This is a genomic window from Xanthocytophaga agilis, from assembly GCF_030068605.1.
Taxonomy (GTDB): Bacteria; Bacteroidota; Bacteroidia; order Cytophagales; family 172606-1; genus Xanthocytophaga; species Xanthocytophaga agilis.
In genome coordinates this window covers 114,346-172,016 of record NZ_JASJOU010000013.1, presented here as the reverse complement: position 1 = coordinate 172,016, position 57,671 = coordinate 114,346, and the positions used below count along the sequence as shown (strand labels likewise).

Genomic DNA, 57,671 nt, shown 5'->3' with positions numbered 1-57,671 from the left:
TTCAACAAGTGAAGGATGTAGATGAGCAAACAAATCTCTATACAAAAACCAGAACCACATTTGAACCCAATATGGGTGTAGGTGTTCGAATTAATAAATTCCAGATAGACTATGCACTTACAGATATAGGAGATCAATCCGAATCTCTCTATTCAAACGTATTTTCTATTAAAGTTGGCTTCTGATCTTTAATTGAAACATTATTCTATACAGCATTTGTATTTACGAAACCACATTGATCCGTGATCATTACTAATAAATTTCTGCAAAGTATTCATCACTTCTTTTTCTCCAATATGTTTTTAAAAAGAAGGGACTGGTCTTTTTTGACTGGTCTTGCTATCTTATTTCTGACAGGTATGCAGGCTTTTGCTCAAACCTATGGAAATGAGTGGATTAATTATGCCCAGCAGTATTATAAGATCCCTGTTACACAGCCAGGTATTTACCGGTTAAGTTATCAGGATCTGACTCAGGCGGGTATGCCTTTATCTGCTATTGATCCCCGTAGAATCCAGATTTTTCACAGAGGAGTAGAGCAGTCTATTATTGTATCAGGTGAATCTGATGCATTTTTTGATGAAGCAGATTATGTGGAGTTTTATGGGAAAGGAAATGATGGAACACTGGATGCAGAGTTGTACCGTCCCGCAGAAGCTCAACCACATAAATATTATAATTTATACTCTGATACTACTTATTATTTTATTACCTGGAGGTTAGATAATGGATTAGGAAAGAGAATGGTAACAGTAAACGAATCAAACACCAATAATCTGGCTGCTGAAGCATTTCACTGGGCTGAAAGTATTCTGGTGCTTAAAAGTGACTATGACTATGGAAAAGTATATCCTGAATATATAGGTAATGCAGAAGGTGAACATAGCTTTTATGATTATGGAGAAGGGTGGACCGGGTCCTATATAAGTAAATTTACAAGTGTTGACTATACTTTACCCAATCTGGGCACGATTGTCAATACTTCCTATAAACCTAAACTGGAAGTGGTTGTAGCAGGAAGAAATAACTATTCACATGTGGGAGAAATCTTTGCCGGATCTTCTACCAGTTCGTTGCGATCACTAGGTACAATTAGTTTTAGCTATCACAACACCCGTAGGTTAAATACTACCATTGAGGCTACAGATTTATCGACGGGTGCACTTTCTGTACGTATGCGTGTGAATGGGGTTTCAGATGCCAATCCGGATGCCATGTCTGTTTCACTGATTCGCCTGGTATATCCTCAGACCTGGGATATGGCTGGAAGTATACAAAAAACCTTTACCATAGAAGCAGGATCTGCTAATCAACATTATTTTGAGATTACTAATCCTGCTATAGGTACCTTACTGTATGATATTACTTCTACTGATTCTCCCCGACGTATAATTACCACTACTGTCAATGGAAAGTTAGCTGCTACACTTTCTAATGGAACAGTTATATTTGCTAATGCCAATGCATCTTCTATTACAGGAACTATTAAAAAGGTATCCTTTCGCAATTTTAGTTCTGTAAAGCCAAATTATCTGATTGTAACAAATTCTGCACTGAGAAAACCTTTTAGCTCGGTGGCTGATCCTGTACAGGCTTATGCGGAGTATCGGGCATCTACAGCAGGTGGAGGATATGATACCCTGATTGCAAACGTAGATCAGCTATATAATCAGTTTAGCTATGGCGAATATACACCTGTGGGAATTGCTCGGTTTGTAAAGTGGATGTATAATATCAGTAAACCAGGTTATTTATTTATCATAGGGCGCGGGATTTCACCTGAAATGGTACGTAATGCTCCAGGCAGAACAACCAATTTTATAAATGTCGCTAAAACTATCTATGATTATGTTCCTTCTGATGGCAGGCCCGGATCCGATTACCTTTTTTCAGATACATTGAGTGGTATTTCTTTGGTACCAGGTCTGGCTACAGGTCGTATCAGTGCTATTGAACCACAACAGGTGTATAATTATCTGGTTAAGGTAAAAGAACATGAAGCCTTATCTCCTAATGAAAGCTGGCGTAAAAACATAATTCATCTGGCGGGAGGCCATACTGCTGCAGAAGTAAGTAATTTCAAGTCTTATATAGATAGCTATAAATCAATTGTTGAGGGTGAGTATTTTGGGGGTAAGGTACAGTCTTTATCCAAACAAACAGGTGATGAAGTTGAGCAGATCAATATATCTCAGCAATTAAATGAAGGAGCAAGTCTGGTAACTATGTTTGGCCACTCAGGTAGAACGGTGAATGACATAGAAATCGGCTATGCAACTGATGAAACGTTAGGATACAAAAATCAGGGAAAATATCCGCTTGTTCTGGTAAATGGATGTCAATCCGGAGACGTATTCAACAATCAGTATACGTATGCTGAAGATTGGGTTATGGGACGATCAGATCGAGGTGCTATTGCCTGGATTGCACATTCTTCTGCCGGCTATGCCAGTGAGTTGCATGCCTACTCTACGCTATTCTATCAGACTGCTTTTGCGGATAGTACGATGTTAGGAAAGCCTATTGGCAATGTACAGAAAGAGACTATTCGTCGGTATGTTACGTTGATGACTAACTGGACATTAGGACTGACACATGCAGAACAAATGGTGTTACAAGGTGATCCTGCTGTGGTATTGGTGCCATTCAGCAAACCGGATTATGCCATTACAGAAACCGGGATTTTTGCTCAGTCTTTCGATGGATCACAACTAACTGCTGCATTGGATTCGTTCCGGATAGGGGTAGTAGTAACTAATTATGGTAAAACACTGAATAAGAAATTTGGTGTAACTGTAACTCGCCGGTTTGGAGATGGCACATTTCAGCAATCTGATACAACATATTTTAATCCAATCAGTTTTACTGATACAGTGTATGTTACGATTGCCAACACACAGAAATATGTAGGAGGTACACAAACATTTACAGTATTGGTAGATCCTGCCAATCAGATTGACGAAAGCAATGAACAAAATAACCAGGCATCGAAGGAAATAGATATTCCAATAGTTGGAGCAATTCCTTTGTTTCCAAGAGAATATAGCATTGTCAGTTCTCAACCTGTAAAGTTTGTAGCTCAATCAACTGTATCACCACTGGAAACCCGGTCTTATAAGATAGAGCTGGATACTTCTGCTACATTTTCCAGTGCAGCCAAAATAGAAACTACTGTATCAGGGAGTCTATTGGTGAATTGGGAAACAGATCTCCTTAGTAAGGCAACTTCTCATGACAGCACAGTCTATTACTGGCGTATCAGTCTGGCTGACCGACCAATCGGAAATGATAACAGCTGGATGGAAAGCTCCTTTATTTATATTAATAACAGTCCCGAAGGATGGTCACAAACCAAGTTTCCTCAATTTTCCAAAGCTGGTTTATCTTCTGTAAAACGCAACACAGAAACATTAAAATGGGAGTTTACAGGAAATACAATGGATATATCTGTTAAAACGTATGGCTACCAGAATCAGACAGATGCCTACAAACAGGTAGAGCTGCTTTTGAATGAAGGCCCAGTCGTAACAGGTGGCAGATGTAGTCCTGCCTCAGATCCCAATACGTTGATTGCTGTAGCATTTCATAGAGGAAATGTACAACCCTACAGTGTAGTAGCTTCTTTGAATTGTGGACGGGAACCTTTTGCCGCACACTACCTTACCAATGGCTATATTGCAGGAGGCGGTCTGGCAGATTTTGTAAACAGGGTAAGCAACAATGATTATATTTTGTTATTTACAGCTGGTTCTGTAGATTTTACTAACTGGTCAGCTGCTACCAAACAACTCCTGGTAAGTATTGGGGCCGATGTCTCAAAAATTGCTAATCTGAAAAGTGGTGACCCTTATATTATTATAGGACAAAAAGGGGCAACCGCTGGTTTGGCAACAGAAATCTATCCTGATTATAGTGGAAGTATAGCCGGTTCACAGCAGGCACTGTCATTAGATTATACATTACAGGGGCGTGTAGATAATGGATTTATCACTTCTTCTCTGATAGGCCCTGCTTCTTTGTGGGGAACAATGTATCATGCTATTCAGGCATCTGAACTACCTCTTACAGATCAGTGGCAACTCGATATTGTGGGAGTGAATCTTCAGGGTGCAGAAACGGTAGTTTCTACAGATGTGAAAACAAGCCCGTTGCCTATTGATTTTATCAATTCTCAGCAATACCCATACCTGAAGCTACGACTACAGGCAAGAGATGAAACAAATCTGACTCCTCCTCAGCTGAAAAAGTGGCAAGTGATTTATGATGGAGTACCAGAAGGTTTAATTAATACAGGCATGGTAGCTTCCGATGCGTATACGATACCAGAGCAAATGGCTGGTGGTTCATTTGAGATTCCTGTTGTTTTTCAGAATATTTCACCAAGAGCCTTTACGGATTCATTGACAGTGCAGTATACAATTCTGAATGCAAAAAGTAAAAAGACCACACGAGTTACTTTTAAGGCAAGGCCATTAGCTGCCAATGGAGATACAATATCCTTTAAGATTCCTGTACGGACTGATACACTAAGCGGAAATAACGAATTACAGGTTTTTATAAATCCTCGCATACTTCCGGAGCAAAATTATGCTAACAATGTATTGAGTATTCCATTTGTTGTAAATACAGATAATCTTAATCCGATTCTGGAAGTAACATTTGATGGTCAGAAGATTCTCAATGGAGATATTGTTTCTCCTACTCCCCAGATAATCATGCGATTAAAAGATGAGAATACCAAACAGATTCGTACAGATACATCAGGTATCCTGATCTATATCAAGAAACCGGGCAGCAGTAACTTTGAACGTATCTCAGGGGGTGCCTTTAGCTGGGCAGCAGGCAATGGAGATAATGATTTCAGAATGGAATGGACTCCGGAAAAACTTTCAGATGGTGTTTATACTCTAAAAGTGTTTGCTTCTGATCTATCTGGTAATCAAGCCGGAAGCGAACCGTTTCAGATTAGCTTTGAGGTAGTAAATGAATCAACCATTACTCACTTCTATCCTTATCCTAATCCTTTTTCTTCCGGAACCCGATTTGTATTTACATTAACTGGAGCATCTCTACCTGATCAGATAAAAATTCAGATTATGACTGTTTCTGGTAAGGTGGTTCGGGAAATTACGCAAGATGAACTAGGCCCTATCCATATTGGTAACAATATTAGTTCGTATGTGTGGGATGGTTCAGATGAATTTGGAGATAAGCTGGCTAATGGTGTCTATATTTATCGGGTAGTCACACGAATGGATGGACAAGCTATTGAACATCGTGCAACCAGCGCAGATAAAGCGTTTAAGAAAGATTATGGAAAACTTTATATTCTTAGATAAGTTTTTGACAATAAGCCTACTAAAAACCTCTGCAAATAAATGTAGAGGTTTTTGTTTTAGAATAGACTCTAAAACGAACTTTGGCTTATTTTTTGCGGTTTTACTAAAAAAAGAAGACTATGAGCAAATACCAAGCTACCATCCGCTTTGAATTGAGTGAGGCCTTTATGCGCAATGTTCCTGCACATCGCAATTATATCAATCGATTGATTAATAATGGTGTCATTGATCAATATGCTGTGAGTATAGAATCTGGTAAGGCATGGATTACACTCAGTGCAGAATCAAGAGAAGAAGCAGAAGCTTATCTCGAGAAATCTCCGCTGCATCAGTTCTGGCAACTGGAGGTTGAAGAATTATTTGTTTTAGATAGCCATGCCTATCGATTTCCAAAACTGGTCATGAATTAAGACATATATTGTAGTATCTTTCCGGACCATTTCTGTTTTTAGAAATGGTGTGGTTCTCTGTATTAGATATTATTCTGCCTGTGCCTTTATCTGAGAAACTTACCAATTTTTCTAAGGTCATTGATTTTGTTCAACAACATGAGTATGCCAATCCTCAGGATTTGCTCCTGAAAAAGCATAGATATCCTGATATTCCTGTGCAGGAAGCTGCCCTTCAAATACAGGCACGACAAAAAGCTAAAAACAAACTTCCTTCCTGGTTTTCTATTCCAACAATCTGTTATCCTTCATTACTTTCTCTGGAACAATGTTCTTCAGAGAGTACTGCTTTGTTTAAAGCTCAGTTGCTGTCAGGTCATATTCTTGTGGATCTTACGGGTGGTATGGGAGTAGATACTGCTGCTTTTAGCAAACAGTTTGCGCAGGTCTTCTACATTGAACAGAATCCGGAACTATGTGAAGTTACTCAATATAATTTTGAGCAATTGGGTATTACCAATGTACAACATATATCGGCCACCAGCGAAACCTGGTTGTCATCCTTTTCACAACATGTGGACTGGATATACATAGATCCTGCCAGGCGTAATGATGCAGGTGGTAAGGTAGTTCGGTTACAGGACTGTGTACCAGATATTTTAGGTTTGAAAGATATATTGTTCGGTAAAGCCTCTCATCTATTACTAAAGGCATCTCCTATGTTGGATATTGACCTAGCCATCAATGAACTTAAAAATGTTGTCAAAGTATATGTTGTAGCAGTAGAGAATGAAGTAAAGGAGTTGCTTTTTCATTTGGTGAAAGCATTTAACGGAGAGCCGGAAATCGAAACGGTAAATCTGAATAAGAGTGGGAGCACTGTTTCTTTATTCCAATTTTATCGCAGTCATGAAGGAAATAGTGAGGTGTCTTTTACTTTGCCTCAGACATATCTCTATGAACCTAACGCTGCCGTTCTTAAAGCCGGTGCTTTCCGATGTATTGCCAGTACATTCTCACTCAATAAGCTACATAGCAATAGTCATTTATATACTTCAGAATCTTTGCATACTGATTTTCCAGGACGAATTTTTAAAATAATGGCTGTGTGTAAGCTGGATAAGAAAGAACTTCAGTCCTTTTTACCAGACGGAAAAGCCAATATCAGTGTGCGGAACTTTCCAATGAGTGTAGAAGACATTCGTAAGAAAACGGGTATCCGGGATGGGGGAGAACAATATTTGTTTGCCACTACAGATTGCCAGAACCGAAAGATTATTCTGGTTTGTCAAAAGATAGAAGCTATACAGAAATAATCTAAGATTTATTTACATCGTTGTTTTCATGCAAACTACCAATGTAAAAAAGATATCCCGGCCGCGTTACAAACGATGGATTCTGGGATTTTTTTGTTTTGTAATGCTGATAGGGTATTGTATTCCTGAAAAACTTAGGATTCCTGTGCAAAAAGCTTCTGACAAAGATTGGAATCATCAGTCCTTCTGGCACTATCCATGGGGAAAATCCGGTGTGCATAAAGGTATCGATATCTTTGCTCCTAAAGGCCGAAATGTAGTTGCATCAACAGGTGGGTTAGTTATATGGAAAGGTACGATGGGTATAGGTGGGAAGGCTGTTATCGTGATTGGGCCCAAATGGCATTGTCATTATTATGCTCACCTGCAGGATTATCATACTCATTGGGGGCATGGGTATCTCAGGGTAAGGCTATCGGGTCTGTGGGTACATCTGGGAATGCAGCAGGGAAGTCTCCTCATCTGCATTATTCTGTATTTACGTTGATCCCTTATCTCTGGCGATGGGACACTAGCAGACAGGGGTGGAAAAAGATATTTTATCTGGATCCGGATAGGTTATTACGCTATAAGTAGTTGTAGTTGCTGAAAGGGGTTATCACTAAAATACAGCTACGATTTAACTAGTATACTTTTTTCAGTATAGTAACTTTCTTTGTTCCACAGGGTATATAAGCCTACGAGAAGCAACGTTAAAATTTCCGCCAGCGAACGCGATAACCATACACCTTCTAAACCCATTCCAAAATGCTCTGGCAATAACAGTATGAATAGAGCAATAAAAACAAAACCCTTTAATACGTTGATGAGTGTAGAAATGATCGATTTTCCTATGCTTTGTAGATAGGCTGATAGAATATAATTGGGACCAGCTGCAAAGAATAGAAGAAAATAGAGAGCAATAGCCTGACTGGCTATTTTTTTGAAGGGTATAGTAGAGTTACTGGAGAATATGTCTATTAAAAAGTCGGGTAATATCCAGCCTAATGCCACAATTACAATTCCCAATGTGATCGTAAAAAAAAACGAGAACCGGAATGTTTCCAATACTCTATGAGGTAACCTGGCACCTATATTGAATGAGAGTATTGGGAGAGATGCAATCATTGCTGCTGTAAACAGACGGATAAATAGAAAGCTGATATAGTTAACCAGACCAAATGCAGATACTGCCAATGGACCATAAGGTACTATATAATGACTGATCAGTAAAAGACCAGAAGAAAAGGAAATTTCAGAGGCAAAAGAGGGCGTGCCCAGATGCAAAAGTTCTCTCCATTCGGTAAGCTGTAACGTAAATCGAAAGCCATGAAAGCTAAAATGTCCTTTTTGTTTCCATATATATGTATACTGATATACTACAGCTGCTACCATAGAAATAGCTGTTGCTATAGAAGCTCCTTCGACACCCATGTGAAGTACAACGATGAAAAACAGATCGAGTACAATGTTGAGTGTTACTGCCAGCAGAGACGCATTACGGGAAATCTGAGGGGCATTATCATTGCTAATGAAGTTACTCCATATCATGCGGAGAAAAAAGAAAGGCATTGCGAGCAACTGCCAGAATATATAGTGAGATGTATTCTTTAACAGTACTGTATTCTCGGCTCCCGTCAGAAAGGTAGCAATAGTAGTGGTGAGGAATGGTGTAAGTATTGCTACACAACTTCCAGCAACCAATGCAAGAGTGGTACCAAACTCAAAAGTCTGTTGTACCTTATCATATTGAGTAGCTCCACTATTTTTTCCAATTAGAATCCCTCCTCCAGTCATGATGGGCAAGGTCAGAGCAATAAACACGATGGTGACAGGACCATATAAGCCTACTGCTGCTAATCCCTCTTTGCCCACTTGTTGTCCCAATATAACACCATTGATAAGCTGGTGGAGGGTTGAAGAAAGAATACCTGTAAGAGCCGGAATGTAATACTTAAAAAATAGTGTGTTGATAGGTGCCTTCCCCAATGGATTGGATACATTCATAGGAAATGTGGTGAAGTGGGGTAGCGAAGGTAGACTTTATTTCATTATTCTAGCTCTGTATTTGTTTTGAAAGGTTGTTTTTGAGTTTTTTTGGAAATAAGTAAGTAAATGTGTCCGTACTCGTAATTTTCGGATGTACTGTTTCCAATATAAGATAAATATGAATGATCCTGAGTTTTGAGGAAAAGGATCTGACCTTGGAACTGTATACATAGTGAAGCATAATATAGAAGCTACAAAGAGGATTGCCTTCACTTCAATCGCGAAAGTTGACGTAGGTGCGTGAGGATAAAAATTCCGCGGGCCTAGCGTTAGCCCTGTGGGGCGAAGCTTTGGAATTTTTTGCCCTTTTTGGGTTACTTTTTTGGGCAAGCAAAAAAGTAACAGGGCCATAAGAAGAGAAATGCTCTGGAATATTAACCTACTCTGGATACTAGTAAGGAAGAAATGAAGAAGCCACCAGACGAAGAAAGATCAGGGCTATAAATCAGCTCAACAAGAGAGATTTCTTAAAAATGAATCCAAGCCCACACTTTCAAAAATATAGGCTTGGGTTTTACTCATATCCAACATTCGGTATGACTCATATGTATGGGTTTACAGCTCTGTATATTCAATATTGCTACAATTAGAGCAATACATACTTTCAGGTTGGAAATCAAGTTGCATGGAACTGGTAAACTGACTGTTGTATATGGATCTATCCCGTAGTTTGAGCGGTTTATCTCCAGATGCAGACTTATGCACAGCAGTTACAGTATAACGACCCATAGGTACATCTACCAATTTGGAATAGTTGTCTGAGTGAGGTAATCCCGGTTTTAATTTTAGTGTTTGCCCTGTAGATCCATCGATAAGAGGGCCTGCTGGTGTAAGAGTAAATTCAACGTTTTCAGAGTCATAGATAGAGCTGTTTATGTCTTTCTCAATTTGAATCATACCACCATAATATCCCAGACCGCTTGGCTTTTCTCCTGTTAAACGCCATTGAAAGTTACGAACTCCACCTTCCTGTGTAAAGGCATCTGTATTTTCGGGATGAAGCTCCATTTCAAATTGTTTACCATTGTACGTTTTCTTCAATGTCGCATACGCTATGTAAGTGCTGGCAACATTGGGAAGCTTTACATTATAGGTTCCATCCTGACCTGTAGTAGTCAACAGGTTAGAGTCATATAAATAGGTGTTGTCAATAACAACCTCTACGCCTGCTAACGGAGCCCCTTTTGTGTCAGTTATTTTCCCTTTGGCGTAACCATTCTCTTCTGTGATGGGATCTGAATGATTGTCATCAGTACCCGGGCATCCGGTAAGAACCAGCAGGGACGCCATCATCCCTGCAACTAGAAAATAAGAAGTTTTCATAAGTTGTATTATAGTGTAGTGTTTGAAAATAAGTTTTTTACCTGTGTTTTCTGCGGGTTATCTACTGTGTGACAGATGAATAACTTGTTACAAATCTCTTATTTAAAGGGTTGAGATACAATCCCAAGTAATCAGTAATTTAAGCTCCTTATAAATGAGGAGATATTCCTGGGATGTTATTTGAGAAGATGTATTACTGAGTCAGAGAGAATAGGAGAGGAGGCAATAACAAAAAAGGAGTGATCTGAGATGACCACTCCTTTTTTGTTATATATGTGTGTTATGTTTATCTTTCAACTAAGATCTTCGAAGTCTTATGGTAGTTATTACCTGATATGATTACGAAATAAGCACCAGTTGGGTAGCCTTGTGTATTGATTTCCAGTTCCTGAACCTGAGATACGTTTTTACGATATACTTCCTGACCCAGTGTATTGGTAATCACAACCTGACTGACCTGTATTCCTTCTGCAAAGGTAAGCCGCAGAATGTCGTCTTTAACAGGGTTAGGTGATAGTGTAACTTCTGAATTAACTCCCAGTACAGTTACTGTTGCGATTCGTGAGTAACTGAATTCTTCATTGTAATCTGTTTGTTTGATCCGATAGTATGAAGTTCCCTGGTAAGGATTGTTGTCGTAGGCTGTATAACCTAGTGCCTGATCGCTATTACCTGCTCCATTTACAGTAGTCACTGTTTCCCAATCCTGACCATTGTGTGATCTCTCAACTGTAAAATAGCTGTTGTTTTCTTCAGAAGCCGTATACCATTTCAAAGATACTTTTCCTGCCTGATTGGTTGCATCAAAGCTGATGAAAGTAACAGGGAGTGGGGTAGTAGAAGAATTTGAGGTTGCTAATGTAAAGAAAGCACCATCATAGTTGCCTACATTAGTTACGCTAAAAGACACAAGTCTGTTATTCCCAGAGAAGTTAGGTACAGGGTTATTAATAATAGTCGTATTATTTGGGGGACCTCCAAAGTTTCCATCACTATCTATTAATAAACGTAATGATGCATAGTTATTAGCTGTAATTGTCGGTATGCTGGACACGTCAAATGTAATTGTGACATTGCCTACATTGTCGGTTGCGTCAAATCTCCATAATCTGGAAAGACGTTGTCCATTACCAAAAAAGCTGGCTGGAACATTTGAGCTTAGTATATTAAGAGGAGTTCCATTATGTCCCCAAAATAGAAAGTCCCCATTATCTAAATTGTTAGTATTGTTAAGTGTTACTCTTACTATCCCCGTACCAATTGCATCTGTTTGGATAGCGTTTCCTGATCTTCCAATACCAGCTACATCATTACCATAATAATTATTACCTGGGTTATCATAGGCGAAATAATCATCATCATTATTGTCTATATTGATGTTGTATTTAGAAGATAAATAGTTCTCCAGAATAATTCTTTCAGCTTCATTCAATGAACGGTTTAGTTGGATAATTTCTGCAATATCCATGTCTGAGTATGAATTATTATTTGCTGCCAATGCTCCAATTGTTAATGGGGCTGTACTATTATTTAGATTAGTGAAATCTATAGTTGGAAACACGGGATTATATCTTCCTTCATAAATACCACCTCTGTCATTGTTATTGTCATTACCACCTTGACTACCATCAAAACGGAAACCTACAATATAATTGTTATTATCAGAATAGGATCTGTTATTGTTGAATTGCTCTCTGTTTCCATTATTTGCTACTCCCACAAAGAGTCCATAAGGATCTGTAAAAAAGAAAGGGTCTTGTAGATACATATCATAGGCATAATCACTATTGATTGTGCCTGTATTGGTATTACGCTTACTTAAAATACCTCTTGGATTAAGAGCACTTATGTTTCTTGGTCGAAGTACTACAAAATAAGTAAGTGCATCATAGCTACTTCCTGTATAACCATTCAAAATATGTGTAGCTGCTCCTGGATTAGGAGTAGCAATAGTCATAATATCATTTACTCCATCAAACCTTATAGCTGGCCTACTGTTAAAGTTGCTAGTAGAAATATATGTAGGACGATTGGCGGCTGTATTCTGTATTGCACTATTACTTCTTCCCGAAGCGTCAGGCCATGTGGGAACCGCTCCTCCATTGGGTATATTCGTAATATTATCAGCTCGTAGCCAGAGGCCTATATTGCCTGAAGATCCAGTCTGGCCTACACCGCCCGGACCTGTTTGGGCAGTAAGTGAACAATAAAAAAAGAGCAGGAAAATTCCTGATAAGAAGTAGTTTTTTACCATATAAGTGGATTATTCAAAAGACGGTACAGATGTAGTTTTTATGCAGATTTCATATTTGTACGCCAAGATATTATTTGGTAACCAGATTGTAAAAAATATTTTTTACATATGTGTAAATTGTGTATTGGTTAATATGTTGATTTACAATGTATTGCCGTTTGGTCTGTTTATATAAGTTGTTGATATGCAGATGGTTGCGTTTTGCGAGGGATTTATATAAAAACTTGTTTTATTTCTATTGTTGGGAGTGCAGAAATAGCTAATAGTATAAATAGGCACCAGGAGTGTGTAGGATTCATATTCTTTATCTAACGTAATACCCTGACTAAGTTATACTATCAGAATTATCTTGCTATGTATGATATTACGCTTCAATGAAAACCTATAAGAGAAACACCAGACCCATTTACTCTTCGTTGATCATTGCATTAGTTGGTGGAATAATTTTATGGAGGACTTTTAGACTAGAAAAATGCACAGGGCTAACAGATGGACTTACAACCATTTTTTTATGGGTACTAAGTGTATTGTTAGTAAGCCTTTTTCTGCCAAGGGCTTTACAACGATATAAAGAACAAGAAAATCAAGTGGAACTACTTCCAATTGGAATAGTAGTTTTTTGTGGGGGATGTTATGTGATTTTATCGCTGCTACGCCTCAACACAGATAAAGCTTTTATATATGCTGAGACACACTATGGTAATTCACTTGCGTTATGGAATAATGGTACATATCTAGTAGAGCAAAAAGCAATAGACTGGGGATGTAACTATTCGGGAAGCTACCTGCTTCAAAATGATACACTAATACTGGAAAATATCAGACAGACTATTGATTCTGTATTTTATAAGAAGTATCTCATTCGCAAACCCTATCTGATTCCTATATTTGATAAAGGTATTGCAAAGGATTCTCTCCTCTATCTGAGAATTGTCCCAAAAGACTAATCCCGCTTATTTTACAGGCTTGAGCAGTTCTGTTTTAACCAGCATTCCAGTAGCTATAGATGGTCGCTGATACCAAGAACTTCTCAACATAAATCTACCCTTTTACCTCATCTGTAAGAAGTACACATAGAATGCATTGGCTATCAGGTAAATTTTCTGGTCTTTTACTTCGCGATTACCTGGTGTTTTACTATATGTTTTCACAGGCACACAACGACTTTTCAAACTATTCTGGCTATGAGACACCGTATACTTTTCTTTCTTTTGTTGCTTTCGTTTGCAGCTCAGGGACAAAGCACACTCTGGTTTTATGACGACTTTGTAGACAATCATCATGGATGGCCTGTCAGCGAATCTGCAGAGAACAGATATGCTGTAGGCAATGGGGTATATACTTTGGAAGTAAAGAATGGGAATGTGTACTGGGTGTGGAAATATGTGCATGTAAACGATGGAAAAGATTTTATTTATGAGGTTATAGCACGCAAAAAGACTGGTGAGGAAGGTGCAGATTTTGGCATTACTGCACTGGGGAAAAATGGGACAGTTTATCAGTTTCGTATTAACCCAACTACACAAAAAAGCTGGGTAGGTTCTTTCAAAAAGGAGTGGAAGTCTATTGTAAACAATGAAGCAAAGGCATTTGCCAGTGAAGATTATAAAGCCAGCAGCAGCGTCAAAAAAGATACTACATTAAACAAGTTAACACTGCAACGCAAGGGTGATGAAATCCTCTTTCTTGTGAACAATGTAGAAGTATTCAGAGGAGGTTATTCTAAACTCTTCGAACGCTTTGATGGAAATCTTGGGTTTATCGTGGCAGGTAAGATGACAATGGAGGTGGAGAAAGCTTCTGTGAAGCAGGACAATGCAGTGAATACATTTCCGAATATGCCTGCTTACCTGAAGAAAGAGAATCTTGGCCCTGCTGTAAATACTACCTATGATGAGGTAGTTCCCCGCATTGCCCCGGATGGAAAAACAATCTATTACAGTATAAAACAACATCCTGATAATACAGGAGGGACTTCTGATTCGGATGAGGCCTGGTATTCTGAGCTGGGTAAAGATGGTAAATGGGGACCTCGAAAAAAGCTGTCGGCTCCTCCCAATGGTACAGGATCTACTTATGTTGTAAGTCCATTGCCAGATAACAACACGCTGGTAATGAACTGTAAGTATGATGAAAATATGAATATTATCCCGGAATGGGGATTATCTGTGGTACAGAAAACAACTACCGGATGGAAGCTGCGTGAAAATATTGATATTCCTGATTTTTATAGCAAGGCTAATATTCTGGAAATGGCAGTATCTGCTGACCAGAAAGCCATTCTGGTAACGTTAAAAAGACAGGATAGTTATGGTGAACGGGATATCTATGTAAGTTTGAAGGGGGAAGATGGCAAATGGAGTATTCCTTTTAACATTGGCAATGTAGTTAATACAAAAGGAGATGAGTCTTCTCCTTTTATGGCTGCAGATGGTGTGAGTCTGTACTTCGGGTCAGATGGACATCCGGGGTATGGCGCTTCTGATATATTTGTGTCCCATAGGCTAGATGATACCTGGAAGAACTGGTCTGCACCGATGAACCTGGGGCTGGCGATTAACACACCTGGCTGGGATGGTTATTATACAATTCCAGCTTCCGGAGACTTTGCTTATCTGACCAGTGACCAGAATAGTATCGGCAAACTGGATATTGTTAAACTAAGTATTCCGGATGTGGCAAAGCCTAAACCTGTAGTGCTTGTCTATGGGACTGTGTTAAACAGCAAGACAAAACAACCTGTACAGGCTGACATTACCTATCGGGATCTGAGTAACAATAAGGAGTTGGGTACAGCTACTTCTAACCCTGTAGATGGGTCATACAAAATTGTATTGCCAGCGGGAGTTGTATATAGCTTCCTGGCCCAAAAAGCTGACTTCTATGCTGTAAGTGAAAACATTGATTTGAAAAAGCTCAATAAGTATCAGGAGATTAAACGGGACCTGTATCTGTCTCCAATCGAAGTGGGACAAACGGTACGACTGAATAATCTTTTCTTTGACTCTAACAAGTTTGAGTTGCGAAACGAATCCAAAGCAGAACTGGATCGTTTGATTGCTATTCTGAAAGATAATGCACAAATGAAGATCAAAATAGAAGGGCATACCGACAATGTGGGAGATGCCGCTTCCAATATGACGCTGTCTGGCAACCGGGCTAAAGCTGTAGTTGCCTACCTGACAAACAAAGGAATAGAAGCAGGCCGACTGACTTCTCAGGGATATGGAAAAGGTAAGCCTGTTGGAGTTAATACTACTGAAGAAGGCCGTCAGAAAAACCGTCGCGTAGAATTTGTGATTTTGAGTAAATAACAGAGAGTGTTGTTGTAAACATACTAAAGCATCCTGTCCAAATCCGGCAGGATGTTTTACTTTTAGAGGTTATCAGTTGAGCATAGTTTGTTTCATAATTGGATCATGCGTATAATTCTATGCAAACAGCGAAGGGAAGAAGCGGTTTGATTTATCTGGAAGAAAACGACTTTTGCCTGGAGTTTACCGCAAAAATGCTGATGCGTTGAATTTACCGCAAAAAAGTTTTTGCATAGAATAAACCGCAACATTGATGCTTGAGCGGAAAAAACCGCAAGCTGAGCATTTGATCGGAATTCACTGCAAAAAATTTCATGCGCATAATTCCAGTCAACAACTTCTTCTGTATAGAAGTATACGCATGATAATGGGACAGCAGAATTTCTTTTGTGATGATACAAAATACTAATCTTCAAACTCGTAAATCCAGTCCATCTCCATATCAAACCACCAGTATCTGTCTACATTTGTGAGATTGTAGTCGCCACATTTCATCCGTTCTATTTTCAACCTGTTATTGACGATTCTCAGTTCTGCATAAAACGGGTCCTGCCCGGTTTTATTGATTTCATATTCATGAGGTGTATCAAGCCAGTAGATGGTTCCCCAAAACCTCATTAATCCATCTTCTTCTATAATTACCTGTTTGGTTAGTATATCATCTGCACAGAAATGCTTTGCATTTTCATTATCTTCTATAGCGATTTTACAATCCAGTAAGTATGCCAATAGAGAGGATGTTTGTTCGGTTGGATCGTGTTGAGACAAATCTAACTTGCCTTTGAAGTTAAAAATGGGTTTTATAATTGGAAATAGTTTATTTATAAGGCTATTATAGTTTTCTTTAGCTACCTCTACGTCAATGTGTCTTGTCTTTTTTATCCCCATACTGATATTTTAGTAGTGTATAAACAAATATAGAGCTTTCAAAAAAGAAACGGTCAATGATGTGAGCCATTGACCGTTTCTATACGATTTCTGCCTGTTAGAGTAACAAAGCAAGTTATTGTTTAACTACTTTAAACTGTTCTTTGATGCCTGTCTGATCACTGATGCGAACCAGATACAAACCTGCGGGTAAAGAATTATCTTTAAAACTTACCTGTTCGTTGGCTGAAGCAGATTTGGAAAATACAACTCTGCCATCCATAGATACTACTGATACAGTTGCTTTTTGATAGCCGGTGTGGAGCTGAATAGACAATTGATCTGAGAATGGATTTGGTGATAACAGAGAATGTTGTCCCAATTCATTACTTGTTGTCGCTCCGGCAACACGGGCTGAAGAACCACTTGTTGTGGTGGTAAATCTTGTACTCTGAATCAATCTTGGTGCATCCCAGGGATAATCTGTCACAAAAACAGTCCATACTTCATATTCAGTGTTAGGTTTCAGTGCCTGAGGAACTGTCCATGAATAAACTGCACTATCAAAACTTGCTGATTGATAGTTTTCTGTATAGTTTCCAGTGGAGTTTATCGGGTAGGTGTCAAGTATGTATTGTACCTTCAACAGGTTGCCGCAGGAGGTGTATGGTTTAACAGTGATTGTTGGATTCAGAGATACGTCTGTTGCTCCATTCGAGATGCTGGTAACTCCAGGCAATATATTGCCTAAACCTGTTACAAATATAGTAGAATAACTCTGATCAATAAGATTACCATTGTTGTCCAGTCCTTTTAATTCTATCAGGAATTGTCCTTCACCTGAACGGCGCAGGTAAGTAGCATAATCAGATACAGAAGCATCCTGGGTCTGATTAACAGGTATGCTAAATTCACCTGTCGCACTTATCTGCTCACGGGGATCATTGCGGAAAATGGTAAGCTCAATTTTTGTAATATCAGAATTGTTGTTTGCATTAACAATAAACTGATTCACATCTGTACATGAATTGAAAGTAGATCCCGGTACCGGATAAACCAGAACAGGTGGGCGAGGAGCCGTTGTGTAAAAGTCAGCTGTTGCATAATATATTTTAGATGTGTCATCACTATTGGTATACGCTACACGAGTCACATACGCAGTACTGCCCTTTAATGGTGTATAGGTAGTAAATAAATTCTGATTTGGAGAGACTGCTTTATAATAGTCATACCCTGTTCCTGTCCAGTCTGCTGGATAAAGGTCCAATTCTCTTGAAAGGAAAATTACTTTTCGATCACCTGTTGAATCTGTTTCAGGAGTAGCTTCAATCACTGGGTGGAAAGGCGTTGAACCATCTAAACCTTTAACAGCAAGACTTACATGTAAAGGTTCCGGAGAAACATTACCTGTAGTAAAGGTGATTTCCTTCATAAAGAGTTCGGTACTGCTGGCTGCACCAGGAGCTAGAAATATAGCTTTTACTACATATTTTGTGTTAGGTTGCAAAGTGTTTGGCACATTCCATGAATAGGTACCAGGAGCAAAACTGTATGCCTGATAATCATCTCCTGCCCAGTCTGCCGGATAGCTATCAATCAGAAAAGAAGTATTAAACAATCCTTGTCCACAGGCTGTTGAAGGAAAGGGCTTGATTGCAATAGTAGGGTTGGTAGATACATTGACAGCACCATCCAGCGGAGTAATAAATTGAGGAATCAGTGATTCGCTGTTGCGGTCGCTGGTAAAGAAGGTGAAATACTTTTGTTTAAGTATTCTACCATAAGCATCCTCACTTTTCAATTCTATCAGGTATTGGTTCTTGGGACGTATAGGCCAGCCACTAATTTCTGAAACATCCTGATTTCCAGTGCTCAGATTAAATTCATATTTAGCTACAATGGTTCGTGGATCGTTCAGAAATATGGTATAGGTAAGCTTTTTAGCATCTATATCATTGGCATTTGCCTGTACAGTCATAAAACGCCCACATACATCTACATACGAATCAGCTGCAGGCCAGATCAGAATCGGATCAGGTGTTTCTACATTAGGTACATCATACAGGTAGGAGGCATAATACAGTTTGGTTGTATCATCACTGATAACATATCCTATCTTTGCCTCATATTTTGTATTTGGTTGCAAACGCTTATAGGCTGTATATAGATTCTGCATAGGCGAAACGGATGCCCTGTATTCATAATCCTCCCCCTGCCAATCTGCCGGATATCCATCTACTTCAAAAGACTTGTAAAGTACCTGTCGTACTCCGGATGGATCTGTTTGTGCAGTTGCTTCAAATGTAGGATGTAAAGGATTTGATGTGGCTAAAACAGAGATACTTACCGATAAAGGTTGAGTGTCCTGTACATAGATAGAATTTACAGACGTGGAGGCTGATTTATTCCTTTCCACTGCATAGCTGGTTGAGACAATGCTGCTTATAAAAAGTAGCAACAAATAAAAGTGTTTCATATTAGTAAATGGATGTAAATAAAATGTCGACAAAAAAATATCCATAGTAACAATTGTTGCTATGTTGTCTATTAATAATTGTTCCTGTACACAGTAAACAAAGTTTTTATAGGAATTTTACTTTTAATATTAATTTTATCCTGAAGCAGTTACTGTGTATTACCTGATATGTGTCTTAGTGGCTGAAAGTGTTATATTTAATTAGTTTTCTTTTGATGTATTGTATTCACTTAATTGTATATTTTTTTGTGTGTGGATATATTGGGGATAAGCCAATGTATTTTCAATGATTATAATAGCTTGTGATGCTCATATCAGAAAAGCAAAAGAAGATACTATGATACTGAGAGTGTTTTTTTCTGGTGTGAATTCGGATTGCGGAACAAAAGAGGAAAGTATTGATCCTATCTGAATAGTACTGATATCTTTGTGTGCTATTGTGTGGAATTAATCGTGAAAGAGTAGTTACACCTGTATCAGTAGGTTATTTTTTGATAGAGAATGAAAGTAAAGACTACATCTTCCGGACATAAGAAACTGGATAGTTTTGTATGTATTTGTATAAAGTAGTTTGGGGAATATTTGTTACAGATTTATACAAAGCGAGGGAATAGTATAAATCAGTTACCTATTCCCTCACTTCTATGATATTTAAGTATTTCCCAGCCTTTGTAAATCACTCATTACCTCTGAATAGATTGTAGCAGGAACCTTCTCAAAAGGAATCAGACGGATATCTTTTTCATCATAAATTTCCCAGACGGGAGCGAAACGGGTACGAACAAAATAGACTTTTCCTAAAGCTGCTTCCGGATTACTATAGTAGCCTATTCCAATACCTTCTGTCTCAATGACTGCTGTTGTCTCTAACTCTGCAAAGGATCGTTGATATGAGCTAATAGATCCGCCGTCACCAACCGAGCCTCTTGCCCAGCCTGTTTTTTCGAGACCAAAGATCTGATAGCCATTTACTTTTTTGCCCTGAAAAGAAGTATCCATGCGCTGAGTCTTTAGTTCCTCTGGCACTCTAATCAGTGGACGATGTAACTGGGCAAAGGGTTGGGTGAGATCTGATTCGTAGAACTTCTGTTTCCAGTGTTGCAATATCTCTTCCTCAAGTAAAATAGGGTGGACCAGACCCACAAAGCTGGATTCATCCAGCACTATTTCTTCTTCCTGAGCATTGAGTAAACTGCCATCTTCCTGGCAGACAAACGTCTGTTTTAAGAGGTTGTTGGCATCATATTCTCCCCAGGCCAGACGCATAGCGTAGGTAAATAGAATGGGATTACCCTGAAACAAATCACTCCATGTGGTGGCAGTACGTTTGGTTTGCAGAATCATTTCATTGGTCAGACGGGAATTTTGCATTTGCGTGATTCCCTTTATTTCCTTGTTAATGTCTTTAAATTCACTCTGAAGTTCTTTGGGTGTGTTTTTCGGAAATGATTTTAGTGGCTTGCCTTCCTCATTCTGATAGGCCAGCTTAAAGTTCATGTCAATATATGCCCTGTAGGTTTGTCCCTCTACTTCAAAATATCGGAAAGATCCTTCGAAACCAAAGTCAGGCATCAGACGGTCTGTGAATTGTTCTTCTGTAAGGCCTTGCTTCTCTGCTGATCTACGTATAATGGCTGATGCGGCAGTACCTACATTTCGTTTCTTGGTTTTATATTTCTTGGCAAATTCGTAGATTGTTCGATAGGATTTGGGTGTACCCCAGGTAGTAAAGATATCCAGTGCTGTAATGGCTAGCTGTAACCGCATATAACGTTCTATCCAATCCGTAATTTGTTTTTTTACAATGGGGAGTATGGATTCATTACCCAACTGAGACACCAGTATCAGGCAATATTTTTCTTTGTTATTGGATCCGTTTTGTACAAACAGTTCCAGTACTTTCAGAACAAAGTCTACACTTTTACTCTTGTCAATCTGATCCAGTACTAGTTTGGCTTCGTCAGGGATATCTCTTTTCATCTTGCTCAGATGATAAAGCAAAAATTTGATAGATAGGGGATCTAGCGTATTGCCTGCCAGGGTATATAAAGGCGGCAGTGCAGCGTCGTTCCACCAACCGATAAGTGGTTTGTCTAATTTGCCTGTTTTTTGCAGAGCAGCAATGCTTTGCTGAAGTTTTGCCTGAGCATCGGAAGACGAGGTAGTTTCCATAGACCGTATCTGGGTCGTTATTGTATTGTGTTAGAAGATATTGTAAGATAGTATTTGTTATGTATTATTGTAATAATGTAAACAAAAGAAGGTGACGCACCCTTCTTTGTCCTCCTGAAAGGATCCTGTGACAAATAGAGTGATGTCTGGTTTGTGAAAGAAATACTTAAAGGTCAGTTTTGCTGTGTCCGACAGTAGGTGGGAATTCCTTTGAGGACAGAATACTTGTTGACTTTCCAGAAAGGTTATGGAACTAGCTATGATTTTCATGTGATAATGAAATCCAGGTATGAAGAAATTAATCTTTTCTGAGTAGCAACATGAGTCATCCCAAATTTTGATGTGAATAGAACCCAAGCCCATGCTTTTGAAAATAGTGTGGGCTTGAGCTAATTTTTTGGGAGGTTTCTCTTTCTGAGTTGGTTTAAAATCCAGAGCATCACTCTTCTTATAGCCTTGTCACTTTTTTGTCACGCCACGGCGTGATAACCAAAAAAAGGCACTTTTTCCCGATCCTTCAGCCCGCAAGGCCAAAGGCCAACCTCGCGGGAAAAAGAAGCCATACGCACCTACACCACCACACACGATTTAAGTTATCGCAACTCTCTTTGTAGCTTCTTTATTTTACTATATATATTCCACTTCAAAGTCAAATTCCTTTCCTCAATATTTGGGATGAATCATGTTACAACTATTTATTGCCTAATGTAGCTGTCTGAAAGTTAGGTGAGCCCGTTTGCCATAATCCAAAAGAATAGACATCTGCCAGGTTCTCAAACTGTTTTTGTTTGGCGTCTCCAATGCCATGACCCGCTTCATAATCTGTAAAGAACAAAATAGGTTTGTCTGACTTGTTGCTGGCCATCAGACGGGCGGCAAACTTGGCAGGTTGCCAGGCAATGACACGTGGATCATTGAAGCCAGCTGTAATCAGGGTAGCCGGGTATTTTTCACCTTCTTTGATATGGAGATATGCGTCCATTTCAATCAGGGCTTTGCACTCATCTTCTTTCTTTACAGTACCAAATTCCGGTACGTTTACCGGACCATTCGGCGACTCTTCCATACGGACTGCATTCAAACAGCCTACTTTGGGAATAGCTGCAGCAAATAAGTCTGGTCGTTCAGTCATGGCACGACCTATCAGTATGCCACCTGCACTGCTTCCATAAATAGCAATCTTTTGTGGTCCTGTGTAGTTATTTTTTATCAGGTATTCTGCACTGGCAATCAGATCTTTCCATGTGTTTGGCTTTGTTGCTTTCTGGCCTGCTTTGTGCCAGGCTTCTCCCAGTTCGCTACCACCCCGTACATGGGCTATTGCTAATACACCATATTGTGCCCATAATAGAAAGCTGGGCGAGAATGCAGGGTTTACAGAGGTAGAATATGCACCATATCCATACATAAGTACAGAGGCTGTACCATTCTTAGGTATACCTTTCTTATAAATTAATGACACCGGAACTTTTACACCATCATGAGAGGGAATCATTACTTCTTCTACTATCATATCTGCATATTCCGGATATTCAGCTTCAGTAGACAGAGGCTGAGACGTAAACTTATGGCTCGCCAGATCAAAATAATAGCGTTTGGCATCTGTGGTCCATCCTGAAATAGTGACCCATAGCTCTGAAGACTTTGGAGATTTTGCTTGTAGATTTATACTGCCAGCTGCCTGAGGAAGTTCGATCTTGCGAGGTTCACTTCCTGTTTTGGGCACAAAGTATAACATTGCCTCTACACCATTTCTGGCCCGTACAAAGTAGATTCCATCTTTGGTAATCGTAAGCTTTTGATCATCAATGACTTCTTCAGGGTTTTCTGCTACTATTACCTCTGCTTTATTTAGATCAATAGCTGATAATGGCATGCGCATAACCTTTTGGTGAGGAGCATCTTTAGATGTGACGAAGTAGATATGAGTACTGTCAGAAACAAAACTGGTGATCTCCTGTTCCGGCAAAAACAGAGGTTGCCACATAAGAGGGGGAAGCGTCAACTGGCTTGCTGGCGCATAATATACTTTGAGGTATCGGCTTACAGTACTCAGAGTACCATATACTAGCCTAGTTGCTTTATCGTAAGCCAGTTCTGGGTATTCTTCCGGCTGGATGCCCATTGACGGATAGCTGGTAGAGGAGAACACATCTTTATCTTTATTCTGAAAAGTACCTATCGTATGCAGCATGGCTTTGGTATTGAGCCTTGCATTTGGGTCTTGTACATTGTGGCTATTGGCAGGGGTGTAAGAAAAGGTTTTGTTGTCAGGAAGCCAGCTGCCATTAAACCATGTTCTATCTAATCGTTCAGGATAGATAGTTTGGGTTTGGGTGTTGATGAAGATGATTTGTCCCATTTCAGCTCCTTTTTCAGAAACATAAACAGCTACTTTAGTGCCATCGGGAGAAGGTGAAAAGTTGTTCAGTGAATAGGCTTTTTCTCTATTGTATTTTTCCAGATCAAATAGCATAATTTCCTGCCCTTTATACCCATCACGATAATATAACTTAGGCTGCTGATCCTGTGGACGTGTTTTTAGATAAAAATATCGATCTGTTTCCAGTATCTTCAGATTGGTAATACGTGCAGTACGTCTCTGATCAAATTCATTCATTTTATCAATCAGACCTTGTCTGCCGGGTATAGCATCCAATGTATGGCGGGCTTTTTCTGCCTGAGCTCTCATCCAGGTTTGTACTTCCGGATCTGCAAGATTTTCTATGTTACGGTAAGGATCTGTAATTTTTACTCCAAAATACTCTTCTGTAACAGGTTTGGGAGCAATGACCACAGGTGTCGTTTGTCCCAATAGGGGTAGCTGGAGCCCCAGAGTTACAATAATTAATAAATATTTTCTCATGTTGTATATGATTTGAATATATAAATATATTGACAGCCGGGTTTATATAAAAGCTTTTAGATTACTAAGCAGTTATGAGTATTGGGAGATATTGCCAGAAGATTATTATTTCTGAAGAGAGGCATTTAAGTAAGCTGCGTATAATAAGGGTTATTATTGTTTCTTTAAGAATTTGAATTCTGTTCAGATACATGGACAACAAACCTGGTTCATTCGTTTGCTGATCAACATAAAATAATCTGAGTCTAGGTCATTTTTATGTTTGACCAGAACGCTGGTCACATTCGGACGCTATTCGAATAATGGTCAGATTGAAGAAATATGCAAATTGTGGTCAACTTTTAGAATTATCAAAATACTGATCAGGTTACCACTTTATGGGTATTTTAATAATTTTTCGTGTAACCGGAATTCCGATTACCTGCTGCTTTGTTTATATAAGTGTGGGTAGAAACTTGTACGTAAATAGCGTGTAAGATGTTTCTGTCAGAAGAGCTTATGTTAAAAGAAGTTTATTCTTTTAACATAAGCTCTTTGATTACATTCCATTCTTCACCACCCATCTGTTCGATGAGGCTGATTCTGGTGAAATGTATGGACTGAGGAAAGGAAGTCGCTTTGATTTGAGTAAATATCTCGTCTGTACAGGTAGAATTGCGAGGATGCATCAGTGTAATGTGTGGTTCAGGACGTTTAGGTTCCTGTACTACATCTTGTAAAATGTAGTTTCGCAATGTATAGAATGTTTCATTCTCGCCCTCTGCTGGTAGAAATACTCCTTTGCCTTCTGCAAAACGCACAGGCTGTCCAAATCTGATTTCAATACCTGAAAACTTTAGGCTGTTTAGGTTCTTATATACTTGAGTAAGATCTTCCAGTTCGTCTTCCCTGCAAAGGGTTACGTGTGCTTTGATAAGGTTGTATTGCTCCGGATTAAACTGGTGGCGAACTTTCTCTATTGTCTGGGATACTGTTTCATCAACAAACAGCGTAAGTTGTAGGCGTTTAGAAACCATGATAATGAGTGATAGGCTGAGCAAGTCACTTCTAAAATAGTGACTAAATGGATATAATCAGCCTTTATTTTCAAATAGTAGCTACTTGTGTGACTCTTTTATAGCTCTGCTACTTTGTGTCACAGGGTAGCTGTTTCTTCCATTCCTCTGTAAAGTGATCCTCCCAAACCCACTGTGTAACTGTACTGTCACAGTTAACGGTTGCTTGTTCGTTCTCTGTATGTGTAAACCGGGAGACTGCCATTTGTCGTATACGTAATGTATCATGAGAAGGCTTTCTGTTGGAATCTATAAAATAGCCTATCTGAAATGTAGTAATGTCTTCACTTGAATCTGAGAATGCTTCTTCTTCATAGGCTCCACCTCCATTTCTTCCAACAGGTAGCCAATCCGTAATAGACTGAGTAGCTTTATTCCATACAAGCAGATACGTTCCGCTTTCACTATAATCGCCCAGTTCTGCTATATATATTGCTGTAAGCATAGTATACTCTCCTTGTTGAAACTGGTATTGTGCTCTAAGACTACCACTACTGAGAAGAGAGTGGAGTGGGATGTGTTCTGTTGTATTAGTGTCCGGCTTGGGAAACAGGGCTAGAAAAGCTGTATCTAATATAGAGGTATCCGATTCAGGAGACGCCTCTTCCCATTCGTATAATCCCCCGGCATTGGGAGAGATCGGCGTAAATTTTTGTAAAAAGCGTTGGGCTAAAGGTGATGTGGCTAATGGCTGATCGGAATGGGTAACGGATGTACAGGCTGCCAATCCCAAGGATAGCAGGAGAGTACAAAAATGGTTTTTCATGGTTGCTGGTTATATAAAAAATATAGGTGCTAAAATTGGGTGGTAAGCCAGAAGAATACGAAAGAGCAGGCCACAAGGTTTGTTTTATGGCTTACAATATTATTTACTACTTTTTGGATCATTTTCTTACACGAATTAAACCATTGTAGTCTGGTCACGTCCAAGGCATGAACAAATTTTTTAACCAGATACCATACAATGCGATTACTCACACTTTTACTGATTTTATTGTTTGTCGTCTCCTGTTCCAAAGACGATGATGTTACCGGAACACCCTATGTGGATGATGATCTGGCCGGACCTATTTCAAGACCTTCCTCCGGATATGGTGCCGATGGTTCGTATACAGTTGCTAAGGTTAGCTTTGCCAGTCCGTTGTATAGTGGCAAGATGGTAGATATTTTCTATCCACAAGGCATTACTTCTCCTCGACCTGTTATTTTCTATTCACATCCTTATGGAGGAGAGAATAGTGAATATAACATCGGACTGTTTAACTTCATTGCTAAAAAAGGCTATGTGGTAGTATTTGCTCCTTACCCAACTACGGGTGTCTCTATTGATGAGCGGTACAGTACCCTATGGGAAAGCTTTACGAAGGCTGTAAAGGATTATCCGGATCTGATTGATACTAAAAAGGTAGGTTTTATGGGACACTCATTCGGAGGTGGCGCTTCATTTGGTCTGGCTTATAAAGGATTTGTAGAACAGGGCTGGGGTGAAAATGGCCGGTTTATCTTTTCGATGGCACAGTGGTATTCGTATCAGATCACTGCTCAGCAGCTACAGTCTTTTCCGTCTAATACCAAGCTGATTTCCCAGATCTATGATGATGACGATACCAACGATCATCGCCTGGCTATCGACATGTTTAAGCATATCAATATTGCTGATTCTGAGAAGGATTTTATTCTGATTCGCCAGAGTGTAGTAGGAGGATATACCTATGTGGCAGACCACGTGTTGCCTAATTCCCGCAGCGCCTATGATGCGTATGATTACTATGGCATTTATCGGTTGCTGGATGCTATGATTGATTATAGCTTCAATAACAACGCTGCCGCCAAAACAGTAGCTTTGGGTAATGGTTCCAAAGAGCAGGTAACAATGCCTTCTTATAACGGACAGTCACTGGCTCCACTGGAGGTAACCGATAATCCAACACCACAGTATCCACAAAGCAAATACGAGTTCCCTTGTAATTCATCAACCAATCCACGTCCACAGTATTGTCAATAATGGCAGATGGACTTTAGAATAGAATGTGAAGATACAGGACAGAATATAGTTCTGTCCTGTTTTTTTATTCTGCCATATTCAGGAGCTCTATAGTGTATTACTCTGCTACCCCAACTATTACACCAAAGTTGCCATCTGTTTGCCGGACACCTTTCTCCGGAAGATACATACGGGATACAAAGCCATCGAGAAACAAAGCATTGGCACAGCCCTGTTGTTGAAAATACAACGCAAAGTCATAGAAGTTCATAGGAGTGCGGGAGATAGCAAATAATACCTTACCATTGGGTAATATGCCTACACCGCTTCGGATCACCTGATTGGGTGATCCTTTTTGAAATACAGGATGAATGGCTCCATTTGTTACCAGCATAGGGCCAGATTGGGTGGCCCATTGAATCTGCTTCGATAATATAAACTTACTGGTTTCAGTTACAAAGGCTTTACCCGCTTTATCAATATAAAAAACACCATTGGGCTTTAAGTAAAAGTTTGGTATGGCAGAGCCATTCTTCAAAACTTCTTTTTGATTGAGAGGCTTTACTACTTTACTATTCTGGATAAACAATCCGACAGGAGTACCATCTGATTCATACATTCCCCCATTGGTTGCAAAAATGAGCTTTTTCTTTTGAGAGGTTATCCAGCTCTCCAGCCTGCCAATGCTGCGAAGATACTGGCCTTCATTATCCTTCCAGAAAAGCTGAATCTTAGCAGGATCTGCCGTATAGGTAATCAGTGATTCCTCATACCAATGTGAGGTTGTCCAGGATATGCAAAGCAGAAAGACAAGCAGGTAAGAGATCAGGTGCATAGAGATAGAATGATGCCATAAGTTAGAAGATTTTATTGGATGTTGTAGTCTTCTTTTCAGACAAGATATGGTGCTGGAAAACGCTATTCCTCGTATAGAATTCTTATTTGTCCTGTTTTTCAATTACATAGACCATCATCTCCCGGCGAGTTTCAAATCCTAATTTCTTATATACCTTATAGGCACCGATATTATCTGAAAACAGATGCAGGAATGGGATGCGGGACTCTGTCAGGATACTCTGTAGCTGGTGGTTAACCAGTTGGGCAGCGTATCCTCTGCCTATGTAATCAGGATGAGTACATACTGCACTAACTTCCACATAGGGTCCGGGTTGCATACGTCGGCCTGTCATGGCTACCAGCCGGTCTCCATCGAAAATGCCATGATAGCCACCAAATTCTATTGTACGTACAAAAAAAGGCCCTGGATTGGTTTTAGCGGTTAGTTCCAGCATAGCAGGTACATCTTTGGTTTGCAGAGGTATTAGTTCGGCGCCTTTAGCTAATTGGCTACCAGGGAGGGTTGGCTTTTCACATACCATTTGTAGCAGTTCTCTTTTTACCAATATCTTCCAGTTTGTCGGAATAGAGATCTCACCTGGAGTGAACAGGATAAAATGGATAGGCGATGGAGTTAGTGCATAGAGGCTGTTGAGATCCTCTTCACTGTTGTCTTTGAGTCCAGCAAAGGCTGCAATTTCCCGGTCAAAGTATCGGACGTGGTTGTTTCCTGTGGAGATATCTTGGTTGTGAGTCGTTAATGCATTCCAGATGGGGTTATCAAGTATATGTGTCATATGGTGGTTTGATTGTAAATTTTCTTCACATAGGCAATAAGTATCCTGCATTGGTACGTTATGCAGGAGTAAGTTTTGTATTGTATACCGTAAACACCTGCCAGGCTCCATTCATTCGTCTTACCCGCAAAATTGTATGATTTTTTTGTCTGGACTCTCTCTTTAGGGTAAACTTTTGTATATCACCCATCAATACAAAATCTCTGTGTGTTAAAGAATAAAGGTACCATCGTCTGTTCTTTTTTACCATACAGTAGAAGGCATTTACAGGACAAATCGCTTCATATTCTGCTGGTAGAATCCATTCCTGCTGTATAGTGATAATACCTGTCTGGCAATGAGGTGCCCGGTAAATAATATAATCGGCGTTCCAGAGGGTAAACTGCCATACATGTGTATTGTGTACCAACAATTTTCCGTCAAAGTCCCAGAGTTCTATCTTTCTGTTATTACGCAACAATAGGTAATGACTTTCTGCCTTATATCGCTTGAATGTGTTGTTCGTGAGCGGATATAAGTGTTTATCAAGTAGATGTAATCTCTGGTTCTGTTTTACAAGCAGCATATTTTCATTAGCCCATACTATGTTGAAATAGGGGAGCTTCTCCTGAGAGCGAAAAGGTTTAGTATACAGATAAAAGCAGCTCCGAAACCGATCTCTGGAAAAAGATCGGGCTACAATCGGATGAGGCTCGGCAGGCAAAAATGTTCGCCAGTGCCACTGAATTACATGTCCTTTTTTGTTGAGCAGGGCCATCACAAATCCGTTATCGAGCCGGAAGTAAGGTGTATCTTCTGGCTGGGCAGACGGAATATCCCAGAAAGCTTCAAGAGATAGTGAGAGCATCTTTACATCAAAAGCAGATTCCTGTATCAGGCGGGAGTAACGATACGACTCATACACATTTGTGGATAGAACTTCATAGGTAGTTGCGTCCATCCAGTTTACTTTGTTATTGCCATTGGAGAAAAAAACAACATCCCTGTAAATGGACTCCACAGACTGCCTGATTGGAAATAACGGCTCCATTTTCTGGTTTACCCATAGGGAAATAGATTGGCGTTCTGATTGCCCTCTTAGGATCAAATATCCATCTGTTTCCGGGGTAATATGTATCCATTGTGTGTTATCCGGAAACATCTCTTTCAGGTGTTCCAGACTTTCCTGTCTGATTATCTGCACTGCCTGATTCAAGACATCATATGTAAATGTAGATGTAAACCCTGCCCATTCTCCTTCTCTTAGTTTTTGAACAGACAGATAGATAGTACTGGTGGTTACGGAAGTCAGATTGACTAGTAGTTGTTGTTTCTGAATCGATACGATAAACAGGTGCTCTGCCTCATAGGTAATGTAAGTATACAGAGGTGGAATTCGTACATGTCCTGTATTGTCTATAATACCTAGAAAGTCTCCCTGTCTGAAACGCAGATAGAGCCCATCTTTATCCAGCGCATACGATATATCTACCTGCAGTGGAATCTTTTGGTGTGGTGCCACCAACGGAATGCTAAACCACTGATCCTGTGAATCCATAACACAGAAATAGGTCGGATAGAACTGGACCGTTTTCCATTCGGCAGGCAGTACAATTTCATTCTCAGCATTGATAACTCCTATATAACCATCCCTTGTAAACCTTGTATAGGGATTGGAGCCTGGTATGTCTTTTGTGATGCCTGTTGAGGTAATATAGAGGGTATGTGAATGTTTGTTTTGTTCTGTCAGAAGTTCATAGTAGGTAATCGTATTTTCTTGTCTGTTATAGCATATACCACGTCTGCATGCAAACGGCAGAAGAATGTTATGGTGTAGATCAATGACTGCTGATTGCCGGGGAGCACGATAAGTCTGAGTGGTTGTTCGTACCAGAAACCCTCCATTGTTTTTCAGGGGTTGTATCGAATGATACAGTGCCGGAACTACCCACTTATCGTTGGCATTTACGATACCCCAGCTTTGGTTTACCCTTACCAGAGAATATCCTGATTCGAGTAAAATACGATCATGCCAGTAGGTTAGTTTCATATATTCTACTTTTTCAGCTTATGACACAATTTGCGTCTTAGCTTCTCAGATTTTATTATCCCAACAGAGTTACTTTCCGTTAAAAAATAGCTATTTATTAATAAATTTTATTGTGCTTTTATTCTATATTTAGTAAAGTAATAGTAACAGCAACAGTTAATTAACTCGTGTTGATCTATGCAAGGTACTCTGATTATTCTGAGTCTTGCTGGTATCCTGGTAATGGGTACTGGCAAGGTACATACAGATGGTACGAAGATATTGTATGAAACGGATCAGGAAAAGTGTTTTTTACAGCCAAAAACTACACTACATATAGAAAACAGACAGCACGATAGCCTGAAAACTGTGCTTGTACTATTAGCTAAGGCCCGCATTATTCCAGAGGGCTATTCCAGCGAAAAAATCCTGCTTTTTCGGAATTACAAGCTTGCAAACGGATATCTTTCATGGATTAAGTTAAAGACTCCTATCTGGGACGATGTGACAGACTGCCTGCTGATTCATGATTTTCGGAAACTGATCCGAAAGAAAATAATACATTCCAATACCAATCATGATTTTACCTTTCAACTCCAACAAGATGGACTGCTTGTTTTTACTGCCTATACCGCCCTTGCAGACCTGGTAGATTATGAGGAATATTATATTGTAGATATAAACACAAATCGTCTCTTTCTCAGTGACCGCTTTGAAACCGCTGATAGCCTGTATACTTCTTCTATTCTTCGCAATAAGCGTATCTGGTCAGGCCTGAATCTGGAAACGCAATTACCTTTTGAAAAGATCATCCATCCGTTGCAATGGGATGTGTACTGATATTGGGTTAGCTACCTGTTATTTTCTGATAAAGATAAGCTTTATAGGCTAAGATGTAAGTTTTATGGAAAGATTAATAGTTGGATTGCTAACAGAGAAGGAATAATAGATTTTGTTTATCAGAAAAAGGAGTTTTACAGATGTAACTACATTCAAATTGAGAAACATCTGGATACTATGTTTTTGCTCTGGAACTTATCTATAGATTGTTGTTTGTAGGATTTTTACTGAGATAGCATGATGTAAAATAAAAGCCAGCTATATATTTGTGCTTATTTATTTAAAGAAAATAAACAGTAATCTATGAAAAAAAGTCTACTTAAATTAGTATTTACCTTTGTATTCTTATGCCTCTCAGCATATACCTATGCGCAAATGGGAATGGGGAAGGTGGAAGAGATTGAAGAAGTAATGTCTCGTAAATTGATTGTGCTGATTGAAGAACCTCGTGAAAAAATGCTAAAACGTATTGAGAAAAAACCTAAACGCGGATCTATTGAAGACTATAAAAAGGATTTGAAGATTTACAATGAAAATGTACAAGCAGTTGTCGAGAAGTTTTGGCCGTATAATAAGAAGGATATTCAGTACATGACATTTGAAGAAATTAATGCGTTGAAAAAAAGTAAATCGACTGAGTATGCAGTGCTTGCTTGTTTATCAGCAAGAGCGTCATCATTCAGTGCTGGTTATTTGTATGCCAATGGTTTGTACTGGGTAAAAGACATTAAAGAAGATTTTGAAGATAGAGATGATGATATGTTTTCAGTGATGTTGGTTAATAGAATAGAAGATTGGGGGAGAGTGCCTGTATTTTCAACCACTCTTTTTGATGTTTTTCCTACAAAAGCTTCCATGGTATATGGCCTTAAAACTATTGATGCGTATTTTACTAAGCGTCTCAATATTAAAAAGAATGGAATAAAAGCGAAAGAAGAAAAGGAAAGAGTACTGGCAGAGATGAAAGAAAGAGCTCCAAAGGTTACAGAAAAAACGTTGTTGATTCGGGAAGAATGGCTTGATAAAGAACTTACTGCTGCTAACTTTAAAACCTTTTATCCTTACAAATACCAGATATGTGATCGTGAAACGATGGATAATGTGGTAATGAATGAAGATGCTAACTATGTCTATGGTGTAGAACTTCCTATAGTAATGTCTACTTCACGAAGTACATTTGTTGTTTATACCCAATATGTAATGGATGGAAAAGATAGTCAACCTATAGTTTTTATAAAACCAAATTATGGCGGTATGATGCTTGCCAGTAGTTTTACGGGTAAAGCCGGTACACGTAACTTTACCATTAAAACACTAAATAAAATTGTGGAGCAGGTACAGGGCAAAGGAATAGAAGTCGAATAAAACTTTTGTAAATAAATCATTGAAAGAGGAGATTGAGTTAGTTCAATCTCCTCTTTTTGTATGCTGAATTTAATAAAGAAATATGTCTGCTGATAAGTGAATAGTTGAGAGAGTTGTGAGTATACTTGCTATTTGTAGAATGGTGGATTCATTCAGATACATCTAAACTCCAAACTATGAAGCTTACATACCTGATTGTTCTGATATGGATAAGTGCTTTGTTGTCATGTCAGAAAAAGAAAGACACAGTTAAACGGTATCGAAATGATATTCCTATAGAAGCTACCTCACTTAGTTTATATCCGAATAATGAATTTGAATTAACGATTCATGCTGACTATTACTCCCGAACCTCTAGCGGGAAATTCCAGATTTCCAATGATACACTGATCTTGAATCCTTCACAACTAACAGACAATTTGATAGACAGTGTGGTGAGTGTATACAATAACTCTATAACTGGTACAAAGGTCATCCAGTTGTACAAACGAGAATTTGTATATGGTTTTGGACATATTCAAATAGATACTATCAGTAATGGATCTTTTTACTCTGATCCTATCTATGTTAATACTGATACTACTGAACTTTCTTATAATCTGGATTCGGCTAGTGTTGCTTTTATTCCTGATTCCATTAAGGTGAATCAAATTCGTTACCAACCTATGACTACCAATAATTGTCAGAGTAAGACAGTGTATATACGAAAAGTCAGTAATCCCAAAGCCAACCTATTCAAAGTGTATATAAACAATTTGGATAGTGAGAAACACTACCTTCATAACTGGAAATGGCTAATAAAAGGAGATACTATTTTTCCGTATTATCTCAATGGTTGCGAGCCTAACAAAAGCTATTATTTACTTTTAGAAGATGTAGAATAACCTCTTGATTGTCTTGTAAGTACAAATTTTTAGTTAGTAAAGGCTAATTTTTTTCTCTTTTTCTGTCGTTATATCTGCACCTGATGACAGAAACAGACACAAATTGTAAAAAGCCCTGGGAACTTTTCTATGCAGTTATATTTTCTATTTACCTGATGCGATATGTATCTGCCTATTTTTCAGTGTTTTATGTTGTCGGTGAACTATTTCCTTGAAAAAATCCAGAGAAAGCATATATGTATGATAATGAGTGTATTATGACTTTACAAGTGGTGTGATTGTAGTACCTTTGTAGTGTAAGTCAAGCAGACATATCCTCAGACATCAGTCTGATTATAGATATAAAAATAAAATTTAGGTTGTAAGTGGTTTGTTACTGAAATTCCCCGAAGGTTTCCATCGGGGAATTTTTGTTGTGTATGCCAGTCAGCCATGACTCTTTATTTACCTCCCAAGCGAATAGGATAGTCAGCTGTGTAGGTATTGTGTTGATAACCATGTAAAATGGTTTAAATTTGTCTTCGCCTTTACAGACCATATGTAAGTAGTAATTTATTTCCTATCCACAGGTTTGGGATATGCTTATCATCAGAATTGTATAGGTATTATATGTTTTAAAACTCACAATTATATAGTATACTATGAAAAGATGGGCTCTGGAGGAAATGTACGAAGGTGCAATATTTAATCAATGGTATTTGATCATAAGTGCATGGGTCTTTTCTTTTATACTTTTATTTACAATTATAAAGTTGTGTAAGGCTTTGGGTTTTTTCCAGTATAGTGATCCAAAAAAGCAAGAAGCATATGTGGAGTGGTTGGACACTGAAGGAATGTTTTATGCTTGTCTCTACTTTCTGGCTGCTTTAATTGTAGCTTTCCAGCTTTTCATGACTTGGAAGAAGATTGATACAAAAATATTAGATACCCCACCTCCCTACTCTGAATACAATTAAGTATATATACAACTATCTTCTTCTTGGTATAAGAGCAGCTACTCGTTAAATAGAAACAAGTTCTCCCTAATAATGGAGTTTATAAGCTATCCGGACTTACGTGTACTACTACACGAAACTTTTCCCAGGTATCCTCTGGACAAACTGAATAGATACGATATCACCCCTGCCTCCTTTGAAAAGATAACTGAGTTATATAACCTTCCTTTACCCTATAAGGAACTTCCGGAATTACTAGATTTTGAAGAAGATACAGAAAAGCTTTACACAAAGCTGTTTGGAGAGACTTCTGTTAAAGATAGTAAGTTGATCATTATTACAGATGAATTTATTAAAGAAAAGAAATTTGCTGTAATGGGGAGTAGTTATCTTCACACATTCATACATGACTACTATACGGAAACATATGGAATGAGCCTATTTCAGCCATTGGATGTAGTATTCTGGTATGTTGATCAGAAGCTATTGTTACTAGTTCACCATGAAGGATATTATGCTTGGCTATCATACAATTAGTGCAAAAGAAGCATAAGGTAAGTCTGAATCGAAGCAATGTTCCCATCTCTCGGTTTACCATCTACTATCACTGAGGGCCTGCCATTATAGAATAGATTGCAATGGTCTGATTACTTTATCCTGTATTTTGCCTTAGAGAGGAAAATTACCCATCTTACCTACAGTTTTCAATAGAAATACATTTTGGTTGTGAACCCTCCATTTATTGTATGAGACTTTTATATGTTGTCCCTGCTGTACTTCTTGTCACTATATTGCTGGTATTCTCCTGTACAAAGTCAAAGCATTCTTCTTCAAGAAATAGTATAGAAAACTGGATTCAAACAGATCGAAATCCGGATACTTTCATCAATCCTATTGATGATACCACTGATCTACAGAGGATAGGTAACCAGATTTACCAGGACAACGATGGTAAGGTGTATCTGCGAACTCTATATCCACATAGGTATAAAAGAGCTCACTATGTGGAATACCTGAAAGACATTACTGATTTTTTGAACATAGCTGATTACAGAGAGTTAGATAAAGGATACTTTACCACAAAAGGAAAAGTGTATATGTGGTGGAGCAATGATGGAGGACATTATCCTGTAGAAGTGAAAGTAGCTGATCCTGGAACGTTTGTTCCTTTTGACTCAATAGCAGGTGGTAAAGATAAAGCACATGTCTTTTATGGAGGCCCACCAGGCAATATGGATACGCTGCCTGGTGCAGACCCTGCTACTATTCGTGTAATGAACCCCGAGAGAGGCTGCTGGAATTGTGGTGATTGCTATTTTGTGGATGCTAAACATGTGTTTTGGGGCTTACAGCCAATACCAGAAGCAGATTCTAAAACATTTCATCTGGTAGATAGCGAAGCTGTGGATGCAAGAGACAAGTATAGAAGCTATTATAATGGTCGTCCTATAAGGTAAGATGCTAAATTAGGTCACTTGTAAGTCTGAAGGAAAAATAATTTAGTCTTCTTTAAATGGCAGTAATAAGTAAAATTACTTACAAAACTAACATGGGTATGATATCTGTTGGGGTGAAGGGCATCTACACGAATCACCATGAATACAAACTATAAATGGAGGTGATACGGACTTTGTTTGATGAGGCGTGGGGTTGATATAAATTTTTGCATTGTTGTTGTATTTATCAGATAATCAGTACTTTTATAAGTGTGTTGATGAGTAGGTGGGATGAATTTTTTACGTAGTTAGTGTTACTAGTGTATAATTTTTATTTTTTATCTGCTCAATCTGTGTATTTTCTCTGCCAAAGGGGATATGTCCTGTTGTGCTTATAAATAATCCAATAGATATCGCTTTTTTTAAGCCTAACTCTTGTATTTAGGCAATATTCCGTCGAAGACCTTTGGCAATCTGGGGTGCTGAATGCATAGTGGTAGTTAGAGGTAACTCCTGTTAATCAAATAGAGATAAATCAATCCTTACATTCAGTATGGTTCCTACAGGAATGCTGACTATTACCTGTTTCCACTACAGTGTATCTAGGTATGTAAACGCTAGCAAAATTGTTTCTTGAAAAGTTGTTTCTGTGTGCAGTCAGTATTAAAAACAACTTCTTGAAATTAACAAAAGAAAGATATAACTCATCCCCTTAACGTATTCAATCATGAAAAAGTCTATATTTCTCCCTTCACTCGTATTCGTACTAATCTTCGCTGGAAATGTAGTATTTGCTCAGAAGAAGAAAAGCACTACGGCTACTAAAACATTTGCATCAAATCAAACAGTGGCCCTGGCAAACTCATCTGTTCCGGATAAGAAAGAATATGTTGCCGAGCAAATGACAGATGAACAGGCATTGGAGATGGTTACTCAGCAACTGGAGGCTGCCACATCTACACAGGCAACAACTGAAGAAGCTCCTCAGACGGATGAAAACCGGATTTATACTGTGGTAGAAGTTTCTGCACAGTTTCCTGGTGGTGCTACAGCACTAAATCAGTTCCTGACTATCAATGTTCACTATCCTAAAGAGGCGAAAAAGGATAACATTGCCGGAAAAGTATATACCAAGGTTTTGATTGAGAAGGATGGAAGTGTTTCTGATGTACAGATTATAAAAGGACTAGGCCATGGCTGTGATGAAGAAGCTGTACGGGTTATTAAAACTACTTCCAATTGGAAACCTGCACGCCAGCACGAAAATATTGTTCGGTCTTACTACATGTTACAGGTTAATTTTGTTCCTGCCAATTAGTATTTTCTATAATCTTCTGTTTAATTTCTGTTAGGTAAAGCGTTTGAACATCTTATGATCAAACGCTTTACTTTTATAGTAAAGAGATCCTGTCAGGTCTTTTGTATCTATATCAGCTTGCAAATATCTTGCGCATACATACACTTTCCTCTATATCCTGATACGGACCATAATTAGGAATGCGGGTAAAGCCAGAAGTCTCATATAATCGGATGGCTTCGGGTTGTTTGATACCAGTTTCCAGTATGGCAGAAGTATAGTGTTGTTCTGATGCCCAACGTTCCAGTTCCTGCAAAATCATTCGGCTGATACCTTTTCCTCTAAAGGCCGGATGAACAAACATCCGCTTAATCTCTATCTCAGTAGTAGAAGCCGTAGGACGGAAGCCTCCACAGGCTAAAGGCTGTCCTTCTGAAAATGCTACTACTACCTGTACTCGTTCATCCAGTTTGTTGCTAGGGGCAAAAATACCTTGTTTATCAGGGTAACGTGCCCACAAGTCTTTGTCGAGCATGCTGACCAATTCCACAAAGGCCGGATCAGTAACCGTTGTTCGTTTTAGTGAGATCATTATACTAGGTAAAGGTGGTTAGGAGGGAAGCAAGATACTGAGAGATAAGAATATATTTCAGATTTTGTCTTCTTCTATCACTTTACTTTCTTATAAAGAAATATAAAACAGCATCTGCATCTAGTTCATTGAAATATTCCAGGAAGCTGTTACTTAGTTGTTTGATGGTGGCAAAGCATATCTATTGTTCTGTTATACTTAAGGACATTTGTATTTCATATTTCCACGTAAAAAAATCCTATCTGTCTTGAAAAAATGTAACTTACGATCCATTTACCTTGCAACTTCGTTTATCCATGACAAACCTGTTCACAACCAGTTTATTTGCTCTCTGTATAGCTTTAGGCTTGCCATTTGTTCAAAGCTCTCTATCAGAAAGTGTAGCTAACCTTAACTTCAGACAAACCGTGCAAACTATCGCAGACTCAACATCAGGCAGTGGCATTATAGCACCACAGGCAAAACCGCAGCTGGTATCCAGCCAGTTTAGCTTTACAGAAGGACCCGCAGTAGATAAAAAAGGAAATGTATACTTTACTGATCAGCCCAATAACAAAATCTGGAAGTATGATACTGAAGGAAAGCTTTCTGTGTTCATGGAAAATTCAGGTCGTTCCAATGGGATGTACTTTGATCAAAAAGGAAATCTCATTAGCTGTGCAGATGAAAACAACCAGCTCTGGTCTATCAGTCCACAAGGTAAGGTTACTGTTCTGCTCAAAGATTTTCAGGGACATACATTCAATGGTCCCAATGATGTATGGGTAGACAAATCGGGTGGCATCTACTTCACCGATCCGTACTATCAGCGCCCATACTGGAAACGTCAGAGCCCTGATCCAAACTTGGGAGGAGAGAAATTATATTACTTACCAAAAGGTGCATCAGCAGCTATCCTGTTGGATGATACCTTCAAGCAACCCAATGGCTTGATCGGTACTCCGGATGGTAAAATATTATATGTTGCTGATATTGGTAACAACAAGACTTATAAATATGAGATTGCAGGCAATGGAGTACTCAAAAACCGCCAGTTGTTTGTAAATCAGGGATCAGATGGAATGACTATTGATAATCAGGGCAATATCTATCTGACAGGGAATGGAGTAACTGTATATAGCAAAGAAGGACAAAAGATCGAACATATACCTATTCAGGCCAAATGGACTGCTAATGTATGCTTTGGGGGGAAAGAAAAGAACTTGTTATTTATTACCGCTTCGGAATCTGTTTATACATTGAAAATGCAGGTAAAGGGAGTACAATGAGGTTTTCACCGCTTCAGAAGAGAAAGTCATCTTATTCTTTGATCTGGTTAAAATAGAACCTATCATAGTTTTTTCTCTATAAATCCCCATAAAAAGCGAAACGCATCCAACCCAGTATAAGGTGTCAGATGCGTTTCAAAATCCTCGGTTAAATCTTATCAAACACCGCCGGCACGCAACCAGCACGGTCCAACCATTTCCGCCCGAGTCACTTTACAAAAGCAAAGCGATCAAAATCTCACACCTAAAAGATGATTGGTAGTGTTTGATAAAATTTGCTTGGGACTAGACATGTGTACCTCCTTTCTTTTAAGTGAAACATGAGCAATAGATATTTAAAAGATCATTGCATCACAAATGCGGTCTGATAAAGGGATGCTACTGCCGATGGTGACCACCATACATCATAATAACATTTTTAAGGGCAGAAGGTTCAACATTTTCTCATTCATCACCTACTATTTTTATGTCTTTTAAAAATTACCAGACAAATCCTATCGTTATTTGTCTACAGCTTAGTAACTTGTCTGCTTTCCGATTTATGGTGAAAGATATTACCAGTAATTTTCGCCAAAAACAAAGATAATTTTGTAACAAAATAGCCCATAATCTGGTTAAACGACTGATATATTCAGCTATACATAGTATGAGTACAGCAGACATAAGTAGACGAGGATCAAAAAGAAAAGCAAAAAAAATGTATCATTGGTGTCTTTTATTTCACACATTCGTAAATTGATTTTCGTGCGATTTGGCAAATAGGACTCGGATTCGTGTGAGGCTTTGAGATAAAAAACAGCAGGCATTATTTTTTTTGCCCTTAGAAAATGTGTATCTATTTCCATACAAACGCATCAACTGAGGAGTATTAGGGCAAAATGGCTTAGCTCCTCAGAAACAAACTTACATACCTTATGTCTAAAAAAAATTATGATTCAGAATTTTGTGGAAGCCTCCCTCTTAACTTTATCAATCATGTCCAGGCTTATGGTATCCTGGTAGTATTGGAGAAGACCAATCTGACAATTATTCAGGTGAGTCAGAACATTGAAGAAAAACTTGGTATCGCTGTTGAAGAAGTTATAAATAGTTCCTGGAAAAAATACGTTTCAGCAAAGGAATTAACTCTGCTTGAGGAGCATATACAATCTGATGTAATCAAAAAAACATCGGTATCATTTTCCTTTACAGTACCTGGTCGCCAAACCAATTGCCTTGCCATTGTTCATATAAAAGATAGCTATCTGATTCTGGAAATAGAAATTCTGCCGGAAGATGAATCAGCTACAACATCATTTTTATCTGTCTATCAGGATGTCAAACATGTGATTACATGGCTGGAATCTGCACAGACTATTACATCTGCCTGTGAGATTGCTATCACCGAGTTAAAGAAGATATCTGGTTTTGATCGGATCATGGTGTATCAATTTGATGAAAATTGGAATGGTACTGTCATTGCCGAAACGCTGGAAGAAGGCATGGAGCCTTATCTGGGTCTGGTATTTCCGGCTTCGGATGTACCTCGCCAGGCCAGAGCCTTATATCTGCAAAATCCCTATCGGCAGATACCTGACCGCGAATACACTCCCGTAAAGTTATATCCTCTGCTGAATCCTGCCACAGAAACATTTATTGATCTGTCTGATTGCAATTTACGGAGTGTTGCATCCGTTCATATAGAGTACCTGCGTAATATGAATGTGATGTCGTCTATGTCTATCCGTATTATAAAAGACAACAGATTATGGGGACTGATTGCCTGTCACCATCGCCAGGCTAAGTTTATTCCGTATCAGCTTTGTTCTGTTTTTGAGCTTTTGTCTGGCTTTATATCCTCTACATTTTCACGGCTTCAGGTATTAGAGGAGTTTCAGCGTAACTCACACCTACAGACCATTCATGCCCGTCTGGCAGAGCAGATCTATGCAGAAGATAGCCTGGTCAAAGGATTGCTACAAAAAGAGACAACTGTACTGGATCTGTTACAAGCGGAAGGGGCAGCTCTAACCTATAGTCGGGGTATGGCAACCATTGGCGTTACACCTGATGAGGACGAAGTAAAGAATCTGATTATGTGGTTACAGGGTAATAAACCAGACAAGGTCTTTTCTACCGACTCTATAGCGTCTGTATATGATAATGAAAAGCTGTCTCAGGACATCGCAGGGATGATTGCTATTCCTATTCATCCGGCAAAAGACGAATACTTGTTTGTGTTCCGGTCAGAAGCGATTCAAAAAATTAACTGGGGAGGAAATCCGGATGAAGCAATACAATTTGAGCAGGATAAGAAAAACTATCACCCACGCAATTCGTTTAAAATATGGCAACAGACCGTAAAGGATACTTCTTTGCCCTGGCATACACAGGAAATTCAGGTCGCTGATTCGCTTCAGCATATTTTACTCGAATATACGTTACGTAAAAGCGTTGTTTAACGCTCTAACAGACAGAGAAGAACGTGAAAAAGAATCATTCTGTAGATACAAAATTAACGGAAGTACCTATTGACAGACAGCACTTTATTGTAGCAATAGGTGCTTCAGCAGGAGGGCTGGAGGCCATTCATGACTTTTTTGATAATGTGACTGAGAGTTCAAATCTCTCCTTTGTCATTATTCAACATCTGTCGCCAGACTACAAAAGTCTTCTTGTAGAACTGGTAGCTAAGCATACCTATATGAAAGTACAGGAAGCTGAGGATGGTGTGTTGTTAGAGAGAGGGTGCATCTATGTAATTCCACCCAAAAAGATGATGACTATCTCAGACTGCCGGCTACAGCTGACTGACAAAAAGAACATAGATAAAGGCCCTAATACCGCCGTAGACATCTTTCTGCACAGCCTTGCCAAAGATAAGGGAGATAAGTCTATTGCCGTTATTTTGTCAGGTACAGGTACAGATGGTACAAAAGGGATTGAGGTAATCAGCCGGGCAGGTGGAATGGTGGTAGTACAGGAGCCCGAATCTGCCAAGTTTGATGGAATGCCAAAAAGTGCTATTGCCACAGGCTGTGCTGATATGATCCTGGCTCCCTGGCAAATGCCGGAAGAAATCGCCAATTACATCGACGATACATCCAATGGGGTCTTTACAGAAAAGACCATGGATGAAAAGGTGCTGGAAGACATTCTGAAGCTGATCTATAAGAATACAGGGTGTGATTTCCATAATTATAAATACCCGACTATTCTTCGGCGTATTGCTCGCAGGATAAAGAAACTGGAATTACGTCATGTAAAGGCATATCTCTCTTATCTGAAGAAACAACCAGGTGAATCGCAGGTTCTGTGCAAGGACTTTCTGATTGGTGTAACTAAATTCTTCAGAGACAAAGAAGCCTTTGATTCACTGAAGGAACAGGTAATTTCTAAAATCATCCACGACAAGTCTGCCGGTGAAACCATAAAAGTATGGGTTACTGCCTGTAGCAGTGGGGAAGAGGCCTATAGCATTGCGATTCTGCTATATGATATGATAGCACAGTCGAAAAAAAATCTGTCAATTAAGATCTTTGCTACAGACACAGATGCCAATGCCATAGATTATGCTTCACGCGGTATTTATGAAAATACAGTAGAGAAAGACATTCCTGCTTCTTATCTGGATTCCTATTTTATCAAACGGGATGCTACTTATCAGATTATTCCGGAGATACGCAAGCTTATTGTTTTTGCCAAGCATAATATTATCACTGATCCTCCTTTTATTAAAAATGATCTGGTGACATGTAGAAACATGCTTATTTATATGAACTCTGCTCTGCAGAAGAAGGTGCTTTCTACCTTGCATTTTGCTATGAATCCAGGAGGATATTTGTTTCTGGGTAGTACAGAGTCTGTGAGTATGATCAGGGAAACCCTGGAAGATGTAGATCGCAAATGGAAGATCTTTCGGCGTATCGAAACAGTTAATAGGCCTTATCATGAATTGTTTAGTAAGCCATTAACTTCAACCAGAACCTATACTCCGAGAACAGTTCCCGACTTCTCACAAGCCAAAACTCAGTCGGGCGACTTCTCTGAAGACATCAAGCAGATTTTGTGTGATGACCTGGGGTATGTAGCTATTTATATTGACAGCAATCTGGAAGTACGACATACAGCAGGCGATTATAAAAAATTTCTTTCGTTACCGGATAAGCAGATCAATCTGAACTTATTAAAACTGCTTTCCAAAAGTCTGGTAATTCCTGTTCACAAGATGATCCGGCAGGCATGGAATAATAACGAAAAGGTTAATGAGGAGAAGGTAACCTATCGATCCAGTGAGGGAATCAAGCAGGTAAGTGTTCTCGTCAGACCTATGCCTGCTTCTTCGTTAAAGACAGGCTATACATTGATTTTATTGAAAGAACTTCCTGTAACAGTTCAGCCTGTAGAAGAAACACCTGTAAAGATAGGTGAACTTAATGATCCGGATTTTCTGAATGGCTTGCATGAAGAGCTCAACGAAACCAAGCTGAGTCTGCAAACTACTATTGAAGAGCTTGAGACTACCAATGAAGAGCTCCAGAGTGCCAACGAAGAGATGATCTCTTCCAATGAAGAACTGCAAAGTTCCAATGAAGAGCTGCAGTCGCTCAATGAAGAACTACATACACTAAATACCGAACACCAGCTTAAAATCAATGAACTCATTCAGCTCAATGATGACCTGAATAACTATTTCAGAAGCACAGATATCGGCCAGATATTTCTCGACAAGGATTTACGAATACGTAAATTCAATCCATCCGTAGGTAAACTAGTAAACCTAATCGAAAGCGATATTGGCCGACCTATTACTGATATCTCTACTAATTTGCTCAATACCAATATTGATAATGCGTTACAAGAGGTTATCAGTACCAAAATGGTAGTGGAGAAGGAGATTTTTACCAGGTCCGGACAGTCGTATTTGATGAAGTTATACCCTTACATCAACAATAATAACAAATCTGACGGTATCATACTTACTTTTGTAGATATCAGTCTGATCAAGAATCTGAATGAGATCATTAACGGGGTATTTGAATCTTCTCAAAGCTCTATTTTTGCTTTTGAAACGGTGACGGATGGGGATCATAAGGTTCGGGATTTTACCTGTGTAGCTGCCAATCGTGCATCCGAGTCTTTCTGGAAAAAGCCTATCAACGCCATTATCAACCATTCACTGGAGTCAATTTTCCCAATAGACATAAAGACAACGCTCTTCAAAGAGTTTCGGAAGGTATATACCCAAGGCATTCCATCACACTTTGAAATTGCCTTTGAACAAAAATCTTTTGAAGGAGTAGCGGTAAGAACTAAAAACGGAATCGCTGCTACCTTTACCAATGTTACAGATAAAAGAATGGATGAGGCTAAGTTGAGAAAGAACTTTAACGAACTCATTCGCACGAAGGAAGATCTGAAGGTACTTAACTCCAATTTGGAGGAAAAGATACAGGAACGTACACAGGAACTCAGTAAAAGTGAGGAGCGGTTCCGGTTGTTGTCTCAAGCCACTAACGATGCTATTATTGACTGGAGACTGATCGATAATGATATCTGGTATAGTGACAGCTTTTTCTCAATGTTTGGATACAAAAATGCAGAACCTCAGCAATCACGCAAACTCTGGTCTGCCAATATCCATCCGGACGATAAAGAGAGGGTACAATCTACAATTCATAGATTGCTTAATACCAATACCAGTCACTTCTCACTGGAATATCGCTTTCAGAAGTCTGATGGGGGGTATGCAGAAGTACTTGATCGTTCGTATATTTTGCATGATGAATATGGCACACCCTACCGGATGCTAAAATCCATGTTGGATATTACCGAACTTCGTAAGGCGAGGCAGGAAGTAAAGTGGAACATAGAACAACGGCAGTTTCTGGCAGAATCTGTTCCGCTGATCGTATGGACTGCCAGTCCGGATGGAAAGATCACATTTATCAATAAAAACTTCGAACTGTTTACAGGTGAATCTGCTACAGAAGCAGCGGACTATAGCTGGAAACGTTTTGTTGACCCAGCCGATTTGCTCAAACTAAAAAAGATCTGGCTGGCAGCTCTGCGGTCTACACATGACTTCGAGGTTGAGATTAAAATTCGTAATGCCAGCCATGAATATAAGTGGCATCTGTTACGGGCACGTGCTCAGATCACCAACCGTGTGATTTATTCCTGGGTAGGTAGTGCTACTGATATTGATCAGCAGAAAAGGATTTCGGAAGTTATGGAGCAGAAGGTGCTGGAACGTACAATAGAACTTAAAAAGCTGAATGTGGCTCTCAGAAGCAGTAACAATGACCTGCAACAGTTTGCATCAGTAGCTTCACATGACTTGAAAGAGCCTATCCGCAAAATACACCTGTATGGTAACCTGTTGAAGAATAAGTATCTTCAGGAAATGGATGGGGCCACTATCTTTGCAGATAAGATTATACAGTCTGCTTCCCGTATGACCAAGCTGGTAAATGATCTGCTTAGTTATTCGAAAGTGTCAGACGGGTCTTTCTTTGAGATGCTTAACCTGAATACTATCATTACGGAAATTCTGGATGATCTTGAGATTGTGATTCGTGAGAAAGACGCCACCTTCTCGATTAGCCATTTCCCGATGATTGAAGCAATTCCCGGTCTGATCCGGCAATTGTTCCAGAATCTGATCAGTAACGCACTCAAGTTTTCAAAACCAGACGTAGTGCCATCAATTACTATTCATTCAACAGTGATCAGTGAGAAGAGATTCAGTAGTCCATCACAGAAAGAGGGTGGTTTTGTACGCATCATTGTCAAAGATAATGGTATAGGCTTTGATGAAGCCTACAAAGACAAAATATTTACACTGTTTCAGAGGCTACATGGTACAGATGAATACGAAGGTACAGGCATTGGTTTGGCGCTTTGCAAAAAAATTATCGAAAAGCACAACGGGCTTATTGATGCGCATAGTCAGTTAGGTGAGGGTGCTGAGTTTGTCATTATCTTGCCTGTTAAACAAACTTGATTTTATCAGAGCTTTAAATAGATTTTCACTGCTCCACTGCTATAAATTCACTCCTCATGTGAGAGTTAGTTAATTTGATTGCATCTGAAAAAATATCGGAATTATGGTCAGGCTTACACAGACAACACGCTTGTCAATCTGCTAATCAACATTTGATTTGACCAGAGTTTAAGTCACTTTTGTAGTTGACCTAAACTCCGGTCATTTTGTACAACTATTTGAATAATGGTCAATTTTTCAAAATATCGGAATACTGATCATGTAACTGAGATATCAGAATTTTGATGTCTCGTAGTTGTGTACGCATTGAGAAAGCTGAGGTTCAGGGAGTGATAACGCAAATCGTACTACCTTGCAGAGCGCTCTATGCCTTCATTACAAGAGTGGAAAAGGGAAAATTGTAAGAAAATGTGTTTACTGTCTTTACTTTTACGTATTAACATACAGTTTTCTTTTTCTTCATAGCAGGCTTTTTCGATATTAAAAAAATCATTGCATATTCGCAGAAAGGGATCAAAATAATCTATATAGGTGTATCAGATACATCTGGCAGGATTATTTTACGACTGAGGAAATGTACATTATATACTGAGACTATTTATTAACCTTTATTTATTTAAAATGGAAACAGCTATCCGCCAGAAAATCGACACATGGCTTAGTGGTAATTATGATGCTGATACCAAAGCATACCTGAATAAACTTCTGACTGACAATAATGATGCGGAATTGAATGATGCATTTTATAAGGATCTGGAGTTTGGTACAGGTGGATTGCGGGGTACTATTGGTATCGGAACCAACCGGATGAATCAGTATACAGTCGGAATGGCTACACAGGGATTGGCAAATTACCTGAAGCAGACCTATCCTAACGAAGAAATCCGTGTAGCTATTGCCCATGACAGTCGTATCAAGAGTGATACCTTTGCTCAGATTACTGCGGATGTATTTTCTGCCAATGGCATCAAAGTATTTCTCTTTCCGGAATTGCGTCCTACTCCTGAGTTATCCTTTGCCGTTCGTGAACTGAACTGCCATTCAGGTGTAGTGATTACAGCTTCACACAATCCGAAAGAATACAATGGTTATAAAGCTTACTGGAATGATGGAGGACAGGTAATTGCTCCACATGATAAGAATATCATCGGTGAAGTACAGAAAATCAAGTCTGTAGATGAAGTGAAGTTTGCCGGAAATCCGGATCTTATCGTGAAAATCGGACCTGAACTGGATGAAAAATACCGGAAAATGATCTTGGGTAATGTGGTGTTTCCGGATGTGATTCAACGGCAAAAAGCCATGAAGATTGTCTTCACACCTATTCATGGAACAGGTATTACGCAAGTGCCACAGGTGCTGGAGCTGATGGGTTTTACCAATGTACATGTAATAGAAGAACAGGCAAAACCAGATGGTACTTTCCCAACTGTAGTATACCCCAACCCGGAAGAGCATGAGGCAATGAGCCTGGCGTTGAAGAAGGCTGCTGAACTGGATGCGGATCTTATACTGGCTACCGATCCGGATAGTGACCGTGTTGGAATTGGGGTAAAGAACCACCATGGCAAATGGCAGTTGCTGAATGGCAACCAGACAGGTAGCCTGATCATCTACTATCTGTTACAGGCATGGAAACAGGCTGGTAAGATTACCGGAAAAGAGTTTGTTGCCAAAACCATCGTAACCACTGATCTGATTGATAAGATGGCTGCTGACTATGGGGTAGAATGTCCAAACGTGCTGACTGGATTTAAATACATTGCCGCAAAAATTAAAGCATACGAAGGAGAGAAGAAATTTATCGCAGGTGGAGAAGAAAGCTACGGATATCTGGTAGGAGATGCTGTTCGTGATAAAGATGCCATTGCATCCTGTGCGATCATTGCTGAACTAGTAGCTTATGCCAAAGATAAAGGCATTAGCTTGTTTGACATGATGCGTGAGATGTATGCCAAATATGGCTTTTACTATGAAACATTGATTTCTTTGACTAAGAAAGGTCAATCCGGAGCTGAGGAAATTAAGCAGATGATGAACAATATGCGCAACAACCCTCCTAAAACAGTAGCAGGTTCTTCATTGGTACGCCTGCTGGATTATGAACTCGGACAGGATCGCGATCTGATAAATGGAACTACCAAACCAACTGAGTTGGAAAAATCAGATGTACTGCAATTTATCACTGCTGATGGTACCAAAGTATCTGCACGCCCTTCAGGGACAGAGCCCAAAATTAAGTTTTATGTGTCTGTTAATGAGCCACTGGAAAACAAAGAAGACTTTGATGCCGTTTTTGAAAAGCTGAAAGGCAAAGTGGCAAGCATCGTAGAAGAGCTAAAGCTAAGCTAAGTACAATATAATTACCACTACTATTTCTCCCTTATATCTGACTTGTTCAGGATAAGGGAGATTTTGTTTTATGGCTGATAAGATTTTTGGGGAGCATATAACCAGATAAATAACTAATTATCAATAGAATAAATAGGTTAATTATTAGGTCATACAAAGAGATTTTTTCTGTGTGTTTATTTTTTATGTATTCTTACTACTAACTGACATTGTTTTTGTAGAATCTTTGTAAACTATATAACACCACAAACACTCTGCTCTGGTATTTTTAAAAATGATACGTAAACAAGTTCTTCAAGCTACCTTACTGTTTTTCTCTGTATTTTCCCTTTATGCACAGGATTCTTTATTGATCAACTTACACAGAAAAAAGCTGGATTTAGGTTCCAGTACATTCCTGAACAAAACCTTTTACATTGCCAGAGTTGTAGATGCTCGTTCCGATAAAGAAACTGTCGGGACTGTGCAACGTGGAGTGCTTAATAGAAATGCGCCTGCCTCTTTTGTTGGGAGTCTTGAATCACAGTTACAGGATTTCTTTAATCGTGGACTCTCTGCTAAACAGGGATATACGCCTGTTATTGTGAAAGTAAATCAATTGGTTATTGCGGAGAAAAGGACAGCTACAATGGAAACAGCTACAGCATTTGCTGAATTAGATTTTATTGTTTCCCGAAACGATTCTTTGTTCCTGCTATTTCAAATTTCTTCTTCTGTCAAACGGGATGGTATGGATGTTACAGGTTTCCATGATGACAATATCGCAGACGCATTGAGTAAGTGTATGATAAAGTTTGCAAAGAGTCCATGGAAAGAATCTCTTTATATAGGTTCAGTCCTAACATCAGAACAACTGCTAACCAATACTCCTCTAAAGCCTGAGTTGCCCGATCTGCCTGTTTTTATGGGTGCTGCTCCAAAAAGAGGGATTTATCTGTCTTTAAGAGATTTTTTGGAAAATAGTCCTGATAATTCGGCGCAATTTATGTTGGATATTAAACCGCGAAAGGGCAAGAGCTGGGAAGGTATAGATCGGGTTATTCCTTATCTGATTCAATCCGATGGAAGTCAGAACAAGCTTAAAAATGTATGGGGATTTTCGGATGGCAGCCAAGCGTATATTTACTATAATGAAGACTATTTTCCACTGGTACAAAAAGGTAATACATTTGTATTTGATGGGTTTGTGCCACTTCCGAACAATGTGTATATAGTTACCCCTCCGGCTTCCGGTGTGGCTGAAGCTGTTATTACAGGTGTTGTTGCAGGAGCTGTAGTAGCATCAACTGCAGCAATTCTGGCGGGTTCTCTTTCCAAAAGCTCAAGACAAACGTATCAGCTTGACATAAAGACAGGAGACATAAAAGCCTGGGATGTAGCAAGCCATCAAGCCAAGACAAGTACCCAATCTTCTGCAAATACTGTTACCAAACTGCTCCTTTATTACAAGAAAGGAAAAGGGAGTACAACATCTGTAACCATTCAGTTGAATAGTGCCACAGATACTGTTTCGGTGAAACTGTCTGCTGATCAGTATCAGGAAGTCATCTGGGGAGATCTGTCCTCTGAAGTGACTGTGTGTGTAAATGGACGGGCTAATCCTTGTTATACATTTTCTCCCGATGCAACAAAGACAAATTATCTGGAATACCTGCCTTCTGCAACTCAGGATGATGATATCATTATCCGGCCTGTGAAAGAATCAGAAGCAGAATTTTCTCTGAAAAAGATAAAAGTGACTCAAGAACGTAATCAGAAATAAAACTATCTGTCAGTCAAAAAGCTATGGCTGGTGACCTGGGTAAATAATAGTGTATAAAGTACTAACTAACTTCCGTCGATTAACAAAATGTTTAGAATACGAATTTTACCAATCGTTTTTTTTCTGTTTACAACTATGCCTTTGTGGGCACAGGATGTAGTTAAGGTTGATTTAAGAAGAGAAAAACTGGAGATGGGCGATGACCCATTCCTGGAAACACCTTTTTACATTGTGCGTGTAGTAGATACCCGTTCTGACAAAACAAATATAGGTATTGTACAGCGTGGTGTTACAAAGACTAAAATACCAGTAGTGTTACAGAACGGAGCGGCAGAGCAGGTGCAAGAATTTTTTAATAGTAATTTACCCGCTAAACAGGGATATTTACCTGTAATAATCAGATTAAATCAGTTATCTGTTACAGAAAAAGACGGAGTTGATTTGCAGAAGGCTACTGCCGCTGTCGTAATTGATTTTGTAGTCAAACAGAAAGATTCATTGTATTTGGTTCTGCAAACATCGGCACTGATCAGAAAAAGTGGAGCAAATGTGAGTACAGTTCATGCCACAACCCTTGCTGCTGCATTGAGTGAGTGTATAATAAAGTTTGCCAAAAGCTCCTGGAAAGAAATGCTTCCCCTGGCACAATCTATTACAGAAGAACAGTTGGTTGCACCTGTTGTATTTGAGAAGAGTCTGCTGGATCTGCCTATATTGCAGGTGACTGCTCCTGAGCAAGGACTTTATTATTCTTTTGAAGACTTTTGTAACAATAAACCCGATAATACACAACCCATAGGAATGGAGCGTGAACCCAGAAGAGGGGTGGATTGGGAAGGAGCAGACAAAGTAACTCCTTATCTTATAAAAGAAAATGGCAAACATAAGATTCTGAGGCGAATATGGGGATTTTCAGATGGAAATCAGATCTATATTTACTATGATAAAGATTATTTTCCTCTCCGGCAGCAGGGAAGCGCATTTTTCTTTGATGGATATGAACCAGAACGACCTGTTTATGTACCTACAGGAGGTGGTATATCAGGTGTTCTCGTAGGAACTGGAACCAGTATACTAATACAAGCTTCTGTACCACGTAAAAAAGAAACCTATCAACTTGATATCATGACTGGAAAGGTTGGCTACTGGAAAGCTAATAAATATCAGTCACGAACGGTTTCACATGCCACCTCTGGTGCTGTTGCCAAAGTATTGATTTACTACAAAAAAGGAAAGGACTCTGATGAGAAACCTGTTACTATTCAGTTACGCAACGCTTCAGATGTAGTTCCTTTAACCTTATCTGTTGATTCATATGAAGAAATCAACTGGGAGGACTTATTGTCGGAGCTAAATGTATGTGTAGAGGGACAACAGAATCCATGTTATTCTTTTCTTCCTGATGTAACCAAAATCAATTACCTGGAGTATGTTCCTTCTGCTATAGATACTTCAGAGAGTTTAATCCGGCCTGTAAAGGAACAGGAAGCAGTATTTTATCTGAAGAAGATCAAAACGGCTCAGGAAAAAGCTCAAAAGCGTCAAACTGCGGATAAATAGTAAAATCAGGTTGTACTGGTAGTGAAGGTTTATAGTAAAATGTACAAGTTTTAGTCGAAAAAATACCATGTTGTAGGTTTTTTGCATCAAGATCCTTATCATTGTGTTAGATAGACGCATTCGAGGATTTGTCTTCTTGTACACGTCTACGTTCACCCTTTTCCACCACCTTTGTTTTGTTTATATGTCACACCGCAGAGATTTCCTGAAGCAGTCAGCCTCATTGGTTATGGGAGGCCTGGCCTTTTCCTATTCTGATCAACTTTTTGCTAAGCCAATGCATTCTGTTGGCATTCAGCTATATACTCTGATGTCTGTAATTGACAAAGATGTAGAAGGTACATTAAAACAGGTAGTTGCTTTGGGATATAAAGACCTCGAATCTGCTTTTAGTATGAAAGGTGGATTTTATGGGATGAGTGCCAAAGAGTTTGCGGCTCTTGCCAAGAAGCTGGGATTGTTTTGGCGATCACACCATGTAATGGGAGCACCTCTAAAGCCTAATCCTAATTTTGATGTTACCAAACTTCCCAAGTTCGATACCTTAAAAAATGACACACAAAAAATAGTAGATTCAGTAGCAGAAGGAGGAATTTCCTATCTGGTATGTGCAAATATTCCAATTGATACAGGGGATGAGGTAAAAGAAGCGGTAGATATTTTGAGTAAAGCAGGGGAGGCTGCCAAAAAAGCAGGGTTGACGTTTGTCTATCACAATCACGATAAAGAATTTGCACAGGTAGATGGCAAGCGCCCCTATGATGTTTTCCTCTCACAGATAAGCCCTGACCTGATGAAAATGGAACTGGATCTGGCCTGGGTGACCAAAGCAGGAGTAGATCCGGTTGAATTGTTTAAAAAATATCCGGGCCGTTTCCCATTATGGCATGTTAAGGATTTTGATAAAGAATTTAAAACTTTACTTCCTGTAGGACAAGGTGTAGTAGATTTTAAGAAGATATTTGCCGCTGCACAGACTGCTGGTATGAAATATTTCTTCGTGGAGCATGATATGGCACCTCAGCCCTTTGAAAGCATCAAAGCCAGTATGGATAATCTGAAAAAGGTGCTGGCATGAAAGCAGTAGGTAGATAAAATACTATTGCTACCAGACTACTAATACATGAGTAAATAATAAATTGTCGGAATCAACTAAAAACCTACATTTCATAGAAGTGTAGGTTTTTTATTTTGGTTACAGATTTATAATACGTTTCTTGGTATAAAAAAAGTATGATAGCAATTCTTGACAATAGTGAACGGGCAAAACGTGTAGTTATTTTCTTCTGGATCTATCTGGGAGCAAAAATACTTAGGATTGTCTCTAACCTGATACAGTATTGGACGTTAGACCTTATTCAAACAGGAGAATATACCGAGAACTTCTGGGTTGAATGGAATGACTTGCAATATGGGTTGATTGTGATCCTGGCTGGTGGAATTAATGTAGGAGTAATTATTACTTTTATTCAATGGTTTAGACGAGCATATAATAATCTTCAACGAGCTGGATATCGTATTAATTATTCAGAAGGATGGGCTGCAGGAGCTTGGTTTATTCCTTTTTTGAACATTGTAAGGCCATATAAGATTATGAAAGAGGTCTGGATTAAGACACAGATGACATATGCATCCAGAATAGAATCACATGGTATCTTACGTGGTTGGTGGATTTTGTTCTTACTGAGAGGCTGGTATGATAATGCTACTACTCGTTTGAGTATGAAAAGTGAGACTACTGCAGATTTTATACGTGATACACAATTAGATCTATTTGGAAGTATTTTTGCTATTCCTGCTATTATAGTAACTGTAATGGTAATCAAACAGGTTTCAGCATTTGAAGAGCAGTTTAAGCAGCAATTAAAAATAGAGACAGTAGGAAAAGAGCAACCCGTGTTGGAAGATAATCAGGAAGAAGAGTTTTATTAATTGAGTTGCTACCTTATAGCTCATAGTCTATTACTTACAAAAAAGTATGATACCAATTCTTGATAATAGTGATAGAGCACGCCATGCGGTTCTTTTCTTTTGGGTGTATTCAGTAGTAATACTAGCTTTTATAGGTACGAAGTGTGTACTGCTATGGGAGGTAAATGAATTGCAAACTAGAGGTAATGTAAGCGATACTTTAACCAATGTATATAATTGGATATCTCCTCTGGTTAGCCTAAGCACGTTTGCCATCTTTATTGCTGTTATTATTGTTTTTATTCAGTGGTTTAGAAGAGCTTACCATAACCTCCAAAGAGGAGGTAATTATATTGAGAACTCTGAAGGTGCTGCGGCCTGGTATTGGTTTATTCCCATTCTTAACTTTTCTAGACCTTACAAGATTATGAAAGAGATTTGGTATGAGACACAAGGAACCTATACCTCTGATTTGAAAAGTCATGGCATATTGCGTGTCTGGTGGATTCTATTCTTACTAAGTAACTTCCGGTTTGAAATTAATGTAAGTGGTAAATCGGAAAGTCTGATGCGTAATACTATAATAGATATTAGCAGAGGTATTATTACCATCCCGGCAATTCTAATAGCTATCTATGTGGTGAAACAGGTTGCTTCGTTTGAGGAACAGTATATGCAGCAGCAAAAGATTGAATCATTAGGCACAATTGTTCCTGTAACAGAAGATAATCAGGAAGAAGAATTCTATTGATAGTTACAGACTTTTCTTCATCAGTAAGTCTGTTTGAGGATCGTCACCTAACAGAAAAACATGTGAGCCAAATACTTCAAAGCCCCATTTCTGATAAAAGGAAATAGCTTTAGTATTATGCTCCCATACACCTAACCAGATTGTTTGGAATCCCTGTTGACGGGATACTTGAAGACAATGTTCCATCAGATGTTTGCCAACTCCTGTACCTATCTGATTGTAGTCTACATAGATGCGTTGTAGTTCTATAGGCAGAGGGTCTGTTAATTCTTCCGGATTGTTGTTTTGACGGAGTTTTGCATACCCTACTGGTGAATCATTGAGATAGGCTACATAATACAACGAGTTCACATCTTGAATATCTTCTGTGAATGCTTCTGTGGTAAAGGCTTCAGAAACATAAGCTTCCATGTTCTCAGGAGTATTTTGTGAAGCAAAGGCGCTTTCAAAAGTTTGTTTTCCCAGAGTTGCAAGCATAGCTGAATCTGCTGGAGTTGCCTGACGAATAGTAACGGACATATGAGGGTTTGGTTTGATATCAGACAATATACTGATTTTTATATCATCTGTAAAGTAGACGTGCTACTCTCTCTACTGATTTGAAAAGAAAAAGCTACCCCAGTTTGTATCGAATAATACTAACCAGAGTAGCTTTCTATATTTTTAGAAGAGATAGTCTACACTATTTGAAGTTCGTTCAGTGCTAACCATGTCATTAATCCGGCTCCAAGCGGAAGAGCTGCTTCATCAACATCAAAGGTAGGAGTATGTACAGATGAGATAATACCACGAGCCTCATTGCGTGTTCCCAGGCGATAGAAACAAGCATCTGTGTGTTGAGTATAGAAAGCAAAGTCTTCTCCTGCCATCCAGATATCAAGATCCAGTACATTTTCAGCACCCAGATAATCGATTGCATAGTTTTTGGCGCGGCGAGTCAGTTCCGGATGGTTTTTCAGAAACGGATAGCCTTTCCGGATTTCAAACTCACAACTTCCGCCCATCGCTTCTGCAATCCCTTCTGCCATTTTCACCATAGTCTTATGAGCTTTCTCTCTCCATACTTCATCCATAGTTCGGAAAGTACCTTCTATATACACTTCATTGGGAATAACATTGGTTGCACCATTGGCAATCACTTTTCCAAAGGAAAGCACACATGGGATTTTCGGTGGTGCATTGCGACTTACAATCTGTTGCAGAGATACAATAAGGTGTGCAGCTATCAGAACAGGGTCAATGTTATACTCAGGCATAGCTCCATGACCACCCTTGCCTTTTACCTTTATATAAATCTCGTCGGTACTGGCCATATACAAACCTTCCCGAAATCCAACCTTGCCAACAGGAATATTAGGGGCTACATGCTGTCCAAACATACCATTGGGAGCCGGATTTTGCAAAACGCCATCCCGTATCATCAAAGAAGCTCCGCCTGGAATTTTTTCTTCACCTGGTTGAAAAACCAGTTTCACAGAACCTTCAAACTGATCTCGTAAGGCATGCAGTATTTTGGCTGTACCCAATAGGGAAGATGTATGTACATCATGTCCGCAGGCATGCATAACACCCTCATTCAACGATTTATAGGGAACATCATTGGCTTCTGTAATTGGCAGAGCATCCATGTCTGCCCGTAGAGCTACGGTTTTGGATTCCGGATTCTTTCCTTCTATTAAAACAACCACCCCTGTATCGGCTATGCCTTCCTGTGGAGTCAATCCTATCTGACGAATATAGTCGGCAACAAAGCGGGCGGTTTTCTTTTCGTGAAAAGATAATTCCGGGTGCATATGCAGATGTCTCCGGTTGGAGATAATTTCTTCTGAATATTGATTGGCTAGAGATTTGATCTGGTCAAGCATTGTGTATGTTAGGAGTATTTGAGTACTACGATTTGTTTGTGTTGATTAGTGTATAGTTATTTATCTTGTTTTTGAGGAGGGTTTTCCATACCTGACAGTTTCCAGGTCTCCTCATAAACAGATGCATACGTTATTTCGAGTTTTGCGGTTTGATTACCGAAAAGATTTCTCATCTTTTCTGCATCCTTTTGAGAGCCTTCGATACTGATAAGCTCTATAGTCTGGCCAGCGGGTATCACTCTTCCGGACCGCACGTTAGATGTCAGAGAGTAAATGGTGTCTTTAGGAAAAATGGCAGTTTGGTAAAAATCGGTATGATCTCCTATATAGGCTTTGCCTTTGTAGTGAACACGAATATCTTTGATAAAGGCGGGTCCTACACCATTATTAACCAGAATTAGTTTGTAGGTGCTCTCTCTGGGACTAGAGTTCCACATCTCCAGATAGGGTAATACAGAGGCATATTGCTGTTTCTGAATCAGTCGGGCTTCATAAATATAGATAACGAAAGTGCCTACGCTGATAAGGAAGGCGGTAATTCCAAAGATCCGGTCACTATTGAATGACTTTGCTATTCCCATGAGATTGAATGTTGGTGCAAATTTCTATATTTCCGCAATATTAACAAGCAATAAAGTGAACGTAAAATAGTACCTTGCTCTGAATTATCGGAAAATTATATCCTCATATCATAAAGCAAGGATTCATACATTTCTCTATATTCTAATGGACACGTTGCATTTGTCTGCCATTTATATCTATCCTATCAAGTCATTGGGTGGTTTTTCTGTTACCGAATCCTCTGTTGAGGAGCGAGGACTGAAATATGATCGTCGCTGGATG

General features: G+C 39.1%; 40 protein-coding genes (2 of these 40 only partly in view). 24 read left to right on the top strand and 16 right to left on the bottom strand.

Annotation, left to right across the window (positions count from 1 at the left end; genetic code table 11):
• From QNI22_RS29490 to QNI22_RS29470, 5 genes are all read left to right on the top strand, one after another.
• Window positions 1–185 carry the end of a putative type IX sorting system protein PorV2 gene (locus QNI22_RS29490; protein ID WP_314516539.1) on the top strand. Its footprint begins 895 nt before the window's first position, so the window shows 185 of its 1,080 coding nt (coding positions 896–1,080); its start codon lies off the left edge, out of view; the stop codon is at window positions 183–185.
• 111 nt (window positions 186–296) lie between these two features.
• Window positions 297–5,339 carry a putative type IX secretion system sortase PorU2 gene (porU2, locus tag QNI22_RS29485; RefSeq protein ID WP_314516538.1) on the top strand — a complete coding sequence of 1,681 codons (5,043 nt, stop codon included), beginning with the start codon at window positions 297–299 and terminating at the stop codon, window positions 5,337–5,339.
• Window positions 5,340–5,458: 119 nt separating this feature from the next.
• Window positions 5,459–5,749: a YciI family protein gene (locus tag QNI22_RS29480; protein WP_314516537.1), complete on the top strand. Its 291-nt coding sequence runs from the start codon at window positions 5,459–5,461 to the stop codon at window positions 5,747–5,749.
• A gap of 44 nt (window positions 5,750–5,793) precedes the next feature.
• Entirely contained in the window at window positions 5,794–7,044 is a 1,251-nt protein-coding gene (locus QNI22_RS29475; protein WP_314516535.1) for a THUMP-like domain-containing protein, read from the top strand.
• A gap of 28 nt (window positions 7,045–7,072) precedes the next feature.
• Window positions 7,073–7,531 (top strand): M23 family metallopeptidase, encoded by a 459-nt coding sequence (locus QNI22_RS29470; protein WP_314516534.1) that lies wholly within the window; start codon window positions 7,073–7,075, stop codon window positions 7,529–7,531.
• A 125-nt stretch (window positions 7,532–7,656) separates the two neighbouring features.
• Here QNI22_RS29470 and QNI22_RS29465 read toward each other — a convergent pair whose 3' ends face one another.
• The 3 genes from QNI22_RS29465 to QNI22_RS29455 all read right to left on the bottom strand — a co-directional run bounded on the left by QNI22_RS29465 (window position 7,657) and on the right by QNI22_RS29455 (window position 12,649).
• Window positions 7,657–9,030: an MATE family efflux transporter gene (locus tag QNI22_RS29465; RefSeq protein WP_314516533.1), complete on the bottom strand. Its 1,374-nt coding sequence runs from the start codon at window positions 9,028–9,030 to the stop codon at window positions 7,657–7,659.
• Window positions 9,031–9,627: 597 nt separating this feature from the next.
• Window positions 9,628–10,395, bottom strand: coding sequence for a carboxypeptidase-like regulatory domain-containing protein (locus QNI22_RS29460; RefSeq protein WP_314516531.1), 768 nt, complete (start codon window positions 10,393–10,395; stop codon window positions 9,628–9,630).
• Window positions 10,396–10,681: 286 nt separating this feature from the next.
• Window positions 10,682–12,649 (bottom strand): T9SS type A sorting domain-containing protein, encoded by a 1,968-nt coding sequence (locus QNI22_RS29455; protein ID WP_314516529.1) that lies wholly within the window; start codon window positions 12,647–12,649, stop codon window positions 10,682–10,684.
• Window positions 12,650–13,023: 374 nt separating this feature from the next.
• Here QNI22_RS29455 and QNI22_RS29450 point away from each other — a divergent pair, with 374 nt between their 5' ends.
• Together QNI22_RS29450 and QNI22_RS29445 are read left to right on the top strand one after the other, a co-directional pair.
• Window positions 13,024–13,596 (top strand): hypothetical protein, encoded by a 573-nt coding sequence (locus QNI22_RS29450; protein WP_314516527.1) that lies wholly within the window; start codon window positions 13,024–13,026, stop codon window positions 13,594–13,596.
• Window positions 13,597–13,833: 237 nt separating this feature from the next.
• Window positions 13,834–15,963: an OmpA family protein gene (locus QNI22_RS29445; RefSeq protein WP_314516525.1), complete on the top strand. Its 2,130-nt coding sequence runs from the start codon at window positions 13,834–13,836 to the stop codon at window positions 15,961–15,963.
• A gap of 405 nt (window positions 15,964–16,368) precedes the next feature.
• Here the strand turns inward: QNI22_RS29445 and QNI22_RS29440 are convergent, their stop codons facing one another.
• From QNI22_RS29440 to QNI22_RS29415, 6 genes are all read right to left on the bottom strand, one after another.
• Complete coding sequence (locus QNI22_RS29440; RefSeq protein ID WP_314516523.1) at window positions 16,369–16,851, bottom strand: hypothetical protein; 483 nt, start codon at window positions 16,849–16,851, stop codon at window positions 16,369–16,371.
• 115 nt (window positions 16,852–16,966) lie between these two features.
• Window positions 16,967–19,306, bottom strand: a complete 2,340-nt coding sequence (locus QNI22_RS29435) for a T9SS type A sorting domain-containing protein (RefSeq protein WP_314516521.1) — start codon at window positions 19,304–19,306, stop codon at window positions 16,967–16,969.
• Window positions 19,307–19,957: 651 nt separating this feature from the next.
• Entirely contained in the window at window positions 19,958–21,478 is a 1,521-nt protein-coding gene (locus QNI22_RS29430) for a DUF4132 domain-containing protein (RefSeq protein ID WP_314516519.1), read from the bottom strand.
• Between the two features lie 691 nt (window positions 21,479–22,169).
• Window positions 22,170–24,344, bottom strand: a complete 2,175-nt coding sequence (locus QNI22_RS29425) for a prolyl oligopeptidase family serine peptidase (RefSeq protein WP_314516517.1) — start codon at window positions 24,342–24,344, stop codon at window positions 22,170–22,172.
• Between the two features lie 512 nt (window positions 24,345–24,856).
• The gene (locus tag QNI22_RS29420; RefSeq protein ID WP_314516516.1) at window positions 24,857–25,360 is read right to left on the bottom strand and encodes a 2'-5' RNA ligase family protein; all 504 of its coding nucleotides are present in this window, start codon (window positions 25,358–25,360) and stop codon (window positions 24,857–24,859) included.
• Window positions 25,361–25,469: 109 nt separating this feature from the next.
• Complete coding sequence (locus QNI22_RS29415; RefSeq protein ID WP_314516515.1) at window positions 25,470–26,165, bottom strand: hypothetical protein; 696 nt, start codon at window positions 26,163–26,165, stop codon at window positions 25,470–25,472.
• A gap of 198 nt (window positions 26,166–26,363) precedes the next feature.
• Between QNI22_RS29415 and QNI22_RS29410 the strand changes: the two genes are divergently transcribed.
• Complete coding sequence (locus tag QNI22_RS29410) at window positions 26,364–27,404, top strand: alpha/beta hydrolase (RefSeq protein WP_314516514.1); 1,041 nt, start codon at window positions 26,364–26,366, stop codon at window positions 27,402–27,404.
• A 97-nt stretch (window positions 27,405–27,501) separates the two neighbouring features.
• On the opposite strand, the gene QNI22_RS29405 is transcribed toward QNI22_RS29410, so the two are convergent.
• The 3 genes from QNI22_RS29405 to QNI22_RS29395 form a co-directional block, all read right to left on the bottom strand.
• A complete protein-coding gene (locus QNI22_RS29405; RefSeq protein ID WP_314516512.1) occupies window positions 27,502–28,218 on the bottom strand; it encodes a phosphodiester glycosidase family protein in 717 nt (238 codons plus the stop codon).
• A 103-nt stretch (window positions 28,219–28,321) separates the two neighbouring features.
• Window positions 28,322–29,017 carry a GNAT family N-acetyltransferase gene (locus QNI22_RS29400; RefSeq protein WP_314516510.1) on the bottom strand — a complete coding sequence of 232 codons (696 nt, stop codon included), beginning with the start codon at window positions 29,015–29,017 and terminating at the stop codon, window positions 28,322–28,324.
• Between the two features lie 58 nt (window positions 29,018–29,075).
• Window positions 29,076–31,046, bottom strand: a complete 1,971-nt coding sequence (locus QNI22_RS29395) for a WG repeat-containing protein (RefSeq protein ID WP_314516508.1) — start codon at window positions 31,044–31,046, stop codon at window positions 29,076–29,078.
• A gap of 177 nt (window positions 31,047–31,223) precedes the next feature.
• On the opposite strand from QNI22_RS29395, the gene QNI22_RS29390 reads away from it, so the two are divergent.
• The 6 genes from QNI22_RS29390 (at window position 31,224) to QNI22_RS29365 (ending at window position 37,803) form a co-directional block, all read left to right on the top strand.
• On the top strand, window positions 31,224–31,865 hold the full coding sequence (locus QNI22_RS29390; protein ID WP_314516507.1) for a hypothetical protein: 642 nt from the start codon (window positions 31,224–31,226) through the stop codon (window positions 31,863–31,865).
• A gap of 303 nt (window positions 31,866–32,168) precedes the next feature.
• The gene (locus QNI22_RS29385; protein WP_314516505.1) at window positions 32,169–33,230 is read left to right on the top strand and encodes a hypothetical protein; all 1,062 of its coding nucleotides are present in this window, start codon (window positions 32,169–32,171) and stop codon (window positions 33,228–33,230) included.
• A 176-nt stretch (window positions 33,231–33,406) separates the two neighbouring features.
• Window positions 33,407–34,114 carry a hypothetical protein gene (locus tag QNI22_RS29380; protein WP_314516504.1) on the top strand — a complete coding sequence of 236 codons (708 nt, stop codon included), beginning with the start codon at window positions 33,407–33,409 and terminating at the stop codon, window positions 34,112–34,114.
• A 1,028-nt stretch (window positions 34,115–35,142) separates the two neighbouring features.
• Window positions 35,143–35,586 carry a hypothetical protein gene (locus QNI22_RS29375; protein ID WP_314516502.1) on the top strand — a complete coding sequence of 148 codons (444 nt, stop codon included), beginning with the start codon at window positions 35,143–35,145 and terminating at the stop codon, window positions 35,584–35,586.
• Between the two features lie 209 nt (window positions 35,587–35,795).
• Window positions 35,796–36,506 (top strand): DKNYY domain-containing protein, encoded by a 711-nt coding sequence (locus QNI22_RS29370; protein ID WP_314516501.1) that lies wholly within the window; start codon window positions 35,796–35,798, stop codon window positions 36,504–36,506.
• A 706-nt stretch (window positions 36,507–37,212) separates the two neighbouring features.
• Window positions 37,213–37,803 (top strand): energy transducer TonB, encoded by a 591-nt coding sequence (locus QNI22_RS29365; RefSeq protein ID WP_314516499.1) that lies wholly within the window; start codon window positions 37,213–37,215, stop codon window positions 37,801–37,803.
• A gap of 112 nt (window positions 37,804–37,915) precedes the next feature.
• On the opposite strand, the gene QNI22_RS29360 is transcribed toward QNI22_RS29365, so the two are convergent.
• Entirely contained in the window at window positions 37,916–38,374 is a 459-nt protein-coding gene (locus QNI22_RS29360) for a GNAT family N-acetyltransferase (RefSeq protein WP_314516497.1), read from the bottom strand.
• 296 nt (window positions 38,375–38,670) lie between these two features.
• Between QNI22_RS29360 and QNI22_RS29355 the strand changes: the two genes are divergently transcribed.
• The 9 genes from QNI22_RS29355 to QNI22_RS29315 all read left to right on the top strand — a co-directional run bounded on the left by QNI22_RS29355 (window position 38,671) and on the right by QNI22_RS29315 (window position 54,963).
• Complete coding sequence (locus tag QNI22_RS29355; protein ID WP_314516496.1) at window positions 38,671–39,642, top strand: SMP-30/gluconolactonase/LRE family protein; 972 nt, start codon at window positions 38,671–38,673, stop codon at window positions 39,640–39,642.
• A 914-nt stretch (window positions 39,643–40,556) separates the two neighbouring features.
• Window positions 40,557–42,083: a GAF domain-containing protein gene (locus QNI22_RS29350; protein ID WP_314516494.1), complete on the top strand. Its 1,527-nt coding sequence runs from the start codon at window positions 40,557–40,559 to the stop codon at window positions 42,081–42,083.
• Between the two features lie 23 nt (window positions 42,084–42,106).
• Entirely contained in the window at window positions 42,107–46,627 is a 4,521-nt protein-coding gene (locus tag QNI22_RS29345; RefSeq protein ID WP_314516493.1) for a chemotaxis protein CheB, read from the top strand.
• A 621-nt stretch (window positions 46,628–47,248) separates the two neighbouring features.
• Window positions 47,249–48,979 (top strand): phospho-sugar mutase, encoded by a 1,731-nt coding sequence (locus QNI22_RS29340; protein ID WP_314516492.1) that lies wholly within the window; start codon window positions 47,249–47,251, stop codon window positions 48,977–48,979.
• Window positions 48,980–49,253: 274 nt separating this feature from the next.
• Window positions 49,254–50,741 carry a hypothetical protein gene (locus QNI22_RS29335; RefSeq protein ID WP_314516491.1) on the top strand — a complete coding sequence of 496 codons (1,488 nt, stop codon included), beginning with the start codon at window positions 49,254–49,256 and terminating at the stop codon, window positions 50,739–50,741.
• A 135-nt stretch (window positions 50,742–50,876) separates the two neighbouring features.
• Window positions 50,877–52,301, top strand: a complete 1,425-nt coding sequence (locus tag QNI22_RS29330) for a hypothetical protein (RefSeq protein WP_314516490.1) — start codon at window positions 50,877–50,879, stop codon at window positions 52,299–52,301.
• A 184-nt stretch (window positions 52,302–52,485) separates the two neighbouring features.
• Window positions 52,486–53,379 (top strand): sugar phosphate isomerase/epimerase family protein, encoded by an 894-nt coding sequence (locus tag QNI22_RS29325; RefSeq protein WP_314516489.1) that lies wholly within the window; start codon window positions 52,486–52,488, stop codon window positions 53,377–53,379.
• Between the two features lie 155 nt (window positions 53,380–53,534).
• On the top strand, window positions 53,535–54,233 hold the full coding sequence (locus tag QNI22_RS29320; RefSeq protein WP_314516488.1) for a DUF4328 domain-containing protein: 699 nt from the start codon (window positions 53,535–53,537) through the stop codon (window positions 54,231–54,233).
• Between the two features lie 46 nt (window positions 54,234–54,279).
• The gene (locus tag QNI22_RS29315; RefSeq protein WP_314516486.1) at window positions 54,280–54,963 is read left to right on the top strand and encodes a DUF4328 domain-containing protein; all 684 of its coding nucleotides are present in this window, start codon (window positions 54,280–54,282) and stop codon (window positions 54,961–54,963) included.
• A gap of 3 nt (window positions 54,964–54,966) precedes the next feature.
• Here QNI22_RS29315 and QNI22_RS29310 read toward each other — a convergent pair whose 3' ends face one another.
• From QNI22_RS29310 to QNI22_RS29300, 3 genes are all read right to left on the bottom strand, one after another.
• Window positions 54,967–55,482 (bottom strand): GNAT family N-acetyltransferase, encoded by a 516-nt coding sequence (locus tag QNI22_RS29310; RefSeq protein ID WP_314516485.1) that lies wholly within the window; start codon window positions 55,480–55,482, stop codon window positions 54,967–54,969.
• 158 nt (window positions 55,483–55,640) lie between these two features.
• Window positions 55,641–56,828 carry a M20 metallopeptidase family protein gene (locus tag QNI22_RS29305; protein WP_314516483.1) on the bottom strand — a complete coding sequence of 396 codons (1,188 nt, stop codon included), beginning with the start codon at window positions 56,826–56,828 and terminating at the stop codon, window positions 55,641–55,643.
• Between the two features lie 56 nt (window positions 56,829–56,884).
• Window positions 56,885–57,409 (bottom strand): hypothetical protein, encoded by a 525-nt coding sequence (locus tag QNI22_RS29300; RefSeq protein ID WP_314516481.1) that lies wholly within the window; start codon window positions 57,407–57,409, stop codon window positions 56,885–56,887.
• Window positions 57,410–57,554: 145 nt separating this feature from the next.
• On the opposite strand from QNI22_RS29300, the gene QNI22_RS29295 reads away from it, so the two are divergent.
• Window positions 57,555–57,671 carry the 5' end (the start) of an MOSC domain-containing protein gene (locus tag QNI22_RS29295; protein WP_314516479.1) on the top strand. Its footprint extends 699 nt past the window's final position, so the window shows 117 of its 816 coding nt (coding positions 1–117); the start codon lies at window positions 57,555–57,557; its stop codon lies beyond the right edge, outside the window.

Bases quoted from the DNA above. Each gene is read 5' to 3' on its own strand.
- QNI22_RS29360 (WP_314516497.1), bottom strand. From the start codon at position 38,374: ATGATCTCACTAAAACGAACAACGGTTACTGATCCGGCCTTTGTGGAA.
- QNI22_RS29480 (WP_314516537.1), top strand. From the start codon at position 5,459: ATGAGCAAATACCAAGCTACCATCCGCTTTGAATTGAGTGAGGCCTTT.
- QNI22_RS29315 (WP_314516486.1), top strand. From the start codon at position 54,280: ATGATACCAATTCTTGATAATAGTGATAGAGCACGCCATGCGGTTCTT.
- QNI22_RS29385 (WP_314516505.1), top strand. From the start codon at position 32,169: ATGAAAAAAAGTCTACTTAAATTAGTATTTACCTTTGTATTCTTATGC.
- QNI22_RS29465 (WP_314516533.1), bottom strand. From the start codon at position 9,030: ATGAATGTATCCAATCCATTGGGGAAGGCACCTATCAACACACTATTT.
- QNI22_RS29310 (WP_314516485.1), bottom strand. From the start codon at position 55,482: ATGTCCGTTACTATTCGTCAGGCAACTCCAGCAGATTCAGCTATGCTT.
- QNI22_RS29365 (WP_314516499.1), top strand. From the start codon at position 37,213: ATGAAAAAGTCTATATTTCTCCCTTCACTCGTATTCGTACTAATCTTC.
- QNI22_RS29335 (WP_314516491.1), top strand. From the start codon at position 49,254: ATGATACGTAAACAAGTTCTTCAAGCTACCTTACTGTTTTTCTCTGTA.
- QNI22_RS29425 (WP_314516517.1), bottom strand. From the start codon at position 24,344: ATGAGAAAATATTTATTAATTATTGTAACTCTGGGGCTCCAGCTACCC.
- QNI22_RS29470 (WP_314516534.1), top strand. From the start codon at position 7,073: ATGCAAACTACCAATGTAAAAAAGATATCCCGGCCGCGTTACAAACGA.
- QNI22_RS29380 (WP_314516504.1), top strand. From the start codon at position 33,407: ATGAAGCTTACATACCTGATTGTTCTGATATGGATAAGTGCTTTGTTG.
- QNI22_RS29395 (WP_314516508.1), bottom strand. From the start codon at position 31,046: ATGAAACTAACCTACTGGCATGATCGTATTTTACTCGAATCAGGATAT.
- QNI22_RS29460 (WP_314516531.1), bottom strand. From the start codon at position 10,395: ATGAAAACTTCTTATTTTCTAGTTGCAGGGATGATGGCGTCCCTGCTG.
- QNI22_RS29445 (WP_314516525.1), top strand. From the start codon at position 13,834: ATGAGACACCGTATACTTTTCTTTCTTTTGTTGCTTTCGTTTGCAGCT.
- QNI22_RS29390 (WP_314516507.1), top strand. From the start codon at position 31,224: ATGCAAGGTACTCTGATTATTCTGAGTCTTGCTGGTATCCTGGTAATG.
- QNI22_RS29475 (WP_314516535.1), top strand. From the start codon at position 5,794: ATGGTGTGGTTCTCTGTATTAGATATTATTCTGCCTGTGCCTTTATCT.
- QNI22_RS29430 (WP_314516519.1), bottom strand. From the start codon at position 21,478: ATGGAAACTACCTCGTCTTCCGATGCTCAGGCAAAACTTCAGCAAAGC.
- QNI22_RS29355 (WP_314516496.1), top strand. From the start codon at position 38,671: ATGACAAACCTGTTCACAACCAGTTTATTTGCTCTCTGTATAGCTTTA.
- QNI22_RS29330 (WP_314516490.1), top strand. From the start codon at position 50,877: ATGCCTTTGTGGGCACAGGATGTAGTTAAGGTTGATTTAAGAAGAGAA.
- QNI22_RS29440 (WP_314516523.1), bottom strand. From the start codon at position 16,851: ATGGGGATAAAAAAGACAAGACACATTGACGTAGAGGTAGCTAAAGAA.
- QNI22_RS29320 (WP_314516488.1), top strand. From the start codon at position 53,535: ATGATAGCAATTCTTGACAATAGTGAACGGGCAAAACGTGTAGTTATT.
- QNI22_RS29340 (WP_314516492.1), top strand. From the start codon at position 47,249: ATGGAAACAGCTATCCGCCAGAAAATCGACACATGGCTTAGTGGTAAT.
- QNI22_RS29405 (WP_314516512.1), bottom strand. From the start codon at position 28,218: ATGCACCTGATCTCTTACCTGCTTGTCTTTCTGCTTTGCATATCCTGG.
- QNI22_RS29300 (WP_314516481.1), bottom strand. From the start codon at position 57,409: ATGGGAATAGCAAAGTCATTCAATAGTGACCGGATCTTTGGAATTACC.
- QNI22_RS29325 (WP_314516489.1), top strand. From the start codon at position 52,486: ATGTCACACCGCAGAGATTTCCTGAAGCAGTCAGCCTCATTGGTTATG.
- QNI22_RS29410 (WP_314516514.1), top strand. From the start codon at position 26,364: ATGCGATTACTCACACTTTTACTGATTTTATTGTTTGTCGTCTCCTGT.
- QNI22_RS29435 (WP_314516521.1), bottom strand. From the start codon at position 19,306: ATGAAACACTTTTATTTGTTGCTACTTTTTATAAGCAGCATTGTCTCA.
- QNI22_RS29455 (WP_314516529.1), bottom strand. From the start codon at position 12,649: ATGGTAAAAAACTACTTCTTATCAGGAATTTTCCTGCTCTTTTTTTAT.
- QNI22_RS29420 (WP_314516516.1), bottom strand. From the start codon at position 25,360: ATGGTTTCTAAACGCCTACAACTTACGCTGTTTGTTGATGAAACAGTA.
- QNI22_RS29350 (WP_314516494.1), top strand. From the start codon at position 40,557: ATGTCTAAAAAAAATTATGATTCAGAATTTTGTGGAAGCCTCCCTCTT.
- QNI22_RS29450 (WP_314516527.1), top strand. From the start codon at position 13,024: ATGAAAACCTATAAGAGAAACACCAGACCCATTTACTCTTCGTTGATC.
- QNI22_RS29400 (WP_314516510.1), bottom strand. From the start codon at position 29,017: ATGACACATATACTTGATAACCCCATCTGGAATGCATTAACGACTCAC.
- QNI22_RS29375 (WP_314516502.1), top strand. From the start codon at position 35,143: ATGGAGTTTATAAGCTATCCGGACTTACGTGTACTACTACACGAAACT.
- QNI22_RS29415 (WP_314516515.1), bottom strand. From the start codon at position 26,165: ATGAAAAACCATTTTTGTACTCTCCTGCTATCCTTGGGATTGGCAGCC.
- QNI22_RS29305 (WP_314516483.1), bottom strand. From the start codon at position 56,828: ATGCTTGACCAGATCAAATCTCTAGCCAATCAATATTCAGAAGAAATT.
- porU2 (WP_314516538.1), top strand. From the start codon at position 297: ATGTTTTTAAAAAGAAGGGACTGGTCTTTTTTGACTGGTCTTGCTATC.
- QNI22_RS29370 (WP_314516501.1), top strand. From the start codon at position 35,796: ATGAGACTTTTATATGTTGTCCCTGCTGTACTTCTTGTCACTATATTG.